We start from the raw sequence: 47,743 nt of genomic DNA on the forward strand, positions 1-47,743 counted from the left end.
TGAGCAGGCGCAGATCCGGGTTGCCGATCAGGGCGCCAAGCTCGCGGAATCGCGGGCGAAGCTCAACCGGATCGAAGTGTCGCTCAACCGTCAGGCGGTGCAGATCGTTCGAGCCCCCCGCAACGGCCGCATCCAGACGCTGAACGCCGCCGCCGGCGCGACGCTGGTCAGCGCCGGTACGGAGCTGGCGACGCTCGCGCCCGAGGGTGGCACCGAGCGCGTGGTCGAGCTGATGGTCGACGGGCGCGACGTCGCGCTGGTCCATCCCGGGCGGCGGGTGCGGCTGGAGTTCGAAGGCTGGCCCGCGATCCAGCTGAGTGGCTGGCCCTCGATGGCCTGGGGGCTGTTCGATGGCCGGGTGCGCTCGGTCGATCCCTCGGCGATGCCCGACGGGCTGTTCCGCGTGCTGATCGAGCCCATGCCGGGCACCCAGGCCTGGCCCGGCGATCGCTTCGTGCGCCGCGGCGCCAAGGTCCGCGGCTGGGTGCAGGGCGAGACGGTGCCGGTCGGATACGAACTCTGGCGCCAGCTCAACGACTTCCCGCTCGAATTCGGCACCGCTTCGGACAAGGGCGAGGACAAGGGCATGGACATCTACAAGAAGAAAAAGAAATGATCCGGCAGCTGCTCGCTTTCGTCGCGCTGGCGTTCGCGGTGCCCGCCGCGGCGCAGGGCCCCCTCACGCTCGATCAGGTGCTGCGCTCGTCGGCGCAGAACGCGCCGCAGATCATCGAGGCGCTGGCCAAGCAGCGCCAGGCCGAAGGCAAGGCGCTGAGCGCCGAGGGCGCGTTCGACGTGGTGTTCGACGTCGATGCGCAGGCGCGGCCTTTCGGCTATTATGACGGGACCGTTGTGGAGGCGAAGGCCAGCCGTGCGCTCGATACCAACGGCGGCGGGCTCTATGCCGGCTACCGCGTCTCCCGCGGCAGGTTCCCGGTCTACGAGGACAAGGCCTACACCAACCAGCTCGGCGAGATCAAAGTAGGCGCGGTGTTCTCGCTGCTGCGCGACCGGGTGACGGACGAGCGCCGGACCAAGCTGCGGCTTGCGGACCAGGATGTCGACGTGGCGCGGCTTGAGCGCGAGATGGTGGCGATCGGCGTCCAGCGCCGGGCGATGAGCGCCTATCAGGCCTGGGCGGTCGCGGGCCTGCGCTTGAAGGCCTATCGGGATTTGCTGGCGCTTTCCGAACGGCGCCGCTCGCAGCTGGCGCGGCAGGTGCAGCTGGGCGCGCGGCCGCAGATCCTGATCACCGAGAACGACCAGAACCTCGCCCGCCGGCGCTCGCTGGTGGCCCAGGCTGAACAGAAGTTCGCGGAGGCCGCCAATGGGCTTTCCTTCTTCTGGCGCGATGGCAATGGCGTGCCGCTGGTCCCCGCTGCGGAGCAATTGCCGGAGGCGCTGCCCGAACTGGCGATCGCACCGCGCAAGGCAGGGCCCATCCTGCGGCCCGACCTGAAGACGGTGCTGGTGCGGATCGATCAATCGCTGGCCCGGCTGAACCTCGCCGAAAACGACCTGAAGCCCCGGCTCGACGCGCGGGCGGAACTTGGCAAGGACGTTGGCGCCACCGGGCTGGGCGGGCCTTCCCGCACGCCCGCCGAGGCCATCGTTGGGGTCAAGTTCTCGGTGCCGCTCGAGCGGCGCAGCGCGCGCGGCCGGATCGCGGAAGCGCGGGCGGAGATTGACGGCCTGCGAACCCGCCACCGCATGCTGGAGGAACAGATCGCCATCGAGGTGAAGGGGATCGCCATCGGCATCGAAGGTGCCGACAAGGTGGCCGATCTGGCGGCGCAGGAGGCGGAGCTGGCGGGCAAGATGGCGGTGGCCGAGCAGCGTCGCTTCGACATGGGCGCCAGCGACTTCTTCCTGATCAACCAGCGCGAGGAAAGCGCGACGGACGCACGCCTCCGTGCACTGGACGCGCGCTACCAGGCGCTGGTTGCACGGGCGGACCTGGCGGCGGCGACGGCCGATCGCGGCGTGCTGGGGCTTTGATCACCCCGTAATCTCCTTCGCGATCTGCCGCACGGTTTCCTTGATCACGCCGCCGCGCCCGGCATCGCCCTTGGCCATCGAGGACAGGAAACCCTTCGCCTGGGCGAACGTCAGGTGCGGCGGGAAGGGGGCGACGTCCGGGTCGGTCTTCACCTCGAGCACCACCGGCCGATCGGCGCGCAGCGCCGCATCCCAGGCGTCGCCCAGCGCTTCGGGCGTGTCGACATGGATGCCCTGCAGCCCGATCAGCTCCGCGAAGCGGGCATAGGGAACGTCGGGAATGTCCTGCGTGGTGGGAAAGCGGGGATTGCCCTCCATCACCCGCTGCTCCCAGGTGACCTCGTTGAGATCCTGGTTGTTGAACACGCAGACGATGAAGCGCGGATCGGCCCAGCGCTGCCAGTATTTGGCGACGGTGATCAGCTCGGCCATGTTGTTCATCTGCATCGCCCCGTCGCCGACCAGCGCCACCACCGGTCGATCAGGATGCGCGAACTTGGCGCCGATCGCATAGGGCACCGCTGCGCCCATCGAGGCGAGCCCGCCCGAAAGCGAGGCGCGCTGCCCGGCCTTCACGCGATAGTCCCGCGCATACCAGTTCGCGCAGGAGCCTGAGTCCGAGGTGACGATGGCATTGGCGGGCAGCCGGGGCGACATTTCCCAAACTACCCGCTGCGGATTGACCGCTTTTGCCTCGGCCATGGCACGCGCTTCGATCGTCTCCCACCATTTGCCGACTTCATGGGCGATGCCTTCTTGCCAGCTGCGGTCCTCCTTGTGCTGCAGAAGCGGCAGCAGCGCCTTCAGCGTCTCCGCCGCGCCGCCGTGCAGATTGCATTCGACCGGATAGCGAAGGCCGAGCATCGCCGGATCGATGTCGATCTGCACCGCGCGTGCCTGGCCCTCCTTGGGCAGGAACTCGGCCCAGGGGAAACCGGTGCCGATCATCACCAGCGTATCGCAGCCCGCCATCATGTCCGACGAGGGCTTGGTGCCGAGCAGTCCGATCGCGCCGGTGACGAAGGGCAGGTCGTCCGGCAGCACATCCTTGCCGAGCAGCGCCTTGGCCACGCCCGCGCCGAGCCGCTCGGCGAGTTCGATGATGGGCGCTTCCGCCCCGCGCGCACCGGCGCCGATCAGGATGGCGACCTTCTTGCCGGCGTCGAGGATTTCCGCTGCCTGCGCCAATGCACTCGCGGGCGGCACGATCTGCGGGCGCACATAGCCCGGGCCGGAGCGGGTGAAGCCGTGCTGGAGGGGCGGCTCTTCATAGGGTTCGTCCTGCACGTCCTTCGGCAGCACGATAGCGGTCACGTCGCGATTGGCGATGGCGATGCGGATCGCGCGGTCGGTAACGTGGCGAAGTTGGGCCGGCGCGGAGACCTCCTGCACATAGCCGCACACATCGGCGAACAGCCGGTCGAGGTTGAGCTCCTGCTGATAGTTTGCGCCGCGCACCGTCGTCTCGGCCTGACCGGCGATGGCGAGCAGGGGGACGTGATCGAGCTTGGCATCGTACATGCCGGTGACGAGATGCGTCGCACCGGGCCCACCGGTGGACAGGCAGACGCCCAGCTCGCCGGTGAACTTTGCGTGCGCTGCCGCCATGAACGCGGCCATCTCCTCGTGGCGGACCTGGATGAACTCGATGCCTTCGCCGTCGGCTTCGGCGCGTTGCAGCGCGCCCAGGACGCCGTTGATGCCGTCGCCCGAATAGCCGTAGATCCGCGTGACACCCCAGGCCTTCAGCCGCTCCACGAAAAAGTCGCTCGTCTGCTTTGCCATCTGCCGTCTCCTGAAGTCATCGGGGTAACCGACGGGATCGGGGATGGTTCAGGGCGATTTCCCTCCTGCGAGCGGGAAGGGGGGCGTGTGGCCATGGCCGCCCGCGCAACAGCCGCCCTCCGGGCTTGCGAGGAGGGGTTAAAGCCGGGTACCTCCTTCCCCTCCTATCCCTTTGAGATTTCATATGTCGCCCACCCAGCGCAGTCGAAAGCCCTCGCTTCCCCTCTATGCGGGGCTCGCCGCTCTGCTGCTGTTGCCGTTCGGCGCCGATACCGTGCTGCCGCTCGGCACCGCGACCTGGGCGGGCTATCTGCTGCCGACCGTGATCGCCTATGTCGCGCGCCGGCCGGTAGCGCCGCTCGTCATCGCGGCGCTGGCGACGCTGCTCAACTTCGCCGGCTTCACGCTCGCGCCGCCGGGCGTTGATCCGCAGGTGGTGCTGGTCAACCGCATCCTCGGCACGGCGATCATCTGGATCCTCGCGGGCATCGGCTTCGCCTTCATCCGCAACCGGCTGGCGATCCAGCGCGAGGAATGGCTGCAATCCGGGCAGGTCGGGCTCGCCAGGGCCGTCGCCGGCGAATTGCCGCTCGACGAACTCGCCACCGCGGCGCTGCGCTTTCTGGCGGACTATTCGGGTGCGCAGGCTGGCGCGATCTTCGTGCGCGACCCCAGCGGCGCCGGCTTCCGCCGCCGCGGCACCTATGCGGTGCCTGGCGACGCGCCGCTGCCCGAATGGGTCAAGCCGGGGGAGGGGCTGCTCGGACAGGCAATTGCCGACCGGCGCCAGTTCCTGCTGGAGCAGGTGCCGGAGGGCTATCTTTATTATGGCTCCGGGCTGGGCCAGGCGCAGCCGCGCACGCTGCTGATCGGCGTCACCGAGGCCGATGGCGAGATCAATGCCGTACTCGAGCTCGGCTTCCCGGGCACCGCCGATCCGCAGGTGCAGACGCTGCTGGAGCGGATCAGCGGGCAGCTTGGTGTCTCGATCCGCTCGGGCAAGTACCGCGCAAGGCTGCGCGAGCTGCTTGAGGAGACGCAGAAGCAGGCCGAGGAGCTGCAGGTCCAGAGCGAGGAGCTGCGCGTCAACAATGACGAGCTGGAAGCACAGAGCCGGGAGCTGCAGGATACCGCCGCCCGGCTTGAGGCGCAGCAGACCGCGCTCGAACAGAGCAATGCGGAGCTGGAAGCGCAGACGCGCGCCCTTGAGCTGCAACGCGACGAACTCGCCCGCGCGCAAGGATCGCTGGAGCAGCAGGCGGCGGATCTGGAGCAGGCGAGCCGCTACAAGTCCGAATTCCTCGCCAATATGAGCCATGAGCTTCGCACGCCGCTCAACTCGCTGCTGATCATGGCGCGGCTGCTGGCGGAAAATCGCGCAGGCAATCTCAGCCCGGACCAGGTGCGCCATGCGGAGACGATCGAGACGTCGGGCAACGACCTGCTCACCCTGATCAACGACATCCTCGACATCTCGAAGATCGAGGCTGGCAAGCTGGAGCTCCAGCCTCGTCGCGTCCGCATCGCGCCGCTGCTCGACAAGCTCAAGGCCGTGTTCGGCGCCTCGGCCACGGCCAAGGGCCTGGCCTTCCATATCGAGCAGGCAGCGGGGGCGCCCGGCGAGATCGAGACCGATCCGCAGCGGCTGGAGCAGGTGCTCAAGAACTTCCTGTCGAACGCGATCAAGTTCACCGCCAAGGGCGAGGTGACGCTGGGCGTGGCGCAGCGGCCGGATGGGCGGATCGGCTTCACCGTCCGAGACACCGGCGTCGGCATCCCGGCCGAGCAGCAGCAGGTCATTTTCGAGGCGTTCCGCCAGGCCGATGGAACGGTCAGCCGGAAATATGGCGGCACCGGCCTTGGCCTGTCGATCTCGCGCGAGCTGGCGCGGTTGCTCGGCGGCGAAGTCGTCGTGGAAAGCACGCCCGGTGCGGGAAGCGCCTTCACGCTGATCCTGCCCGACGCCTATGACCCCGCGCTGGTTCAGGCGCCGGCGCCGGCGCCGCTGCCAAGCCCCAGCCCGGCGCCGATCAAGCCCCCGCCGTCCAACCCCAAGCCGGGGCGCCGCCGCAACGTCGAGCCGTGCGAGGACGATCGCGAGAAGCTGTCGGGCGATTCCCGCGTGATCCTGATCGTCGAGGACGATCCCGTGTTCGCGCGCATCCTCTGCGATATCGCACATGACCTCGATTTCCAGTGCCTCATCGCGGGCACCGCCGACGAGGGCGCGCTGCTCGCGCGGCAATATGTGCCGAACGCGGTCATCCTCGACATGAACCTGCCGGACCATACCGGCCTGTCGGTGCTCGACCGGATCAAGCGCGACGTGCGCACGCGGCACATCCCGGTGCATGTTGTCTCCGTCGACGACGACAGCCAGGCGGCGCTCTCCAGCGGCGCGGTCGGCTATCTGTTCAAGCCGGTGAAGCGCGAGCAGTTGGTCGACATGCTCGAAGGCCTGGAGGCCAGGATGTCGCAGCGGATGCGCCGGGTGCTGGTGGTGGAGGACGACGCCCAGCAGGCGGAAAGCGTCAAGGCGCTGCTCGCCTCGCGGGAAGTGGAGACGGTGCAGGCCCATTCCGCCGCACAGACCTTCGAGCGCCTCGGCCAGGAGACCTTCGACTGCATGGTCCTGGACCTCAACCTGCCCGACGCTTCTGGCCTCGACCTTCTCGACCGGTTGAGCGAGGACGACAGTGTCGGCTTCCCGCCGGTGATCGTCTATACCGGCCGCGACCTGAGCCAGGACGAGGAACTGCGCCTGCGCAAATATTCCAAGTCGATCATCGTGAAGGGCGCCAAGTCGCCCGAGCGACTGCTCGACGAGGTGACCCTGTTCCTCCACCAGGTCGTGTCCGAATTGCCCGAGCCGCAGCAGGCGTTGATCGCCAAGGCGCTGGGCCGCGATGCCGCGCTGGAAGGTCGCTCGATTCTCGTGGTCGAGGACGACATTCGGAACGTTTATGCACTTACGAGCATTTTCGAGCCGCATGGGGTCAAGGTTCGTATCGCTCGCAACGGCCGCGAGGCGCTGCACGCGCTCGATGAGTCCGCGCGCCATCTCACCGATCCGGTTGATCTCGTGCTGATGGACGTGATGATGCCGGAGATGGACGGACTCACCGCCACGCGAGAGATCCGCAAGCAGCCCTGGGGCAAGACGCTGCCGATCCTGATGCTTACCGCCAAGGCGATGGCGCGCGACCAGCAGGAATGCCTGGATGCCGGCGCCAACGATTACCTCGCCAAGCCGCTCGACATCGACAAGCTGCTGAGCCTGGTGCGAGTGTGGATGCCGCGGTGATCGACGACGACTTTCCGGCGCATGAGGAGATCGAACTAGATCTGCTGCTCGAAGCCATCTGGCGGCACTATCAATATGACTTCCGTGGTTATTCACGCGGTTCGCTGCACCGGCGGATGGAGCGGGCGTGCCAGCGTTTCGGCTGCGAGGGCTTTTCGCAGCTCCAGCACCGGCTGCTGCGGGAACCGGCGGTGTTCGCCGAGCTGATGGGCTTCCTCACCATCCAAGTGAGCGAGATGTTCCGCGATCCCGCCTACTTCCGTTCGCTGCGCGAAAAGGTGGTACCGCACCTGCGTACCTGGCCTTCGCTCAAGGTCTGGATCGCCGGCTGCGCCAATGGCGAGGAATTCTACTCGCTCGCCATCCTCTTCCGGGAGGAGGGGCTGGAGGACCGGACGATCTTCTACTGCACCGACATCAGCCCGGCGGCGCTGGCGAAGGCCGAGGCAGGGATCTTCGATTTGGCACGCATTCCGCAGTTCACCGAGAACCACCGGCTCTCTGGCGGGCATAGTTCGCTTTCCGATTACTATACGGCGGCTTATGGTGGCGCGGTGTTCGACAAGAGCCTTCGCACCCGCGCCGTGTTCGCGGAACATAGCCTCGCCACCGATCAGGTGTTTGCGGAGGCACAGCTGGTGTCCAGTCGTAACGTGCTGATCTATTTCGATCGCGGGTTGCAGGATCGTGCGCTGGGGTTGTTCGGAGAGTCGCTGGTGCGCGGCGGTTTCCTTGGGCTAGGCGCGCGCGAGACTCTGCGCTTCTCGCGCCACGCCGACGCCTTCTCCGATTTCGACGCGGGCGAGCGCATCTATCGGCGCAACACTGTCGAACTGCAGGCAATCGGCGATGCGTGATGCCGTGAAGGTCCTCGCCGTCGACGACGTGCCCGAAAACCTCGTTGCGCTGGAGGCACTGCTCGCGCAGGAGGGGCTGGAACTGCTCACCGCGGCATCGGGCATGGAGGCGCTGGAGCTGCTGCTGGTGCACGACGTCGCGCTCGCGCTTCTCGACGTGCAGATGCCGGGGATGGACGGGTTCGAGCTGGCCGAGCTGATGCGCGGCACCGAACGCACCCGCCGCGTGCCGATCATCTTCCTGACTGCGGTCGCCACCGACGAGCGCCGCCGTTTCCGGGGTTATGAGACAGGCGCTGTCGATTACCTCCTCAAGCCGGTCGATCCGCAGATCGTCCGCAACAAGGTGGAGATCTTCGTCGAACTAGCGCGGCAGCGGCAGGAGATCGCGCATCAGCGCGACCGGCACGCCGCGGCGCTCGCCAGACTCAAGGCGCATCGCGACAACTCCCCGCTCGCGATCGTCGAGTTCGATGCAGAGCAGCGGATCATCGCGTGGTCGGCGGGCGCGGAGCGAATGTTCGGCTGGCGCTCGGCGGAGGTCTCCGGCTTCCGCCCGTCCGAGCTTGAATGGCTCGACGCCGAACATGCCGCCCGGTTCGACACGATGATCCGCGGGATGATCGCAGGCGAACAACTGCGTGACATGCGGCCGCTGCGCATGCGGACCGCGGTCGGCGTGACGCTCGACTGCGAAGTCTTTGGCTCCGCGTTGCTGGGGGGCGATGGGTCGCTGATCTCGGTGAACACCCAGATCCTCGACGTCACCGACCGGGTACGTGCCGAGGAGACGCAGCGGCTGCTGATCGGCGAGCTCAACCACCGGGTGAAGAACACGCTCGCTTCGGTGCAGGCGATCGCCACCCAGACGCTGCGCCATTCGTCCGGTCCGTCGGACTTCGCACCGACCTTTATTGGCCGCATCCACGCGCTCGCCCGGGCCCATTCACTGCTCAGCAGCACCACCTGGCAGGGCGCCAGCCTGCAAGAACTGGTGGAGGGGCAGCTCCAGACGGGCACCATCGATCCGGCGCGCATTGATACCGGCGGCCCTTCTGTCGATCTCGCCCCCGAGCCAGCGCTCCATCTCGCACTGGTGCTGCATGAGCTGGCGACGAACGCGCACAAATATGGTGCCCTATCGGTACCGGAAGGCCGAGTTGCGCTGCACTGGGGCGTGCGCGGCGGCCTGCTCGAGGTCGATTGGCAGGAGAGCGGCGGCCCGCCCGTGGCACCGCCCACCCGGCGCGGCTTCGGAACCGCGTTGATCGAGCGCAGCCTGAAGGCGGAGGGCGGCAGCGCGGTGCCCAGCTATGGCAACGATGGTGTCTCGTGGAAGCTGACCATCCCCTATGCAAGTGCGGTGCGACTACGGGGAGAAGCGCGCGGGGGCCGTAAGACGATACCGATGCTCCCAACCAGCGGCGGCGCAGCCTTGCTAGGCAAGCGCGTGCTGATCGTCGAGGACGAGCCGCTGGTCGCGCTGGAGCTGACCACCATCCTCAATGATGCAGGGATGGTAGCGGTTGGCGTAGCATCCACTGCGGAGGAGGCGCTGGCGGCGATTGCCGATACGTCGCTGGATGCCGTGCTGCTCGACGGCAATCTGCAGGGTGCTCTGGTGGACGAAGTCGCTGCGGCGCTGGTCGCGCGCGAAATTCCCTTCCTGTTCGTCAGCGGGTATGGCCGCGACCATCTGCCGATTGGGCTTGAGTCGGTCACGGTGATCGACAAGCCGTTCGATGCCCCCACGATCGCGGCGGCATTGCATCAGGTACTGGTCGCGGCCGACGCCTGATCGGCTCAGGCGGAGTCGCGGATGATCAATTCGGGCAGCATCGCCACCGATCCGACACTCTGCCCAGCGATGCGCGCCAGCAACAGATCAACCAGCAGGTCGGCGCCGTAGCCCACGTCCTGGCGGATGGTCGTGAGCGCCGGTGAGGTGTAGCCGGCGAGCAGGATGTCGTCATAGCCGATCACTGCGACATCCTCCGGAACCCGCAGTCCGCCTTCCGCCAGCGCGCGCATCGCGCTCATGGCGATTACATCGGAGGCGGCGAGGATCCCGTCCGGTGCCTTATTGGCGGCGAGATAAGCAGCCATTTCGCGATAGGCGTCCTCCATCGTCAGATGGATGGGCACCACCGTTTCCGTAACTCCGGACTCCTCGGCGATCGCCGAGTGGAAGCCGGCATATCGGTCGGCGAACTCCGGCGCCTCGGGATTGCCGAGAAAGGCGAGGCGCCGACATCCGCGCCGTAGCAGGTGCTGCGCGGCCAGCTCGCCACCGGTGACATTGTCGGTGCCGACGGTGATCTGGTTCGACCCCAGCCGTGCGGCGCCCCAAACCACCATACGCTGGTAGCTGGTCGCCACCCGCTCGATCACCTCGAGCTGGTCCGACTGGCCGATGAGGATGATGCCGTCGACTCGGCCCGAGGCGATGATGTCGTCCAGCCAACGTGGCCCCTGCGGCACGACGCGCGACAGGAACAGGTCGTATCCACGCTTCGTCAGTGCATCGGCAAGGCCGCCCAGCAACCCCATGAAGAAGGGATCGGACAGCGCCTGATCGACTTCATGCCCCAGCGGCACCACCACCCCGATCACGCCGGTACGCTGCTTGCGCAGCGCACTGGCGGTTTGATTCAGGCGAAAGCCGTGTTCCTGCGCCAGCGCGACAATACGTTCGCGTGTACCCCGCGCAACTCGCGGATGATTGGACAAGGCGCGGGAGGCGGTCGAAACCGACACACCCGCGATCTTCGCCAGCTCGACCAAGCCTACTGACTTCAATTGTCCGGCCCCCCAGATACGATTTTTATTCTGTCAGCGCTGACAGTATCGCGTCTAATCGATTTGGGAAACCTTAACATTGGTCAGCGGCGGCTCCGACCATCCATCGCTGCCATTTTCGATCCTTCCGGCAAGGCGGCGACGGTAACCGGGCGCATCGGGATCGCTGAGCACCAGATCGTACCATCCGCCGGTCGCGCTGAGCGGCACGCGCGTTTCGCCGGCGCCGATCGGACGCAAGGCCGGATGGCGCGGCCACGCCGATACCAGCGACGCGGGCGCCTGCACGATCAGCTGGGGGGCGCCGGTGCGTCGCTGCTGCCACCGCACCATCCCGGCATGGATTGGCCCCTGGCCGGCAAAGTGACGGTGGAAGCCGTTCGGCCCGAGCAGCCACAGGTCGTAGCGCCCCTCGGCGTCGAGTGCCCATTCTGCGTCGATCGTGCCGCCCTGCTTCAGCGTGTAGCGGCGCGGGAGCGCATCTAGTCGCAGCCGGTCATAGACATGCACCACCGCCGGCGCTCCCGGGCATTCGAACCGCAGCGCGATGTGGCGGGAGTCGAGCGCTGCCTCCTGGACGTCCAGGGCATAGGGCAGCGCTCGTGCGCGGCGAATGCCGGGCTCCTGTGCAGGCGCATGACCCGCGGAGACGGGTGCGCTCGGCTCGGGCTGCTTCGGTACGGCGGCGGCGCGGGCCGCGAGCGGGCGCGGGTCGGGCAGCTTGGGCGAAACCGGGCGATTGGGCGTGCGGAAATCGAAGGCGCTGGTGAGGTCTCCGCACACCGCGCGTCGCCAGGCAGAGATGTTGGGCTCCTGCACGCCGAAACGCTTTTCGAGGAAGCGGATCACCGACGTATGGTCGAACACCTGCGAGTTGACCCAGCCGCCGCGGCTCCAGGGGGAGATGACATAGCAGGGGACGCGGGGCCCCAAGCCATAGGGGCGGCCGATCAGTTCGGGGCGTTCGGACTTTTCGTCGGCGACACTGGGAATCTGGTGATAGTCGTTGGCGGTATCGATCTGCGAAATGCCGGCAAAGGCCCCCGGCAGCGCCGGATCGCGCGACGGCGGGCAGGGCGGGGGCACGTGATCGAAGAAGCCGTCATTCTCGTCGAAATTGACGATCAGCACGGTGCGCGCCCAAACCTCCGGATTGGCGGTGAGCGCGTCGATCACCGCGGCGGTGTAGGCCGCGCCCTGCGCCGGGCTGGAGGGGGCGGGGTGTTCGCTGCCCTTGGCGTCGGCGATGATCCACGAGACCTGCGGCAGCTTGTTCGCGAGCACATCGGCGCGAAGCTGGTCCAGGCCGTGCGTGGTCAGCGCCCGCTCGTGCAGCGGCGAACCGGGCTGCGCCTCGCGATAGGCGGCGAACCCGACAAGCGGATTGTCAGTGAAATTGTCCGCCATGTCCTGGTAGATGCGCCAATCCACCCCGGCGGCCTGCAGTCGCTCCGGATAGGTAGTCCAGCGATAAGAGTCAGGGTGGCCGCCCTTGGTCGCCAGCTCGTCGTGCGAGTTGCCGATCGCGGGGCCGCCCATCGTGCCGCTGGGATCGTTGGTCCCGGACCAGAGGAACAGCCGGTTGGTGTTCGTGCCGGTATGGACAGCGCAGTGATAGGCGTCGCAGATCGTGAAGCTCTCGGCCAGCGCGAACTGGAATTCCAGGTCCTCGCGCGCGAAATGGCCCATCGCGCGATCCGTCTTGGCGGCGGCCCAGCGCTGCATCCGGCCCTGGTCCCAGGCAGCCTGCGCGTCCGGCCAGCTATGCGGCGTGCTCGCCACCCGCATCAGCTCGAAATGCTCCTTCGTGGAGAGGTGGAACGGCGCGACGAGGCGGCCGTCCGCGGCTTCCTGTGCCCACACGCTGCGGCCCTCCGGCAGCGGCACCGTCAGCGGATCGCCGAAACCGCGCACACCCTTCAGCGTACCGAAATAATGGTCGAAGCTGCGATTCTCCTGCATCAGGATAACCACATGGGCTACGTCCGCGAGCGTGCCCGTGCGCACATCGGCAGGAATGGCAGCGGCGCGCGCGATCGAGGCGGGCAAGGTGGAGGCCACCGCCGCCTGTGCGCCTGCCGCCAGAAAACGCCGCCTTGTCGTCCCGCTGCCCGTCATTTCCGTCTCAACTCCGTCCCATGCACACCAATATCTGCGAGCGGTTGCAGCAACGGGATGACGGATTGATGACGGTTGTCAGCGCCGAGCCCCGAAAAGATCGTCAAGTGCCCTATCGTGCGTGCCGGTCTCATAGCCATGCGCCGAGCGCCACGCGGCATCGAAGCAGGTGGACGCATAGCGGCGGCCATCGTCGCACAGCAGCGTGACGATCGAACCGGACTGGCCGGCTTCGCGCATCTCCCGGATCAGGGTCGCGCAGGCCCAGATGTTGGTGCCGGTAGAGACGCCGCAGGGGCGGCCGAGCACATCGCTGATGCGAAGCGCAGCGGCGAGGCTTGCCGCATCCGGCACGGTGATCATGCGATCGACCACATCGGGCAGGAACGAGGGTTCGAGCTGCAGCCGGCCGATCCCCTCGACGCAGGAAGGCGCACCGTCGACGGTGGTGATGCTGCGATCGGCATAGTGGCGGTGGAACACCGATGCCGCGGGATCCGCGACGCACAGGCGCGTCTCCATCCGCCGGTAGCGTAGATAACGGCCGATCGTCGCCGAGGTGCCGCCGGTGCCGGCGCCGCAGACGATGTGCGCCGGAACAGGATGCGCTTCCTGCGCCATCTGTTCGAAGATGGACTGGGCGATATTGTTGTTGCCGCGCCAGTCGGTAGCGCGCTCGGCATAGGTGAACTGGTCCATGAAGTGGCCTCCCAGTTCACTGGCGAGGCGCTGTGCCTCTGCCCGAACTGAGCGAGGGTCGGCCACTTCATGGCAGCGACCGCCGTGAAACGCGATCGCCTCGATCTTCTCGGGCGAGGTGCCCTGCGGCAGCACTGCCACGAAGGGTAGGCCGATCATCTTCGCGAAATAGGCTTCCGAGACCGCGGTCGAGCCGCTCGACGCCTCGACGATCGTCGTTTTCGGTCCAATCCAGCCGTTGCACAGCGCGTAGAGGAACAGCGAGCGGCCCAGGCGGTGCTTCAAGCTGCCGGTGGGATGGCTCGACTCGTCCTTCAGATACAGCGTGATGCCTGGTGCGCCCGGCAACTCCACGCGCACGAGATGGGTGTCGGCGGAACGATTGAACTCGGCGTCAATCGTGCGGACGGCGTCGTCCACCCAGGCACGGTCGCAGCGGGTGGCGTGGATCGGGGTGGCATGGGTCATGGCGCGGGGCTTTAGCGGCTCGACCGATCGTCCGTCGACTCTGGATGCGTAGATTGTCCGGCGTTGTCCTGATCCACGCAAGCGCCGACAGCGGCGCACGGGTGTAGCGTACGCTTCGCAACGAGGAGTGCAGCGCATGCCAAGTCCCGAAGATCGAAGCTATTTTCAGCGTCGCGCGCGCGCTGAGCTGGCCATCGCATCGACGTGCGAGGACAATGCCGCGGCGCTCGCGCATTTCCGTCTGGCCGATGAATATGAGCGCAGGCTTCGCGCCATGGCTCTGCCGGCGCTGCGTTCGCCTGCGATGCCGCCGCCCCGACGTTGATCTAGCGGGAGAGGAGCATCTTGCGCGGTGCGGGGAGCGCGGCGCCCGGTCGGACACGCTCCCGGGCATCGCCGTGCGTCGCCGCCGTGATATCCCGCTTGAGACGAACCGTGCCGCCGCGCCATTCCAGCACGCCCTCGCGCCGCATCGCCTGCACCGTCCGGTTCACATGGACGCTGGTCAGTCCAAGGGCATCCGCCAGCATTTCCTGGGTCAACGGCATTGCGAAGCTGTCCGGCCCCGCGCGCCCGGCGAGGAACAGCCGCTCATGAACCTCCAGCATCCAGTCATGGATGCGCTCGAAGGCGCTCATACGGCCGAGCCGAGCCACGTGGCGAAGCAGGTTTACCTCGTCCAGCGCCGCGCTGGCAGCATAGGCTTCGCGCAGACCGTCCCCATCCGCGGCGGGGGCTGTGCAGAGGACAGCATCGCAAAGCGCAGTGATGGTGCTGGAGGCGACGGGCTGAAAGGTGCGGGGTTCCTGGATCACGTCGCCAGGCAGCAGGAAGCTCAGGATTTGGCGCCGACCGTCGCTGAACAGCTGTACGCGTCCGAGCCACCCGTCCAGCACGATCAGGGAGCCCGGCGAACGCTGCCCGCCGAGGATCAGATCGCGCGCTCCACGAATACGCTGCGGGGATTCCGCTGCCAGCCTGAGGGACCGGCGCTCGTCATCGCTTAGCGATGCAAGCGCACCGAGCCGGGTGGAAGCAGATGCGTCCGCCGCCTGGGAGGGAGTGGTCAGCATAACCAGCAGGTAACGCAGGGCGAACGCGCATAGTTCAGCGTAAACCTATTAACTCAGATCAGCCCGCCACGACGCGATCGGGACCTCGATCACGCATCTGACTCCGCCGGGAAGTAGATCGAAGTGAACGTCTCCCCCCGAAAGCGCCGGAAGATTACGTTGGAGGAACGCACAACCCAAGCCGGCACGCACCTGTTCTATGGGGCGCAGAATTGCTACCCCCGTCTCGCGCCAGGTGAGGTCGACGCCCTGCGGGTGGTGGCGCCATTCAAGGTGCAGTGCGTGGCGCCCGCCCGCACCGCCTAGGGCACCGAACTTGATCGCGTTGGTGACAAGCTCGTGCAGCGCGAGGATGAGGAGACGTGCCGGTGAGACGCGCAAGTAGGTGGTCGGGCCTTGAAGGTGGATACCGTCCGCGTCTCCGAACTGGAACGGCCGCAGCACGTCGCGGATCAACAGTTCCAGATCGACTGCGTCGTCGCAGCTGTCGATCGATGCTGCCAGCGCCAGCGCCTCCATGCGGCCCGCATGATGGAACCGAGCATCGTCCTCGCCACCTCCGCCTGGGAGCGCCAACGTGGCGTGATGCAGACGGACCAGATAATGGAGCCGCCACAACATTTCGTCCGCCGACAGGTATGCGCCGCTGTTCTTCGCCCCGGCTCTTCCTAGCCAGATCGGTTCATCATGACGGACAGTGCGAGCAGGTTCCACGCGAAGCTCAGTCACCTGGCATCATTCCTTCCACCAGCAGCTGCGGGATCGCAGTGCGGCAGCGTCCAGGGCGCTGCAACAGCCACACGTCGCGGCACGATCGTGCCTATGCGGCTTGCTGGCGGAAGAAACTACGGCACAAGGGGCAGGCTGGATGCACCCGCTGTCCGGAAACGTGCTAAAATCACTCCGCTGCGGCTTCCAGCGGCACCGTGTCGGGCATGGCTACGTCCATCGCACGGGCGAACCAGGCGCAGGTGCGCTCGAGCCCTTCCGCAAGCGGTACGCGGGGTTCCCAGCCGAGGAGCTCGCGCGCGCGACCAATATCCGGTTTGCGGCGGCGGGGATCATCCGTGGGCAGTGGATGATACTCAATCGCAACATCCTCCCCGATGAACTCCGCGACACGCTCCGCCAGTTCACCAACCGTGATTTCGTGCGGATTACCGAGATTTACGGGTTCCATGCCAGTGATATCGCTATTCATTAGCAGGACTAATCCCCGCACCAGATCGGAGACGTAGCAAAAGCTGCGCGTCTGGCTGCCATCCCCGTACAGCGTCAGCGGCTTGCCCGAGAGTGCCTGCACGATCAGATTGGAAACGACCCGGCCGTCATCGAAGTGCATGTGGGGGCCGTAGGTGTTGAAGATGCGCGCTACGCGCACTTCGGCCCGTCCGGTGCGGCAAAAGTCGTAGGTCAGCGCCTCGGCTGCGCGTTTTCCTTCGTCATAACAGGCGCGCGGGCCCGTGCAGCTGACCCAGCCGCGATATTCCTCGCGCTGCGGATGCATCTCCGGGTCGCCATAGACTTCCGACGTGGACGTCAGCAGGAAACGGGCACCCGCGTCGGCGGCAAGCCGCAACAGGCGGTCCGTGCCAACCACATTGGTTAGCATCGTGTGCTCGGGATCGACCTGATACTGGGGCGGAGAGGCTGCGCAGGCACAGTTGTAGATCTGCTTGAAGCGGTGCGCCCGTTCGAGAATGGAGGCGGGCAGCGCCTCGACGATGTCGCCGCGGACGAACTCGAAGCCTGCGCGCCCTTCCAGCCCGTGCAGGTTGGCAAGGTTCGAGGTCTGCAGATTGTCGAGGCAGACGACCTGCTCGCCGCGATCGAGCAGTTCGGCGCAAAGATGCGATCCGATGAATCCCGCGCCGCCCGCTACCAGGATCAGGGACTTGTCGTGGTCGTTCGTCATGCGGGCATTCCTCTCCTGGCGCGTGCCGCCTGGCCGCGCTCTTGCTTCTTCGAGATGGGCTTCGAGTTCGGCTGCGCGGTGCGCTGCATCGTGACCTTCGAACAACCGCCGCCGAGCAGCGTTGCCGATCGCCTCGGCATCGCGGTTGAGCGCAGTGATGGCGTCCTCCGTCGTATCGGCGAGCAGGATCTCGTCACCGGGGACGAACAGGCTATCGATACCTTCCCAGCGGTCCGACAGGATCGGTGTGCCGCAGGCGGCAGCCTCGAACAGCCGTACCGAGGGCGACCAGCCCGCTGCGATCATGTCTGCGCGCGTTACGTTCAGTGTCATGCGCGACGCGGAATAGAAGCCGGGGTGCTCGGCAGGGGGCAGATGCTCGATCCGCTCCACATTCGCCGGCCAGTCGATATCGTTGGGATATTGCGGCCCAGCGACGGCGAAGCGCTTTTCCGGGCATCGGCGGGCTGGTTCAAGCAACAGCTTCTCGAGCGTCGGCTGGCGATCGGGGCTGTAGGTACCGAGATAGGTGAGGTCCCACCGCTTCGGCACATCGAGCGGCCGGTAGGCATCCGTGTCCACCGAGCAGTAGAGCGCACGAGCGGCAGGGCTGCCCAGCGCGCGCTCGATCCGGCCTAGCGTGGGGCCACCGGTGAAGCTGAGATACACGTCATAGCCGGGAATCAGCGCCGGCGTGAGATACTCGAACTCGCCGCGAGCCAGCTTGGCGAGGGTGACGGGCGTGTCGATGTCGTAAAAGGCGGTGACGCCCTTGGCCGTTCCCTGCACGAACTCGCCCACTGCGACGCCGTCGGGCACATAGGATCCCACGATCACCGCGTCGGCGCCCGCGATAGCTTCCCGCCAGGCGTCGAGATCGGCAAGCGTGCGGTAATATTCGAGCCGGCAGAAGTCGGGATCGACAAGATCGCGATGCGCGCCGGCATACCAGGGTACTTCGCGCTCGAGGAACAGCACGTCATGTCCCCGCGCGGAGAACGCCCGCAGCAGCGCGCGGAAGGTGGTGGCGTGACCGTTGCCCCAGGAGGAGCCAAGACTGAGGCCGAGGACAATCAGCTTCATGCGGCTTTCCTTTCGCGCGGGCGCCGGGACTTGAGGATGGCATCGACCTGCGCGCCGCGAAGGTCGTAGCTGTGCTCGGCAAGCACGCGGGCGCGTGCCGCCTCGCCGATCGCGCGGGCACGATCGGGCGTCAGCATCGCGATGTGCTCGGCAACGTCCTGCCCGTCCCGTGCGACCAGCACCTCGCTGTCGGGCTTCAGGAACATCTCGATTCCTTCCCAAGCGTCCGTAATCAGGCAGGCGGCGGCGCCGGCGGCTTCGAACACGCGAGTGGCCGGGGAAAAGCCGATGGCCGCCATCGAATCCCGGGCTACGTTCAGCACCGCCTGCGGCGTGCAGTTGAAGGCGTTGTGGTCGGCGGTGCCGACATGACCGATTGCACGGACATTCGCCGGCATCGCCTTGTCGTGCCAGCCGTTGCCGCCCAGCAGGAAGCGGCGCTCGGGCGCCAGCGATGCCGCACGGAGGAAGAATTCCTCGATCCGCGCCTCGCGATCCGGAAGGCGATTGGCGAGCAGCGCCAGATCGGCCTGGAAGCGCGGATCGGCGGGAGCGGGGTGATGCGTCTCCGGATCCAGCGCGTTGTACACGGGAATGCATTCGCGGGCGCCCATCGCCGTGTACGCGTCGATCACCGGCGGGCCGCCGCCATAGGTGAGGACCAGATCGATCTCAGGCAGCGTGGCGCGAACCGGGTGCGCGGGATCGCTGCGCATCTCCTCGAGCGTCGCGGCGGCGTCCACATCCCAGAAGATGCGGAGCGCATCGGGACGCGGGGCGGTACGCATCGCCTCGATCAGTTCGCGGTCGAATACGCCGACGCCGCTGGCCTTAACGACGATATCGGCCTTGTGGGCTTCGGCGAGCACGCTGCGCAGGCCGTCGTCCGTGGCAGGATAGACTACCACCTTCGCCCAGGCGGGCGGATCGATATCGCGGTGCTGCTGTCGTTCGAACGCGTCCGGCTCGTAGAAGGTGATGTCATAGCCGCGGGCGGCCAGCGCCTTGAGAATGCCGCGATAATAGGTCGCGGCCCCGTTCCAGTAGGAGGAGAGCAGGCTGGATCCGTAGAATGCGATCTTCATGCAGCGTCCTTGGCAAGATGTGGGCGGGCGAGACCGGCGACGATCGCGAGCAATTCGTCGACGCGGTGCGCGCAGCTGTGGCGGGTGCGGATCGTCTCCAGGCCGTTTGCGACCAGCGAGGCGCGCAGATCGGGATCGTCCCGGAGCGCGGCGAGGTGGCGGGCCATCTCCGCGCCGTCGCGGGCGACGAGATAATCGGTGCCGGGGCGGAACAGCTGTTCCGCGTCCTCCCAGGGGGCGGAGACTAGAGGGATGCCGCAGGCGAGCGCCTCGAACACGCGGATCGTGGGGATGCCCGGCAGGATCGTCGCGTAATAGCGGCGCGGAACATGCACCGTCGCCAGGTGACGGGCGAAGATTTCCGGCGCACGGGCATTCGGCGCCCAGCCATGGTAGCGCGCGCCGTGCCGCGCGAGCATCGCCCTGGCTTCGTCCGGATAGCGCACGCCGTAGATGTCGAGCGGAAGCCCGGCCTCGGCGGCCGGCCGGAACAGGAACTGCTCCAGTTCCTCGGTCCGCTCGCCGTCGCCCCAATTGCCGATCCACACCAGGCCCTCCCGATCGCCCTCGTGCGCGGGAGGCTGGAAGCGGCGCAGGTCGGCGGCCTCGTGCCACACCCACACGCGATTGCCCCAGCCCCAGCCGCGATACACCTCGGCCAGTGTCTCGCCGAACGCGAGCACGCCGTCATAGTCGTTCAGGTCGTAGGCCTGCATCGCCGCCGGTTCGCTGACCGCACGATGGTGCGTGTCGTGGAAAAGCAGGGTGAAGGTGCCGCCCATCGCTCGGGCATGGCCGATGCGGGAAACCAGCTTGGGATCATTCCACTCATGGACGATCACCAGATCGGCGTCCCCGATCATCTCGGCGGGAGTGCACATCGGCGTGTAGGTGCAGGATTGCAGCTCGGGATATGCCTCGCGATACGGCGCCAGCCCCTCCTGGCCATGGTCCGCCAGCAGGTTCGTGAGGCTCCAGGCGCCCTCCGGCTCCCATACCTTCACGTCATGGCCGCGGGCGATCAGTTCGCTGAGCACGCCGCGCAGGAAATGCGCGTTGCCATGGTTCCAGCACGAAGCGAGGGAATGGGTGAAATAGGCGATCTTCATGCCGCGACCTTTCCGGCGGGCGCAGGCTCGGCGAGGAGCTGGCGGTAGAGGGGGAGCATGGCATCGGCCATGCGTACGGGCGTGTAGCGGCGGGCGAGATCGGCGGCGGCGTCGCCCAGCATGCGGCGCAGGGGGAGATCGCCGATCAGTCGTTCGATCGCGGTGCGATAGGCATCGGCATCGCGTGGCGGCACGAACAGCGCGACGTCGCCCCAAAGCTCGCGGAACACCGGAATGTCCGCCAGTACCAGCGCGCAGCCGGCAGCGGCGGCTTCCAGCACGGCGAGGCCGAACGGCTCGAAACAGGCGGCGGAGACGAACACGGGGCGTGCGGCTAGCCGGCGCGCCAGCGCTGCGCTGTCCAGCTGGCCCAGCAGATGAAGGTTTTCCAGCCGCACCGTTTCCCCGTGCGGGCCGGTGGCGGCACCCGCCGCGTGGAACGGCACCGGCAGCCTGGCCGCTACCGTATCGAGCAGTTCGGCGCCCTTCACCGAGTCCCACAGGCGCCCGACCGTGAGCACGCAATCCTGCACCGGCTCGCCTTTTGGCGTCACCAGGGGCGCGCGTCCGTTATGAACCACGGCCGGCAGCGTCGGCAGGCCGTAATAGCCGCGAATGACCTCAGCATAGCCTGCCGAAGGGGCAATGACGCGATCCGCGGCGCGAAGCCCCTGCTCGGTGAGCGCGCGGTGCCAGTGGAACCCTGGATCGAGCGGTACGCCGGGGCGGGCATGCTGCCACCAGGTGGAGACACAGCCATGCGTCACCGCCAGCACCGGAACCCCGGGAGCGGCGGCGGCGGCGAGGGTGGGCATGTTGAGCTGCACCAGGTCGACGCCGTGCAGCCGCGCCAGGCGGCTGACTTCCGCGCCGGCGGCGAGGACGGGGGCGGGGCCGTCGCTAAGCCAGTCGAGCGGGAGCCCGGATTCGATGAACGTAACCCCGGCAGTGGCCTCCGCCTCTGCGCGCTGCGCATCGCTCGGCGGCGGCCCAAGCTGTACCAGCACCGTCTCGACGCCCTGCTCTGCCAACGCGCCGGCAAGGTCGAGGCTGTACTGCCATACGCCGCCGATCGCGTCGGTGGTGAGCAACAGTCGCAACGGTGCCGCCATAGTCACAGCGCGATCGCCGCCACGCGCTCGCGCTGCATCGGCCGGCCGAGCGTGAGACCGCGCTCTTCCCCCAGCCAGCGGGCGAGGGCGGTAACGCCGTCCTGCCACCCGGTGGGCGTGCCGAGCCCCAGCGCAGTGCGGACCTTGCTCGTGTCGGCGACGAAGTAGCGCTGGTCGCCGGCGCGCCAGTCGTCGAAACGGAGATCGAGCGGCCGCCCGGTAATCGCCTCGACATGCGAAAGCAGGGTGCGCAGGCTCACTGCATTGGCAGGCCCGCCGCCGAGGTTGAACGCCTGCCCGGCGACGCGGTCGATGTGCCGCCATGCCGCCAGATAGGCGTCGACCGCATCCGAGACGTCGAGAATGTCGCGCACCTGGTGTCCGTCACCATACAGGGTGATCGGCGCCCCTTCGAGCGCGCGGATCAGGAAGTGCGCGACCCAGCCCTGGTCCTCGGTACCCATCTGGCGCTGGCCATAGATGCAGCTCATCCGCAGCACCGCCGTCGGCAGGCCGTAGCTGCGGGCATAATCGAGCACATATTGGTCGGCCGCACCCTTGGAGCAGCCATAGGGCGTGTGGAAATCCAGCGGCCGCGCCTCGCCGATGCCCGCCGCGTGCACCTTGCGATCAACCGGCTGATATCCGTTCTCGCCCAGCTCGAAATCGAGGTCGGCGAGGTCGCCATAGACCTTGTTGGTCGAGGCGAAGATCACCGGGGGCGGCGTGGCCGCCGTGCGGGCGGCTTCCAGCAGCGCGAACGTCGAGGCGATGTTCACCTCGAAATCGCTGGTCGGGTCGGTAAGGCTCGTGGTCACCGCCACCTGTGCGGCGAAGTGGAACACCGCGCGCGCGGAGCGCACCGCCTCGACCAGCTTGGTCGTCTCGCGAATGTCGGCGATCAGCGGGCGAATGCGGTCGCCATGCCGCGCCTGCAGCCAGGCGAGGTTGCGCTCGACGCCCGGGCGGCGCAGCGCGTCGTAGATCACCACCGTCTCGCCCTGCCGCGCCAGCCGGTCGGCGAGGTTGGAGCCGATGAAGCCGGCGCCGCCGGTGATCAGGATCGGCCGTTCGCCGCCGCCGTTCATGCGACGAGGCCCCGCTTTTCGAGCTCGGCACGCGCCTGCCCGACACGGTCCTCGGCGGTCTGCAGCTGCACCCAGTCGGCGAGTTCGGCGAGACCGGCCTCGAAGTCCTGCCGCGCCTCGAAGCCCAGCTTCTCCCGCGCAAGGCTGGTGTCGCAGAAGCAGTGCCGGATGTCGCCGACGCGTGCCTTGCCGACGATTTCCGGCGCGGCATCATTGCGGCCCATGGCGCGGGCGAGCGCCTCGGCCACCTGCGTGACGGAGCGATCGTCGCCGGAGCCGATGTTGAAGGTCTGCCCTGCGGCCTGGGGCAAGGTGAGGGCTTCGGCGAAGGCGCGGGCGACGTCGCTGACATGCACGAAGTCGCGGCGCTGCTCGCCATCCTCGAAGATCATCGGGCGCTGGCCGTTGAGCAGTCGCGAGGCGAAGATCGCCAGGACGCCGGTATAGGGGTTCGAGAGCGCCTGGCCGGGGCCATAGACGTTGAAGAGGCGCAGGCAGGTCGTCTCGATGCCATAGGGCGCGCCCATGATGTGCGTGGTGCGCTCCTGCACATATTTGTTCAGCGCATAGATCGAGGCGAGGCTGGGGCGCTTCCATTCGGGCGTCGCAACGGGCTCGAGCGGGCGGCCTTGGGAATCGAGGGGATTCCACTGCTGCTGGCCATCGCGCACGATGCCGCGCTCGGCATTCTCCACGAGCGCGCCGTCGGCATCGCGGTACAGGCCCTCGCCATAGATGCTCATCGAGGACGCGGTGACGACGCGCCGCACGGGATTGTCGATAAGCCGCTCGAACAGGACGGCGGTGCCGACGTCGTTGGCCGAGGTGTAGCGTTCGACTTCGTACATCGACTGGCCGACGCCGACTTCGGCGGCGAGGTGGATGACGCTGTCCACGCCTTGCAGCGCACGGGCCACCGCATCGCCGTCGCGCACATCGGCGCGGATCAGTTCCACGTCCTTGTCCAGTGCTTCGGGGCGCTCGCGATTGCCATGGACCTGTTCCAGCATCGAATCGAGCACACGGACCTGGTGCCCCCTGCGAAGAAGCTCAGCCGAAACCTGACACCCGATGAACCCCGCGCCGCCCGTTACGAGCACCTTTTCTGCCATGTCGATGCTTTCCTGCCGTGAAAACTAACCTGGGTAAGTCGTGACAGAATGATGACTTGCTAGGGAAACCATCTGCCTACGAAACAAACAGCTTCTTCTTCATCTTGTTCCCTCCAGCAGTTTCGCAGCGCCAAGTTCTAAATGGCTGAACATGTGAAGCTAACTTGGGTTAGTTGGAACCATTGGGCCGGGGCGTTTGTTACGGAAGCATCTAAGTTGATGCTGGTAGGCTGCAAATCTTCTGATGACGGCGAAAGTACATCTCATACGGCACGGCGCGCATGATGATGTTGGTCGCGTGCTGAGCGGGCGGAGCGAGCGATCCCCGCTATCTCCTGTCGGACATGCGCAAGCGCAGTGGCTCGCCACGCGCTTTGCCCGCGAGAGCCCGATCACGGAAATTCATTGCAGTCCGCGTGAACGCACCCGAGCGACCGCTGAGATCATCGGCGCGCGTATCGGCGTGCGTGCGCAAGTGGTGGACGCCTTGGATGAGGTGGATTTCGGCGCATGGACGGGCCGAGGCTTTGCGGAATTGGAGCGCGATCCCGAATGGCGCGAATGGAACCGCCAGCGTTCTGCCGTTCGCCCGCCCAATGGAGAGCGCATGGGGGAGGCCACGGCTCGCGCCGTCGGGCACCTTGATGCGTTGGTGGAGCGCGGATGGACCGGCACGCTGCTTTGCGTGAGCCATTGCGACATCATCAGGGGCGTCGTTGCCCATTATCTCGGGCTGGGCCTCGATCGCCTGCTCGCCTTCGACGTGGATCCCGGATCGGTCAGCACGCTGTTGCTCGGCCGCTGGGGCGCACGTCTGCTCAAGCTCAACGAGGGACAAGAATGAGAAATCTCGCAGCTGCGCCGAGTGCGCCGGCGGAAGATCTGCGCACGCGCATCGAGGCGTTGGGGCCGTGGTTTCAGAACATCCGCATCCAGGGGGTGGAAACCGCGCCGGAGCATTTTCTGGGCGATTATCCCGCTTTCAAGTTTGCCCGCTTCGCCGACGCGCTTCCGGCCGACCTGGAGGGGCGTTCGGTGCTGGATATCGGCTGCAACGCCGGCTTCTACGCGTTCGAGATGAAGCGGCGCGGGGCAGGTGAAGTGCTCGGCATCGACAGCGACGAGCGGTACCTGGCGCAGGCCCGCTTCGCCGCCGAGGCGCTGGGCTTCGATGACGTGCGGTTCGAGAACCGCTCAGTGTATGACGTAGCGGCGCTCGGCCGGCGCTTCGACATCGTCATCTTCATGGGCGTGCTCTACCATCTGCGCCACCCGCTGCTGGCGCTGGACCTGATCCGCGAGCATGTCGCGGGCGAGTACATGCTGTTCCAGACGATGCAGCAGGGATCGAACAGCGTCGCCGAAGTGCCGGAGGATCATCCCTTCCACGTGCCGGGCACCTTCGATCCGCCTGCCTATTTCGACGATCCGGCGTATCCCAAGCTGCACTTCATCGAGCGCAAGTTCGCGCATGACTGGACCAATTGGTGGGCACCGAACGCCGCCGGAAGCCAGGCGATGCTGCGTGCAGCGGGTTTCACGATCGAGGCAAACCCCGAATCCGAAGTCTATTGGTGCCGCGTTGCCGAAGTGCCGTTCGCTGCCTTCGGCCCCGCTGCGGTCTACCCTGCACGCGGAGACGCCGTATGATCGAAGCGGCGATGCTCTGGAACGAGCCCAACAACAAGTCGCACTGGGATCCGGCGATCGACCCGGACTGGTCGATGTTCGCGAGCCACGTCATCGCAGCGGGGAACGCCATCCGCGCGGTAAACCCCACGCTGCCGCGCGTGCTGGGCGGCATGTCGCCGATCGATCCGCACTGGCTGCAGCGGATGGAAGCGCATGGCGCGCTGGACGCAGTCGATGTGGTCGCCGTCCACGGCTTTCCGCTCGACTGGAACCTGTGGCCGCTTTCCGCCTGGCCGGACAAGATCGCCGAGATCCAGGCCGTTACCGACAAGCCCGTCTGGGTCACCGAGGTGGGGGTGAGTTCGTTCGGCGCGGAGGAAGTGCAGGAATTCGGCCTTCGCCGCACCGTCGAACTCCTCCGCGGCAGGGCCGAGCGCGTCTTCTGGTATTCGCTGTTCGACCTGCCGACCAGCTGGGGCGCCGAAACCCGCCACCGCGAGGCGGAAGGCTCCTCTTATTACCGACATTTCTATCTCGGCCTGATCCGCGAGGACGGCACGCCCAAGCCTGCGCTGGACGTCTATGCCGAACATGCCGCCGAAGTGGGGCTGATGCAGTGGTTCCATTTCCACGATCCCCGGCTGGACGAGGCAGTGGCGTGGATGAAGCGGCTGGGCACGCGGCGTATCCGCACCGGGCTCAGCTGGGCGGACAGCTTCCGCGAGAACGCGGTGGACTGGTTCGACCGGCAGATGGAGGCGCTGGCGGACTTCGACGTCACCGTGACCTTCTGCTTCACGCCCGAACATCTCGGCGTCGCGCCGCATCACACCAGTCCGGCGCGCGACCCACAGGCCTTTGCCGATTTCTGCGCCTGGATGATCGATCGCTATGCCGGCACCGCCACGGTTGCGCCGCCGGTTTCTCCCGTCGCGCTGGCGACCAGCCAGCCCGAACTCAACCCTTTGCTGTTCAACCGCGACGAGCGTCTCGCCGCCGAACGGAGGTCTGCCTGATGCTCTCCCCTGACCGCCACGCCATCAATGTCGCGCTTGTGGGGATCGGCAATTGTGCCAGTTCGCTCGTGCAGGGTATCGAGCATTATCGCGCCGGCGCCAACGACATGGTCGGCCTGATGCATCCGGAGCTGGGCGGTTATGCCCCCAGCGACATTCGGGTGGTTGCCGCGTGGGACGTCGACAGCCGCAAGGTGGGGCGCGACGTGGCCGAGGCCATTTTCGCCAACCCAAACTGCACCGCCGTGTTCTGCGACGAGGTTCGGCACACGGGCGCCAAGGTGCGGATGGGGCGCGTGCTCGACGGTGTCGCCGATCACATGGCGGACTATCCGCAGGAACGCACCTTCCTGCTAGCCGAAGGCGCGGCGGAACCGAGCAAGGAAGAGGTCGTCCAGGCGCTGCGCGAGACGAACACGCATGTGCTGATGAACTACCTGCCGGTCGGTTCGCAGGCTGCGACGGAATTTTACGCGGAGTGTGCACTGGAGGCGGGCGTGGCGTTCGTGAACAACATCCCCGTGTTCATTGCCAGCAATCCCGAATGGGCGGCGCGCTTCGAGGCGGCGGGCGTGCCGATCATCGGCGATGACATCAAGGCGCAGCTGGGCGCAACCATCGTCCACCGTGTGCTGACGGACCTGTTCCGCAAGCGCGGCGTGAAGCTGGAGCGGACCTACCAGCTGAACACCGGGGGCAACACCGACTTCCTGAACATGCTCAACCGTTCGCGGCTGGCCTCGAAGAAGGAGTCCAAGACCGAGGCGGTGCAGTCGGTCGCGGAAACGCGGCTCGACGACGAGAACATCCATGTCGGCCCCAGCGACTATGTCGCGTGGCAGAACGATAACAAGGTCTGTTTCCTCCGCATGGAAGGGCAGATGTTCGGCGGCGTGCCGATGAACCTCGAACTGCGCCTGTCGGTGGAGGACAGCCCGAACAGCGCGGGGGTGGCGATAGACATGATCCGCTGCGCCAAGCTGGCACGCGATCGCGGACTCGCGGGTCCGATCCTGCCCGCGGCGGCGTGGTTCTGCAAGCACCCGCCCGAGCAGATGCCGGATGACGATGCCTATGAAGCGGTGGAAGCGTTCATCGCGGGGAACTGAGGTGGCATCCTCAGTCGATCCCCTTTTCCTTTCGGCTTTGATCGAGCGCATCGAGCACCTGGACCGGCTCTACATTGGCATGGATCTCGGCGAAGGCGGGATCGTCCGAGCGAATGTCGAGCTTGTCGGCGATCCGCTCCACCAGCCCGGCCAGCTTGGTCAGCTCATGCTCGGTGAGAAGGCTGACGTGCAGGTCCAGATCGGCCCGCCGATCGGCAGTGGCTGCCATGCGGTTCTGGCTGATCAGCACGAAGGTCGAGAGGAAGATCGCCTCCACAGACGCAATCATCGCCAGCGCCACAAAGGTTGGGTCGAAGCGCGGCACCCCCGGAATCACTCCCAGATTCACTGAAATCCAAGCCCCGAAGAGGACCAGATGCAGCACGACGAACGTCATCGATCCCGTGAAGCGGGTGATCCGATCCGCCACCTTGTCACTGAGCGGTGCGCGCTCGGTATCCTCGCGCTGCCGCGTCGTGAGATCTTCGATGTTCTGGCGGAGCGTGGCCCCCATGCCATGGCGTGGTTCGATCATCGTGCCAGAACCGGTAGGAATTCCAATTGGTTGCAGGGGGAGGGCGCATGATGCGTGCGGCAATCCTGGAAGGGCCGGAGCAGATCCGCATCGAGACGGCGACGTTGCCTGCGCCCGGGCCCGGCGAGGTCCGCATCCGGCTGGAAGGCTGCGGAGTCTGTGCCTCCAACGTCGAGCCCTGGCAGGGCCAGCCCTGGAGCCAGTTCCCCGGCGATCCCGGTGGGCTGGGCCATGAGGGCTGGGGCGAGATCGACGTGGTGGGGGAGGGCGTGGAAGGACTGCTGCCGGGCGACCGGGTGGCCTCCCTCTCCTTCCGCAGCTTCGCCGATTACGACGTCGCCAGGGCCGACATGGTGGTGAAGCTGCCCGACACGCTCTCTGGCCAGCCGTTCCCGGGCGAGCCGCTTGGCTGCGCCTTCAACATCTTCCGGCGCAGCGACATCCGCGAAGGCCAGACGGTGGCGATCATCGGCATCGGCTTTCTGGGCGCGGTGCTCACCAAGCTGGCGAGCGACGCCGGGGCGCGGGTAATCGCGATCTCGCGGCGGCAGGAATCGCTGGATCTCGCGAAACATTATGGCGCGGCCGAGACGATTCCGATGCACGACCACTACGCCATCATCGACGCGGTGAAAGCGCTGACGGAAGAGGCGATGTGCGCGCGCGTCATCGAGGCGGTAGGCAAGCAATGGCCGCTCGATCTTGCGGGCGAACTGGTCGGCTTCGGCGGCAAGCTGGTTGTCGCCGGCTACCACCAGGACGGGCCCCGACAGGTCAACATGCAAGGCTGGAACTGGAAGGGCATCGACGTGATCAACGCGCACGAGCGCGATCCCGCGGTGCAGATGCAGGGGCTGCGCGAAGCCGTGAACGCCGTGGCGAGCGGCCGGCTCGATCCCACACCGCTCTACACGCATCGCTATTCGCTGGAGGAACTCGGCGACGCGCTGGCAGCGACGCGCGACAAGCCGGAGCATTTCGTCAAAGCGCTGGTGATGTTCCGATGAGGCCGCGGGTTGGTTTTCTCGGCACCGGCTGGATCGGTCGCCACCGGATGGAGGCGATGCTCGCCACCGGCGCCATCGAAGCCGCTGCCTTTGCCGATCCTTCGCCCGAGTGCGCCGAGCAGGCGCGGGCATTGGCGCCCGATGCCCAGGCGGCGGATGGACTGTACGCGATGCTGGCAATGGGGCTCGACGGCATCGTCATCGCTACGCCCAGCGCAATGCATGCCGAGCAGAGCATCCGTGCGCTGCAGGCCGGCGTGGCGGTGTTCTGCCAGAAGCCGCTGGGCCGCACGGCCGCCGAGGTCGAGGCGGTCATCGCCGCCGCGCGCGCGGCAGATCGGCTGCTCGGTGTCGATCTCTCCTATCGCCACACAGAAGGGATGCGCGCCATCGCCGAGCTGGTGCGCAGCGGCGCCCTCGGCCAGGTGTTCGCGGTCGATCTGGTGTTTCACAACGCGTACGGCCCGGACAAGCCGTGGTTCTATGATCCGGCGCAATCCGGTGGCGGATGCGTGATCGATCTGGGCGTCCATCTGGTCGACCTCGCGCTGTGGACTCTTGGTTTCCCGAAGACCGAGAGTGTCACCGCTTCGTTGCGGGCGCAGGGGCAGCCGCTCGGCGCCGATCAGGTCGAGGATTATGCCACGGCCGCGTTCCGGGCCGGCGACACCGATGTGCGGCTCGCCTGTTCGTGGCGGGTGCATGCCGGCACCGATGCCGAGATTTCGGCGGTATTCTACGGCACCGAAGGCGGCGCGGCACTGCGCAACGTCGGCGGCAGCTTCTACGACTTCGTCGCGGAGCGGTTCACTGGCACGTCGAAGGCGGTGCTGGCCAGTCCGCCGGATAGCTGGGGTGGCCGTGCGGCCGCGGCGTGGGCGGAGCAATTGGCTCGCTCGCCGCGCTTCGATGCGGAGGCAGAGCATTTCGCGCGCTCGGCTGAGGTGCTCGATCGGATCTACGGGCGGAACTGAGCTTCCCTGCCATCTGCGGTTCCATACAAGGCAGTCATTCCCGCGACGGCGGGGAGGCATCGGGTCTGACGTTGCGGTTCGTGGCGCTACGTACGCTGGTGGATCCCAGCTTCGCGGGATGACAATCGAAGCGACGTTGCCGATTGCTGGCGCCGTATCGGCCCAGTCGTGCCCAACCCACGTCGCGCGCAACAAATATTGCAACCTGCAGTCTTGCCGGTGGTTTCCTTCCGTACTCCCTCCCCCAAGTGCAGGAGACTGGATCATGGCTACCCCGCCGCAGGATTCCGAGGTTCGCGACGAGCAGCGCGACCCCGGTTCGACCGAGACGAACCCCGCCGGCACGTCCACGCCGGCGCCAGCCGAAGGCGACGGCGACCTTCCCCCGAAACAGCCTGGCTCGCCCCGCGGCTGAACCGACAACGGAGGCTTTATGGCTGACACGATGAACCGCGCGTCGCACGACGACGCGCCGCTGAGTACTGCCAATGACGAACGTCGGGCGATCGACGCAGCGACCGACGGCCTGATCGTCCAGCGCGGCGACAAGCTTGTCGCCCGCGCCGTGACGATCAATCGCCCGCGCGAAGAACTCTACGCTTTCTGGCGCGATTTCAGCAATCTGCCGTCGGTCCTCGATAATGTCGTGCGTATCGACGTGCTCGATCGCGAGCGTAGCCACTGGGTCGTCAAGTCGCCCGGCGGCGGCATTGTCGAATGGGACTCGCGGATCACGGAGGATCGCGACGGCGAACGGATCGCCTGGGCATCCGAGGAGGGCGCCGACATTCCCAACAGCGGCTGCATCGAATTCCGCGATGCCGGCGGCCGCGGCACGGTCGTGGTGGCGACAATCAACTACGACCAGCCGTTCGGCACGCTGGGCCGCGTGATCTCGCGGATCTTCCAGCGCGAACCGAAGATGCAGGCGCAACGCGATCTGCGCCGCTTCAAGCAGCTGATGGAGACGGGCGAGGTCGCCACCTCGTCCTGGACCAAGCAACAACGCGAAGAGGAGCGGGGCTGATGCGCGCACTTACCTGGCACGGCAAGCACGACGTTCGCGTCGATTCGGTCCCGGATCCGGAGATCCTCAATCCCCGCGACGCGATCATCAAGATCACCTCGACGGCGATCTGCGGATCGGACCTCCACCTCTATGACGGCTTCATCCCGACGATGATGGCCGGCGACATCCTCGGCCACGAGTTCATGGGCGAAGTGGTGGAAACCGGCGCGGGCTCGACCCTGAAGAAGGGCCAGCGCGTGGTGGTGCCGTTCACCATTTCCTGCGGATCCTGCTACCATTGCGGCAAGCACCAATATTCCGCCTGCGAGAATGGCCTGCCTGCCGACAATCAGGACATCGCGCAGGAGATGTACGGCCAGCCAATGGCGGCGCTGTTCGGCTACAGCCACATGACCGGCGGCTATGCCGGCGGTCAGGCGGAATATGTCCGCGTGCCGTTCAGCGATGTCGGCCCGATCGTGATCCCCGACGGCGTCGAGGACGACAAGGTGCTGTTCCTGTCCGATATTCTGCCTACCGGCTGGATGGCGGCGGAAAACGCCCAGATCGAGCCCGGCGACACCGTCGCGGTGTGGGGCTGCGGCCCGGTCGGGCTGTTCGCGGTGCAGTCGGCATTCCTGATGGGTGCCGAGCGCGTGATCGCGATCGACCATTTCCCGCGCCGCCTCGAACTCGCCCGCCGCTTCGGCGCGGAGACGATCAACTTCGAGCAAACCGATACGGCGGCGGCGCTGTTCGAGATGACCGGCGGCATCGGCCCGGATGCGGTGATCGATAGCGTCGGCCTGGAGGCGCACGGCTTCTTCGCCGACAACGTGCTCGACCAGATCAAGAAGTCGACCTTCCTGGGTACCGATCGCATCCACTCGATCCGTCAGGCGATCCTCGCCTGCCGCAAGGGCGGGCGGGTCTCGATGCCGGCGGTCTATGGCGGGTTCGTGGACAAGTTCCCGCTCGGTGCGCTGATGGAGAAGGGGCTGACGCTGAAGACCGGCCAGACCCATGTCCAGCACTACATGCCCGCGCTGCTCAACGCGATCATGGAAGAGAAGATCGATACCACCTTCCTGATCAGCCACACCCTGCCGCTGGAGCAGGCGCCGCAGGGCTACAAGATGTTCCACGACAACCAGAACGAAGTGACCAAGGTCGTGCTGAAGCCCGGCATGGCACTGGCGGCCGAATAAGCGGAGACACGGAAATGGCAGACAAATTTGCGATCGTTACCGGTGCCTCGAGCGGCATCGGCTTGGAACTGGCGCGCCTCGCGGCGCAGGACGGCTATGACCTGCTGGTGGTGGCGGATACCCCGCTGGTGGATGCCGCGGCTTCGCTGAAGGGCGAGGGCGTCGACGTGCAATCGGTCGAAACCGACCTTTCGACCATCGAAGGCGTCGATCGGCTGCTCTCCGCCGCTGGCGGGCGCCGCATCGACCTGCTCTGCGCCAATGCCGGGCACGGCCTGGGCGGCGGCTTCCTCGACCAGGAAGTCTCCGAATGGCGGCACGTGATCGACACCAACATCGTCGGCACTGCCTATCTGCTGCAGAAGGTATTGCGGCAGATGCGCGACGCGGGCGCGGGCAAGGTGCTGATCACCGGATCGATCGCTGGCTGGATCCCGGGCAGCTTCCAGGCCGTGTACAACGGCTCCAAGGCATTCGTGGACAATTTCGCCGCGGCGATCCGCAACGAGCTCAAGGACGTGGAGGGCATCACCATCACGACGCTGCAGCCGGGACCGGTCGAGACCGAGTTCTTCAAGCGCGCCGGCATGATGGACACCAAGGTCGGCCAGAGCGAAAGCAAATCCGATCCGGTGGACGTCGCCAAGGATGGCTGGAAGGCGCTGATGAAGGGCGAGGATAACATCGTCTCCGGCATCTCGAACAAGCTGCAGGTCGCCGGTGCCGGCGTGCTGCCGCAGTCGGTGACGGCCGAACAGCACCGCAAGATCGCCGAGCCCGGCAGCGGCGAATGACCGGCGCGGCCGGGCGGTTGCCAGCCCGGCCCCGATAATGCCATGGCTTCCCGCTCAGAACGGGAGAGGGAAGCCATGCGTCTCAGGTCGCTGTTGTTCGTGCCGGGCGATCGCCCGGAGCGTTTCGCCAAGGCCGCAGCGAGCGGCGCGGACGCGCTGATCCTCGACCTTGAAGACTCGGTGGTGGCCGAGCGCAAGGACTTCGCTCGCGAAGCGATCGCTGCATGGCTGGCCGACATGCCCGCCACACCGTGCTTCGTGCGGGTAAATCCGCTGGGCACCGCCGCGATTGCCGGCGATCTCGCAGCGCTCGCCACCTGCCGCCCGGCGGGGCTGGTCTTGCCCAAGGCGGATGGCGCCGCCGCGATCCGCACCCTCGTGGCCCTGGTCGCGCAAAGCGGCGCGGTGTGCCCGCCGATCCTGCCCATCGCGACCGAAACGCCCGCGGCACTGTTTCAGCTTGGCAGCTACGGCGAAGTCGCGGCGCACCTCGCCGGGCTTACCTGGGGTGCCGAGGATCTGCCCGCCGCGATCGGCGCGGTGAGCGCGCGGGAAAGCGACGGCAGCTACACGGACCCTTTTGCAATGGTACGCTCGCTCGCGCTGTTCGCCGCGCATGCTGCCGGGGTGTCCGCGATCGAGACTGTGTATCCTGACATCGCCGACATCGACGGCCTGGCCGGCTACGTCGCGCGGGGGCGGCGCGACGGGTTCACCGGCATGCTCGCCATTCACCCCGCGCAGATCGATGCGATCAACGGCGGCTTCACGCCCAGCGAGGCGGAGATCGCCGCCGCGCGGGAGATCGTGGAGGCGTTTGCCGCCAGTCCGATCGCCGGGGCGCTTCGCCTGCACGGCAAGATGATCGACCGGCCGCATCTCGAGCAGGCGCGCCGCTTGTTAGCGCGCGCGGAATAAGGCCGGGCGCGCGATCGCGCCGGTGTAACCCGTTTCAGTCCAACAGATTGCGGCGATGCCGCAGCATCTGCAAGTTTGTTGCACCAGTGAAAGTCAATTTCGGCGTGTAACCTTGAAAACACACCGGCGGACAAAATCAAACCTGTCCAACAGCTTTCTGTTTCCAACATTGACAATGTCCCGGCCGATGGTAGCGATATCGCGGTCGCGAATGCATCGGGGTATTCGCAACTATAACGGTTTCCGACAGACAATGTCGGCAGAGGAGGGGACATGAAGAGCGTATCGCGTTCGACTCTATGGTCGCGCTCGGCTTCCATGATGGCAGTAGCTGCCTGCATGGTCTTGCCAACGATTGCACAAGCACAGACCGACAACGTTGCCAATTCGCCCGCGCAGCAAGAAGGCGAGCAGGGCGACGAAGTCGTGGTCACCGGTATTCGCGCTTCGCTGGAGCGATCCATTGCCATCAAGCGGGAAGCGCCGGGTATCGTCGACGCCATCTCGGCGGAAGACATCGGCAAGTTCCCGGATACGAACCTGGCGGAATCGTTGCAGCGCGTGCCGGGCGTGTCGATCAATCGTACGAACGGCGAAGGCTCGCTGGTCACCGTCCGCGGCTTCGGTCCGAACTTCAACATGGTAACGCTGAACGGCCGCCAGCTCGCCTCCGGCAGCATCGCGGTGGTCGGCGGCGACCAGAATGCCGATCAGGCGCAGGGGACCACGCGTTCGTTCGACTTCTCGAACCTCGCGACCGAAGGCGTCCGGACGCTGGAGGTCTACAAGACCGGCCGCGCGGCGGTGCCGTCGGGCGGCATCGGCGCGACGATCAACGTCATCACCCGTCGGCCGCTCGATAGCGGCAAGGCCGGCCTCAGCGGCAGCCTCGGCGCCAAGGCAGTCTACGACACCAGCGTCGACGGCTGTCTCGATTGCGGCTCGAAGGTGACGCCGGAATTCTCGGGCGTGATGAGCTGGAGCGACGCCGAGCAGCGCTTTGGCGTCAACCTGTTCGGCAGTTACCAGAAGCGCAACTTCACGTCGATTTCCGCGACGTCGAACGACTGGAACATCATTCCGTACAGCACCTTCCTGAGCGGCGGCTTCGCCCGCAGCGGCGGCGCCTGCACGGGCACCCCGACGCAGACCTGCACCGTCGTCAAGAATGCGCCGAGCAATCCCAACCAGTTGGTCGCGATTCCGAACGACAGCCGCTATCACTATGCCGAGGGCAGCCGCGAGCGCATCAATGGCCAGGCCACGGTGCAGTTCAAGCCGACCGATACGCTGACGCTGACCGCCGATGCCCTTTATGCGCAGAACAAGCAGCGCGAAGTGCGTTCGGACGTGTCCAACTGGTTCAATCGTCCGTTCGATGAAGTGACGTTCGACAGCAACCCCACCGTCGCCACGGCCACCTATCTGCATGAGACCGGCCTGAAGGACGAAGGTTTCGAAGCCCAGTCGCGTGCGCAGAAGAGCAAGATCGAAGACTATGGCCTGAACGCCAAGTGGGAAATCTCGCCGACCCTGACGCTGAACGTCGACGGCCATATCAGCAGCGCGTCCAGCCGGCCCGACAACCCCAATGGCTACAGCTCCACGCTGATGGGAATGGGTGCCAACGTGGTCGCGTCGCACTCGGTGACGTACCTGTCGGGCATTCCGCAGCAGGACATCACCCTGGCGCCGGGCAAGGCGATCGACCTGACGACAGTCGGCTCCTCGATCGGCCGCACCCGCACCTCGCTGCAGGACCAGAAGGTCAAGGAACTTCGCGCGGACTTCGGCTGGGATCTCGGCGGCGAGAGCCGCTTCGACTTCGGCGGCAACTACCGCAAGGTCGAAACCACGCAGACCTATACCGAGCAGCAGCAGACGCTGGGCGACTGGGGCCTCGCGAACCCGGGCGATGTCCAGCGCCAGGCGCCGGGTGCGCTGCAGGCCTTCTGCCTGGTCTGCAAGTTCGAGCACTACAACCCGGGCTCGGATCCGGAGTCCCAGATCGCCTATCGCGGCGATGCGGCGAAGATCTTCTCGGTCATGTCGCCTTACTATGCGGCGCGCGGCAATGCGCTGACCGTCAACAGCCGGGCCGACAACCGCGTCAACGAGGAAATCTGGGCGGCCTATGGCCAGCTGACCTGGAAGGGCGAGATCGGCAACGCGCCGGCACGCCTGGTGGGCGGCCTGCGCTACGAACACACCAAGTCGCGCACGACGTCCCTGACGGCGGTGCCGGCGGGTATCGAGTGGGATTCGGACAACGACTTCACCGTCGTCCTGTCGAACCAGAGCCAGTATCTGAGCGATGGCGGCAGCTACGACAACATCCTGCCGCAGGTCGACTTCCAGGTGGAAGTACAGCGCAACTTGCTGGCGCGCATTTCGTACAGCAAGACGATCGCGCGGCCGAACTACAATAACCTCTACACTTCCGTCACCGTTTTCGGCCCGCCGCGTCCGAGCATCAACGGCGGTATTCCGACGGCAAACACCGGTAATGCTCGCCTTCGTCCGCTGATTTCCGACAATTTCGACGCGTCTCTGGAATGGTATTTCAAGCCGGATAGCTATGTCTCCGCGTCGTTCTTCGACAAGCGCGTGCGGAACTTCATCGGTAACGGTCAATACAACAGCGCGCTGTTCGGCCTGCGCGATCCTACCTCCGCCGTGGCGGGAAGCCGTTCGGGCGCCGCACGCGCGGCACTGCAGGGGATCGGTGCGGATACCAGCGACGAGAACCTCTATGCGTTGACCTCGCTGATCCAGGCGACCGGATCGACGGCAACCGCGCTGTCGCAGTTCAACGCGAACTACAACGCGCAGACCCGCACGCTGGACCGCAACTTCCTGCTGTCGCTGAACAATGGGCCGCGGATCCAGGCCAATGGCGCCGATGCACTGTGGCAGTTCCAGGTTACGCAGCCGATCAACAATAAGGATGCCGAAATCTACGGCGTCGAATTGGCTGGACAGTATTTCCTGGGCACCACCGGGTTCGGCATCGCGGCCCAGTACACGCTGGTGCGCGGCACGGTCGGCTTCAACATCGGCGCCGATCCGTCGCAGGACCAGTTCGCACTGGTGGGGCTGAGCGATACCGCGAGCGGTACCCTGATCTACGACAAGAACGGCATCTCCGCGCGTCTCGCCTATAACTGGCGCGGCAAGTCCTTGTCGGGCATCAACCGCCAGGGGTCGCGCAATCCGGAGTATACTGCCCCGTTCGGGCAGCTGGACATGAACATCAGCTACGACATCACGCCGCGGATCGCCGTGAGCTTCGAAGGTATCAACCTTACCGAAGAAAGCGTGCGCACCTATGCGCGTGACGAGAAGCAGCTGTGGTTCGCGCAGGAACTCGACCGCCGCTTCCTGCTGGGCGTGCGCTTCAAGTTCTGAGCTACCGCGCCTTGCGCGAGTGGAGAGGGAGGGTCGCTGCCTGGTGCAGCGGCCCTTTCCCGTTTCCGCGGCGGAAGCGGCGGGTTGAGGGGCCTGCGGCTTTGCGCCATGGTCCGGCTGAACCGGGCGCGATGCCCGGAAAGATGGATGTGTTTCGAATGACGAACCCGGTCGCGCTGGACAATGTGGTCCACCAGGACCTGCGCGTCGCCTTCCGCTACGGCGCGGAATTCGGCGATGCCGCCAACCAGATTCTGATCTTCCCCACCGAATTCGAGGCCGTGCAGCGCGAATTTCCGATCCTGTTCCGCGAGGCGGAAGGCGAGGGGATGCAGGCCGTGGCGCTCACCGGCTTCGATCTGAACGAGAACCTGTTCTTCGACGGCGCGCGCTGGACCAGCCGCTACGTCCCCGCGCTCCAGCAGCGCGGGCCCTTCTCGATCGGCATCCCCGGCGACGGCGGCGACCCCGAGGAGGGGCCGACAGTGCATGTCGACCTCGACGACCCGCGCGTCGGCATGGAGGTGGGCGAACTGCTGTTCCTGCCGCAGGGCGGGGCGAGCCGCTATCTGGAGCATGTGTCGCGCGTGCTGGGGCGCATCCATGCCGGCATCGGCGCCGCTGCACCGGTCTACGGGCTGTTCCAGGAACTGGGCCTGCTGGAGGCCAACGTCATCGAGGTCACGCTGCACGACGCGCGGCGCTACCGGATCGACGGGTTCCAGATGCTGTCGCGCGAGCGGCTCGATGCGCTGGACGGTGCCGGGCTGGCCCGGCTGCACCAGGCCAATGTGCTGGGGCTGGCTTATCTGGCGGCGGGGTCGCTCGGCAACATCAGCGCGCTGATCGAGCGCAAGAATGCAGGTCCCGCGCAATGAACGTGCTGGCCGGTTCCGCGCCTGCCGTTCGGGTCGTCGAAAGGGTCTCACCAGACGCCATTCCGTTCGACCAGCTGATGGCGGAGCAGCAACCGGTCGTTCTGAAAGGGATTGCCGCGCAGTGGCCGCTGGTCCGCGCAGGGCTGGAATCGGCGGATGCCGCAATGGCGCTGCTGCAGCACTTCGACGCGGGTCGCCCGGTGGTGACCTTCACCGGCGCGCCCGAGATCCAGGGGCGGTTCTTCTACGACGAGAGCGTCACCGGGCTGAATTTCACCGGTCGACGCGAACCGCTGACGGCGCTGCTCGAGGCGATGCGCCCGCGGATCGGCGAGCTCGACGCGCCGAGCTTCTATGTCGGCTCCACCGATCTGGACGAATATCTGCCGGGCTTTCGCGCCGAGAACGACCTGCAGCTGGATCACCCGATGTTTGCCCAGCATCTGGCAAGCATCTGGATCGGCAACCGCACCACCGCGACGTGCCATTACGACATGTCGCACAACCTTGCCGTCTGCGCGGTGGGGCGCCGTCGCTTCACCTTGTTCCCGCCGGATCAGGTCGCCAATCTCTATCCTGGCCCCCTTGAGCCTACGCCGGGCGGGCAGGTGGTCAGCATGGTCGATTTCTCTGCCCCTGATTTCAACCGGCACCCTGGCTTCCGGGACGCGATGGCGACAGCGCAGGTGGCGGAGATGGAGGCGGGGGATCTGCTCTTCTACCCCGCGATGTGGTGGCACCATGTCGAGGCGCTCGCGCCCTTCAACGTGCTCGTCAACTACTGGTGGAACACCAGCCCGGCCTGGCTCGACACGCCGCAGTTGACGCTGCTGCACGCGCTGCTCAGCCTGCGCGATCGGCCGGAACCGGAAAAGGCAGCGTGGCGATCGCTGTTCGATTATTATGTGTTCGGCGATCCGGATCGTGCCGCGGCACACCTCCCGCAAGCGGCGCGCGGCCCCCTGGCGCCGATCGATGCGATGGCCGCCCGACGGCTGCGCGCGCAACTGCTCCACCGCCTGAACCGATAGCCAGCGCCCGCTTGCGCGGGCGGTCGACGGAATCCGGCGGTCTGCCGCGATGTGGTTAATTTCTCCGGTAAGCCGATGCACATCCACGACAAATGGACGGAACTTGCTGCACTGCCGCACGGTTCGGGGGCTGCCATGATGCGGGCATGATCCATGCGGCCGTTCCTGGCGCGTTGTACCCTGTTCAGGAGGATTTGCGGATGATTAAAGGCGCTCTGAGCGCGGCAGCCCTGGTTGCGGGCCTGTCGCTTACCCCCGTCGCGGCTTCGGCTGCTCCGATCATCGGCGGCGCGACCGCCATCGACATCACCGCTGCCAGCGCCTTCAAGTCGCTCGGCTACACGGTCGCCACCTATGGTACGGCCAGCGCGTTTCCCGTGGGGAACGATCTGATCGCGGCGTTCCTGATCACCGGTGGCAATCGCAATGAGTCGACCGGGGCGATGGTGATCAATCATGCCGGTTCGGGCCTGAACTTCTCGCTCGGCGGCAACACGCTCAGCATCGGCAATTTCGAGATCGACACGGCCGCCGGCCTGGTTCGTGGCAGCGCCTCGGCCAATGGCTTCACGCTGGGCAGCAACCTCTCGCTGTTCAACCTCGGCGCCGGTTCGGTGCTGACGCTGACCGATGAAGCTGCGGCCGCCTTCAATACCACGCTCGGCACCACCGGCCTTGCTGGTGCGACCATCGGCACCGCCAATCCGGTCGCCGTGTTCGGCCCGAGCGGCGTGCCCGAGCCGGCAAGCTGGGGCCTGATGATCGCGGGTGTCGGCTTCGTCGGTGCGTCGCTGCGCCGTCGCGCCCGCATCGCGCGCCCTGCCGCCGCCTGAGCGCCACTGCACGGATAATGAAAACGGCCGGGAGATCGCTCTCCCGGCCGTTTTCTTGTGCGCGATCGGGTGAGGCTCAGAAGCTCGCCCATTCCCCTGCATCGGCGCTCGCCACCGCGGCGACGGGGAGCGGCTTCACCGGTGAGACATAGCCGCCCCGCGCCGGCACCTGGCGCTGCGGCGCACGCGGCGCAGCCGGAGTGCGGGTGGCGGGCTGGCCGCCAACCTCGAACCTGTGCGCCTGATCGCTGAGGCTCGAGACTTCGGCGTTCAGGTTACGCGCGGCGGCGGAGGTTTCCTCCACCATCGCGGCGTTCTGCTGGGTGCTGTGGTCCATCGTCTGCACGGCGGCGGCGATCTGCGAGATGGCCGTGGCCTGCGCCTGGTTATCGGTGGCCATTGCGCTGACCAGCTGATGGACCTCGGTCGTCGCGCTCGAGATGCTGTCCAGCGCGCCTTCCACCTGATGCACCGTCTGCACGGCCTCGACGATGTCCTTCTGTGTGGCGCTCAGCTGGTCGCGGGCACGGCTGGCTTCCTCTTCCGAGCGCATCGCCAGCTGCGAGACCAGATCGGCGACGACGGCGAAGCCGCGGCCCGCCTCGCCGGCGCGACCGGCTTCGACGGCCGCGTTCATCGCCAGAACGCGCGTCTGGAACGCGATCTTGTCGAGTCCTTCGATCACGCTGTCGATGCCCTTTGCGCCCTCCGAAACCCGCGTCATCGCCTGGACGGCGGTGTCGGTGATCGCGCGACCGTCATTCACGGTCTGAATAGCGCCATTGGTCCGCTGGACGGTGCTGTCGGCAGCGCGTGCGGTTGCCTTCAGGCGCTGGTCCATCTGGGTGACGGCAGCCGCGGTCTCCTCGAGGCTGGCGGCATTGGCCTCGGTCCGCTTCGCCAGGTCCTCCGATGCCGCGGCAATCTCGCCGGAGCCGGTGCGGATCGTCGTGGCGCTTTCCAGCACCTGGGCGATCAGCTGGCGCAGATTGGCCACCGCACGGTTGAAGTTGCTCTTTACCGGCTCGAATTCCGGCGCGACCTGCACGTCGATCGAGGCAGTCAGGTCGCCCCGCGACAGCGCGTCCAGGCGGGTGTCGAGCGAGTCGAGCAGGCGTCCCTGCGCGGCATCGGCCGCCTCCTTGGATTGTCGGGCCGATTCCTGCGCCATGGCGTTTTCGCGGAATACCGCGACCGTACGCGCCATCGCGCCGAGCTCGTCGCCTCGATCGGTGCCGGGGACGGCAGTGCGGAGATCACCGCCGGCAACGGCCTGCATGGCAGTGCGGAGCACGTCGAGCGGTTCGGTGATGCCGAGGCGCGACACCAGATAACCGAGCGTCATGGCAAGCAGGATCGCGATGACGCTGATCGCCACCAGCGTCCACACCGTCGTCTGTCCCGCGGCCTGCAGCGTGTGCGAGGCATCGGCGGCATCCTTCATCCGCTGGTTGTTGAAGGTCGAGAGCCGCTGGGAGATCGTCTGGATCGCCGGATCGACTTCGCGCAGAAGCGCCAGTGCGGCGGCGTTGTCGTTCCGCAGGCCGCGCTCGATGGCGGTGGCCGTCTTGTCCTGCAGGCTGTCGATCGTGCTCCGAACCTCGTCGACCACCGGCTTGGTGGAGGCATCCTCGTGCTCGATTTCGTCGAGCAGCGCCTTCGCCTGGGTGTAGCTCTGCTTTTCCTCGGTCTGTGCCTGGCGTGCCATCGGGCTGTTGCCGTCATAGGCGACGGCGCGGTAGCCGGCATAGGGCATCGATTCGAGCAAGCGGTTGAGGCGCGCAATGTGCGCGGTGCTGGGCAACTTGCCGAGGGTGAGCTCGGAATATTCGCGGTTGGCGCGATCGAGGCTGCTGGCGCCGATCCAGGTGACGACCAGCGTCACGAGGCTGATCATGGCGATCACCGTCAGGATTTTGACGGGCACGCGCATCCGCGCGAGTAACTGTTTCATTCCGTGGGTCCCTCATGCGCCGGCCTGGACGAAGCGGGCGGCAAGACCTTCATTATAGCGCCCAACTGCTCCGGGACGGGGTCCGCAAACCTATTAAATGCTGGATAACGCGCTGGCTCCAAAGCAAAGTCGCATGGGCTTTTCGACAGGGGAGGGGCGGGCATGTTCTGCACGCCCTGGCGCGTGGCTGGCGCGCATCGCCTATAATGCGGTCGAGGCGCCGTGGCGGTGCCCCGGGGAAGGCGCACGTGACACGGTTGGCTTTGGTGATGATCGCGCGAAACGAAGAACGGGCGATCGCGCGGGCGCTCGACAGCGCGCGTCCCCATGTCGACCGGCTGATCGTGCTCGATACCGGCTCCACCGACGCCACGGTGGCGATCGCCGAAGCGAACGGCGCTGCGGTCTTCCGGTTCGACTGGTGCGACGACTTCGCCGCCGCCCGCAACGCCGCGCTGGACCATTCCGACGCCGACTGGAACCTGGTGCTGGACGCCGACGAATGGCTCGACGGCGGAATCGAGGCACTGAACGCAGGGGCGCTGCCGCGCGGCGGCGCGCGGGCCGGCTTCATCGGCTGCGCGCAGCTGCGCAACGAGGGGGTGTCGGCCAATGCCACGCGCCGTTTCCTCCCCAGGATCCTGCCGCGCGGAGTGCGCTATGCCGGGCGCATTCATGAGCAGCCGGTATCGCCGTTGCCACTGGTGCCCTGCGCGCTGCAGATCGGCCATGACGGCTATGCCGAGGCGCAGCTGGCGGCCAAGCACGGTCGTAACCTTGCCCTGCTGGAGGCCGCGCTGGCCGAAGCACCGGAGGACGGCTATCTCTGGTACCAGCTCGGTCGCGAGCACCTGGTCCGCGGTGCGCCCGAGGCCGCGGTGGCGCCGCTGCGCAACGCCTGCCGACTAACTAGGCCCGATGCCGCCTATCGGCATGCCGTGGTGCTTTCCACCATCCGCGCGCTGAAGGAGGCGGGGCTCCTGCCCGAGGCCCTGGCGCTGGTCGATGCCGAGCAGGCAGCCTGGCCGCAGTCGCCCGACTTCTACTTCGCCGTGGCCGACCTGTATCTGGAATGGGCCAGCCGTGAACCGGCGATCGCGATGGACGAACTGCTGCCGGTCGTCGAGGGTGCATGGTTGCGGTGCCTGGAGATTGGCGAACAGCCGCTGCTCGACGGATCGGTGGTCGGCTGCGGCAGCTACCTCGCTGCCGGCAACCTCGCCATGTTCTACGATCGGCTCGGCATCGAGGATGAGGCCCGGCGCTTCGCCGCCATGGAGCGCACGCTGCGCGCTGCCTGAGCGGGTGCCCCCTAGCACAACCTTGCTTCGTCCGAACGCCGCATGTCCCGTTGACGCGGCAATTTGACACCGGTATCAAATCGCGAAGGCCGCTGCATGTCGCAGGGGGCTGGCGGCGGAGAACGCCAGCGGCAGGACCGCTGGGGACCGCACAGGGAGAGGGGTGAAGCATTGGCGGAGCAAGCGACGGCGGAGCGTATCGCACAGGCCTTCGTGGCGGCACGGCGCGCGCGTGAGGGGTTCGCCGAGTATCCCGGCGTGATGCCCCAGACGCTGGACGACGCCTATGCCATTCAATCCCGCGCCATCGCGCTGTTCGACAGGCCCGTAGCCGGCTGGAAGGTCGGCCGCGTGCCGGATGCGCTGGTCGAGCGCTACGGCGCCAATCGCCTTGCGGGCCCGATTTTCGCCGACAGCATCGTGCACGCGGAGCCGGGGGACACGCCGGCCATGCCGATCTTTCGCAACGGCTTCGGCGCGGCGGAAGCGGAATATCTGGTGCAACTGGGGGCTGTGCCGGCGCATTTCGATCGGCCCTGGTCCAACGACGAGGTGCTCCCCTACATCAGCGAGATCCGGGTGGGCATCGAGATCGCCAGTTCGCCCTTTGCGGGCATCAACGAGCATGGCCCGGCAGTAACGATCTCCGACTTCGGCAACAACAATGGTCTCTTGATTGGATACCGTATATCTTCTGAAGAGGATTTTCATCACTGGCCAGTGTCGCTAACGATTGACGGGGAGGTCGCTGGAACCGGCACTGCGAGCAACATGCTCGATGGACCGATCGGAGCGGTGCGCTTCCTGTTCGAACGTGCGGCCAAGGGGCTCCCGCTGGCGGAAGGTCAGTGGATCTCGACAGGCGCAGTGACCGGCGTGCACCAGGTAGAGCCCGGTGCGCAGGTCGAGGCGCGGTTCGGGGACGCGCTCAGCGTACGATGCTCGATCGGGATCGCCTGATTCCGGGGGCAGGGAGTGGGATTGGAGAGTTGATGGCGAGCAAGGGCGAAGCCGCAGTAAGCGGCGCCGTGACACGCGTAGGGCGATATCGCTGGGTGATCTGCGGGCTGCTGTTCGCAGCCACGATCATCAATTACGTCGATCGTCAGATGATCGGGGTGCTCAAGCCCACCCTGATGGCTGACCTGCATTGGACGGAACAGGATTTCGCCAACGTCATCATCTGGTTCCAGTTCGCCTATGCCATCGGCTACATCATCTTCGGCAAAGTGGTGGATCAGGTCGGCGCGCGGGTCGGCTACACCATCGCGTTCGTCATCTGGCAGGTCGCGCATATCATGCACGGCGCTGCCAACAGCCTGATGCATTTCGCCCTGGCCCGGTTCGCGCTGGGGATCGGCGAGTCCGGCAACTTCCCCGCCGGCATCAAGGCGGTGACCGAGTGGTTTCCCGCCAAGGAGCGCGCCTTCGCCATTGGCGTGTTCAATGCCGGCGCCAATATCGGCGCGGTGCTGACTCCGCTGGCCATCCCGTACATCGTGCTGGCCTGGGGCTGGCGTTCTGCTTTCGTCATCACCGGCGTCGTCAGCTTCGTCTGGCTGATCGCCTGGTGGACCCTGTACCGCAGCCCGCGCGAGCATCCGAAGGTCACCGAAGGTGAGCTCGCCTGGATCGAGCAGGATCCGGCGGACCAGGTGCAGAAGCTTGGCTATGGCGCGGTGCTCGCCAAGCGCGAGACCTGGGCCTATGCGCTGGGCAAGTTCTTCATCGATCCGATCTGGTGGTTCTTCCTGTTCTGGCTGCCGGGCTATCTGTTCGAGCGCTATCACCTGGACCTCAAGACCTTCGGTATCCCGCTCGCGGCGATCTATCTCGTGTCCGACATGGGCAGCGTTGCCGGCGGCTGGCTCTCCTCGCGGCTGATGCGGGCAGGCTATACGGCGAATGTTGCCCGCAAGGTGACGATGCTCGTCTGCGCCTTCGCCGTTCTGCCGGTGCTGTTCGCGGAATCGCTGAGCAGCGTCTGGATGGCAGTGGGCGTGATCGGCATCGCAACCGCCGCCCACCAGGCCTTCTCGGCCAATCTCTATGCGCTGCCGGCGGACATGTTCCCCCGCGGCGCCGTGGGTTCGGTGATCGGGATCGGCGGCACGGTCGGGGCCGTGGGCGGCATCCTGATGTCGCTGTACGCCGGCGTGGTGCTGGAGCGGATCGGCAGCTACTGGCCGCTCTTCGCGGTGGCGGGCAGCGCCTATTTCGTGGCACTCGCCTGCGTACACTTCCTGTCGCCGCGGCTCGCCCGCGTCGACATGAGCCGCTGATTCAACACCACCGTATTCGGAGTATCCGATGGCCAAGCCGCTGAAGCTCGATCCCGACCGGCTGCTGCCGGCCGAGGATCGCACCCGCGCGATCGCGCGCGACCTCTACAGGCATGTCGCGGACCTGCCGATCATCAGCCCGCATGGCCATACCGACCCGACCTGGTTCTCGACCAACGCCAACTGGTCGAACGCCACCGAACTGCTGCTGTCGCCGGACCATTATCTCTACCGCATGCTCTATTCGCAGGGCGTCTCGCTCGACGCGCTGTGCGTGCCGAGCAAGGCGGGGATGCCGGCTACCGATCCGCGGGCGGCATGGCGGACCTTCGCCGAGCATATCCATCTGTTCCGCGGCACCCCCTCGGCGATGTGGCTGGGCCATGTGTTCGGCGAGGTGTTCGGCTTTGAGGTGGCGCTCGATGCCGAAACGGCCGATTTCTATTATGACACGATCAACGAAAAGCTGGCGGGGGATGCTTTCCGCCCACGCGCGCTGTTCGATCGCTTCAACATCGAGTTCCTTGCCACCACCGAGGGCCCGCAGGACGACCTGTCGCCGCACCATGCCATCCAGCAATCCGGCTGGGACGGGCGCGTGGTCACCACCTATCGCCCGGACGCCGTGATCGACGTGGAGCATGAGCAGTTCCACGGGGCGCTCAGGGTCTTCGCCGAGAAGACCGGCGAGGACGTCTATAGCTGGGACGGCTATCTTGCCGCGCACCGCAAGCGCCGCGCCGATTTCCGCGCCGCCGGCGCCACCGCGACCGACCATGGCCATCCCACCGCGCGCACCGCGGACCTGGGCAAGGCGGAGGCCGCGGCGCTGTTCGCCAGGATCCTCGGCAACGACTGGACCCCGGCCGATGCCGAGCTGTTCCGCGCGCAGATGCTCACCGAAATGGCGGCGATGAGCGTCGAGGACGGGATGGTGATGCAGATCCACCCGGGCAGCTTCCGCAACCATAATGGCGGCCTGTTCCAGAGCCATGGCCGCGACAAGGGCGCCGACATTCCCATGGCGACGGACTATGTCCATGCGCTCAAGCCGCTGCTCGATCGCTTCGGCACATCCACCGACCTGTCGATCATCCTCTTCACGCTGGACGAGACGGTCTATGCGCGCGAGCTGGCGCCGCTGGCCGGCCATTATCCATGCCTGAAGCTGGGCCCCAGCTGGTGGTTCCACGACAGCCCGGAAGGGATGCGCCGTTTCCGCGAGCAGGTGACCGAAACGGCAGGCTTCTACAACACGGTCGGCTTCAATGACGACACGCGCGCCTTCCTCTCGATTCCGGCGCGGCACGATGTCGCGCGGCGGATCGATTGCGGCTTCCTGGCGCGGCTGGTGGCGGAAGGCCGGCTGCTCGACTGGGAGGCGGCGGAGCTCGCCTTCGAGCTGACCAACGGGCTGGTGCGCAAGGCCTACAAGCTCGGCGACCCGGCAGGGGGCCAATAAATAGTTGAAAATCCGGGTGCGGCTCTCGAGATGACCGCTGCACCCACAAAATTCGGGCGTCGCCGGATCGGCTATGGTAACCGGTGTCGCTGCAAGCAGAAGGGACGAGGACGATGAAGATTGCGCTGATCACCGAGAACAGCCAGGCCGCCAAGAACGGCATCATTCACACGGCGCTCACCAATGTCGCCGAGCCGCTGGGCCACCAGGTGTTCAACTACGGTATGTATTCGGCCGAGGACACGGCCTCGCTCACCTATGTGATGAACGGCCTGCTCACCGGCATCCTGCTCAATTCCAAGGCGGTGGATTTCGTGGTGACCGGCTGCGGCACCGGCATGGGCTCGATGCTCGCCTGCAACGCGATGCCGGGCGTGTTCTGCGGCCTGGTGATCGATCCGACCGACGCTTTCCTGTTCGGCCAGATCAATGACGGCAACGCGATTTCCATGCCTTATGCCAAGGGCTTTGGCTGGGCGGCGGAGTTGAACCTGGAGGACGTGTACCGCAAGCTGTTCGAGGGCGAGCGCGGTCTCGGCTATCCCAAGGAGCGCGCCGAGATCATGCGCAAGAACCGCGGCATCCTTTCGGACCTGAAGCGCGTGACCTGCAACGACATGCTCACCGTGCTGAAGAATGTCGATCAGGACCTGCTGCGCGCCGCAATCGCCGGCGAGAAGTTCGCAGAGCATTTTTATGCAAATTCGCAGGACGAGGCGATCAGCGACTATCTGCGCAGCCTTTCGTAAGCGCTACGATAACGCCCTCTCCCGCCTGCGGGAGGGGG

General features: G+C 66.4%; 39 protein-coding genes and 1 pseudogene (1 of these 40 cut by a window edge). 25 read left to right on the forward strand and 15 right to left on the reverse strand.

Annotated features, from left to right (window positions below; translation table 11 throughout):
• Window positions 1–616, forward strand: partial view of an HlyD family secretion protein gene (locus V7E00_RS04800; RefSeq protein WP_333571529.1) — the 3' portion only. Its footprint begins 446 nt before the window's first position; the window shows 616 of its 1,062 coding nt (coding positions 447–1,062); the start codon falls outside the window, past its left edge; its stop codon occupies window positions 614–616.
• The gene (locus V7E00_RS04805; protein ID WP_333571530.1) at window positions 613–1,998 is read left to right on the forward strand and encodes a TolC family protein; all 1,386 of its coding nucleotides are present in this window, start codon (window positions 613–615) and stop codon (window positions 1,996–1,998) included. The genes V7E00_RS04800 and V7E00_RS04805 overlap by 4 nt, the downstream gene beginning before the upstream one ends.
• Here the strand turns inward: V7E00_RS04805 and V7E00_RS04810 are convergent, their stop codons facing one another.
• The gene (locus tag V7E00_RS04810; RefSeq protein WP_333571531.1) at window positions 1,999–3,783 is read right to left on the reverse strand and encodes a thiamine pyrophosphate-requiring protein; all 1,785 of its coding nucleotides are present in this window, start codon (window positions 3,781–3,783) and stop codon (window positions 1,999–2,001) included. It abuts the gene before it with no gap.
• A gap of 184 nt (window positions 3,784–3,967) precedes the next feature.
• Here V7E00_RS04810 and V7E00_RS04815 point away from each other — a divergent pair, with 184 nt between their 5' ends.
• From V7E00_RS04815 to V7E00_RS04825, 3 genes are read left to right on the forward strand one after another with little or no spacing between them, the layout of a single operon-like run.
• Window positions 3,968–7,087, forward strand: coding sequence for a response regulator (locus tag V7E00_RS04815; protein WP_333571532.1), 3,120 nt, complete (start codon window positions 3,968–3,970; stop codon window positions 7,085–7,087).
• The gene (locus V7E00_RS04820; protein WP_443019139.1) at window positions 7,084–7,944 is read left to right on the forward strand and encodes a CheR family methyltransferase; all 861 of its coding nucleotides are present in this window, start codon (window positions 7,084–7,086) and stop codon (window positions 7,942–7,944) included. Before V7E00_RS04815 ends, V7E00_RS04820 begins: the two co-directional genes overlap by 4 nt.
• Entirely contained in the window at window positions 7,937–9,742 is a 1,806-nt protein-coding gene (locus V7E00_RS04825; protein WP_333571534.1) for a response regulator, read from the forward strand. The genes V7E00_RS04820 and V7E00_RS04825 overlap by 8 nt, the downstream gene beginning before the upstream one ends.
• Window positions 9,743–9,747: 5 nt before the next feature.
• On the opposite strand, the gene V7E00_RS04830 is transcribed toward V7E00_RS04825, so the two are convergent.
• From V7E00_RS04830 to V7E00_RS04880, 12 genes and pseudogenes are all read right to left on the reverse strand, one after another.
• The gene (locus tag V7E00_RS04830) at window positions 9,748–10,743 is read right to left on the reverse strand and encodes a LacI family DNA-binding transcriptional regulator (RefSeq protein ID WP_333571535.1); all 996 of its coding nucleotides are present in this window, start codon (window positions 10,741–10,743) and stop codon (window positions 9,748–9,750) included.
• Between the two features lie 54 nt (window positions 10,744–10,797).
• Window positions 10,798–12,861 carry a phosphocholine-specific phospholipase C gene (locus tag V7E00_RS04835; RefSeq protein ID WP_333571536.1) on the reverse strand — a complete coding sequence of 688 codons (2,064 nt, stop codon included), beginning with the start codon at window positions 12,859–12,861 and terminating at the stop codon, window positions 10,798–10,800.
• A 78-nt stretch (window positions 12,862–12,939) separates the two neighbouring features.
• Window positions 12,940–14,028 carry a PLP-dependent cysteine synthase family protein gene (locus tag V7E00_RS04840; protein WP_333571537.1) on the reverse strand — a complete coding sequence of 363 codons (1,089 nt, stop codon included), beginning with the start codon at window positions 14,026–14,028 and terminating at the stop codon, window positions 12,940–12,942.
• Window positions 14,029–14,354: 326 nt separating this feature from the next.
• Window positions 14,355–15,101, reverse strand: coding sequence for a Crp/Fnr family transcriptional regulator (locus tag V7E00_RS04845; RefSeq protein ID WP_333571538.1), 747 nt, complete (start codon window positions 15,099–15,101; stop codon window positions 14,355–14,357).
• A gap of 48 nt (window positions 15,102–15,149) precedes the next feature.
• Entirely contained in the window at window positions 15,150–15,830 is a 681-nt protein-coding gene (locus V7E00_RS04850; protein WP_333571539.1) for a sensor histidine kinase, read from the reverse strand.
• A 169-nt stretch (window positions 15,831–15,999) separates the two neighbouring features.
• Window positions 16,000–17,016, reverse strand: coding sequence for a UDP-glucuronic acid decarboxylase family protein (locus tag V7E00_RS20065; RefSeq protein WP_443019171.1), 1,017 nt, complete (start codon window positions 17,014–17,016; stop codon window positions 16,000–16,002).
• Window positions 17,017–17,088: 72 nt separating this feature from the next.
• Window positions 17,089–18,099, reverse strand: a pseudogene (locus V7E00_RS20070) (CgeB family protein); the annotation flags it as partial.
• Entirely contained in the window at window positions 18,096–19,184 is a 1,089-nt protein-coding gene (locus V7E00_RS04860; RefSeq protein ID WP_333571541.1) for a CgeB family protein, read from the reverse strand. The pseudogene V7E00_RS20070 and the gene V7E00_RS04860, both read right to left, overlap by 4 nt.
• Complete coding sequence (locus V7E00_RS04865) at window positions 19,181–20,293, reverse strand: CgeB family protein (RefSeq protein WP_333571542.1); 1,113 nt, start codon at window positions 20,291–20,293, stop codon at window positions 19,181–19,183. Before V7E00_RS04865 ends, V7E00_RS04860 begins: the two co-directional genes overlap by 4 nt.
• Entirely contained in the window at window positions 20,290–21,393 is a 1,104-nt protein-coding gene (locus tag V7E00_RS04870; RefSeq protein ID WP_333571543.1) for a glycosyltransferase family 4 protein, read from the reverse strand. The genes V7E00_RS04865 and V7E00_RS04870 overlap by 4 nt, the downstream gene beginning before the upstream one ends.
• Window positions 21,394–21,407: 14 nt before the next feature.
• Window positions 21,408–22,493: an NAD-dependent epimerase/dehydratase family protein gene (locus V7E00_RS04875; protein ID WP_333571544.1), complete on the reverse strand. Its 1,086-nt coding sequence runs from the start codon at window positions 22,491–22,493 to the stop codon at window positions 21,408–21,410.
• Window positions 22,490–23,605: an SDR family NAD(P)-dependent oxidoreductase gene (locus V7E00_RS04880; RefSeq protein ID WP_333571545.1), complete on the reverse strand. Its 1,116-nt coding sequence runs from the start codon at window positions 23,603–23,605 to the stop codon at window positions 22,490–22,492. Before V7E00_RS04880 ends, V7E00_RS04875 begins: the two co-directional genes overlap by 4 nt.
• Before the next feature lie 244 nt (window positions 23,606–23,849).
• Between V7E00_RS04880 and V7E00_RS04885 the strand changes: the two genes are divergently transcribed.
• Genes V7E00_RS04885 through V7E00_RS04900 form a run of 4 tightly spaced genes read left to right on the forward strand, consistent with a single transcriptional unit; the run spans window position 23,850 to window position 27,362 of the window.
• A complete protein-coding gene (locus tag V7E00_RS04885; protein ID WP_333571546.1) occupies window positions 23,850–24,449 on the forward strand; it encodes a histidine phosphatase family protein in 600 nt (199 codons plus the stop codon).
• On the forward strand, window positions 24,446–25,255 hold the full coding sequence (locus V7E00_RS04890) for a TIGR04290 family methyltransferase (RefSeq protein ID WP_333571547.1): 810 nt from the start codon (window positions 24,446–24,448) through the stop codon (window positions 25,253–25,255). The genes V7E00_RS04885 and V7E00_RS04890 overlap by 4 nt, the downstream gene beginning before the upstream one ends.
• The gene (locus V7E00_RS04895; RefSeq protein ID WP_333571548.1) at window positions 25,252–26,253 is read left to right on the forward strand and encodes a glycosyl hydrolase; all 1,002 of its coding nucleotides are present in this window, start codon (window positions 25,252–25,254) and stop codon (window positions 26,251–26,253) included. The genes V7E00_RS04890 and V7E00_RS04895 overlap by 4 nt, the downstream gene beginning before the upstream one ends.
• Window positions 26,253–27,362 (forward strand): inositol-3-phosphate synthase, encoded by a 1,110-nt coding sequence (locus V7E00_RS04900; RefSeq protein WP_333571549.1) that lies wholly within the window; start codon window positions 26,253–26,255, stop codon window positions 27,360–27,362. Before V7E00_RS04895 ends, V7E00_RS04900 begins: the two co-directional genes overlap by 1 nt.
• A gap of 10 nt (window positions 27,363–27,372) precedes the next feature.
• Here V7E00_RS04900 and V7E00_RS04905 read toward each other — a convergent pair whose 3' ends face one another.
• On the reverse strand, window positions 27,373–27,897 hold the full coding sequence (locus V7E00_RS04905) for a DUF1003 domain-containing protein (RefSeq protein ID WP_333571550.1): 525 nt from the start codon (window positions 27,895–27,897) through the stop codon (window positions 27,373–27,375).
• Window positions 27,898–27,944: 47 nt separating this feature from the next.
• On the opposite strand from V7E00_RS04905, the gene V7E00_RS04910 reads away from it, so the two are divergent.
• From V7E00_RS04910 to V7E00_RS04960, 11 genes are all read left to right on the forward strand, one after another.
• Complete coding sequence (locus V7E00_RS04910; protein WP_333571551.1) at window positions 27,945–28,904, forward strand: MDR/zinc-dependent alcohol dehydrogenase-like family protein; 960 nt, start codon at window positions 27,945–27,947, stop codon at window positions 28,902–28,904.
• On the forward strand, window positions 28,901–29,878 hold the full coding sequence (locus V7E00_RS04915; protein WP_333571552.1) for a Gfo/Idh/MocA family protein: 978 nt from the start codon (window positions 28,901–28,903) through the stop codon (window positions 29,876–29,878). The genes V7E00_RS04910 and V7E00_RS04915 overlap by 4 nt, the downstream gene beginning before the upstream one ends.
• Window positions 29,879–30,143: 265 nt before the next feature.
• Complete coding sequence (locus V7E00_RS04920; protein ID WP_333571553.1) at window positions 30,144–30,293, forward strand: hypothetical protein; 150 nt, start codon at window positions 30,144–30,146, stop codon at window positions 30,291–30,293.
• An 18-nt stretch (window positions 30,294–30,311) separates the two neighbouring features.
• Window positions 30,312–30,905 carry an SRPBCC family protein gene (locus V7E00_RS04925; protein ID WP_333571554.1) on the forward strand — a complete coding sequence of 198 codons (594 nt, stop codon included), beginning with the start codon at window positions 30,312–30,314 and terminating at the stop codon, window positions 30,903–30,905.
• Window positions 30,905–32,095, forward strand: coding sequence for a zinc-dependent alcohol dehydrogenase (locus V7E00_RS04930; RefSeq protein WP_333571555.1), 1,191 nt, complete (start codon window positions 30,905–30,907; stop codon window positions 32,093–32,095). The genes V7E00_RS04925 and V7E00_RS04930 overlap by 1 nt, the downstream gene beginning before the upstream one ends.
• Window positions 32,096–32,109: 14 nt before the next feature.
• Complete coding sequence (locus V7E00_RS04935; protein ID WP_333571556.1) at window positions 32,110–32,889, forward strand: SDR family NAD(P)-dependent oxidoreductase; 780 nt, start codon at window positions 32,110–32,112, stop codon at window positions 32,887–32,889.
• Between the two features lie 75 nt (window positions 32,890–32,964).
• Window positions 32,965–33,807 (forward strand): HpcH/HpaI aldolase/citrate lyase family protein, encoded by an 843-nt coding sequence (locus tag V7E00_RS04940; protein ID WP_333571557.1) that lies wholly within the window; start codon window positions 32,965–32,967, stop codon window positions 33,805–33,807.
• A 273-nt stretch (window positions 33,808–34,080) separates the two neighbouring features.
• On the forward strand, window positions 34,081–37,215 hold the full coding sequence (locus V7E00_RS04945) for a TonB-dependent receptor (RefSeq protein WP_333571558.1): 3,135 nt from the start codon (window positions 34,081–34,083) through the stop codon (window positions 37,213–37,215).
• Between the two features lie 158 nt (window positions 37,216–37,373).
• Window positions 37,374–38,093, forward strand: a complete 720-nt coding sequence (locus tag V7E00_RS04950; protein ID WP_333571559.1) for a SapC family protein — start codon at window positions 37,374–37,376, stop codon at window positions 38,091–38,093.
• The gene (locus V7E00_RS04955; RefSeq protein ID WP_333571560.1) at window positions 38,090–39,124 is read left to right on the forward strand and encodes a cupin-like domain-containing protein; all 1,035 of its coding nucleotides are present in this window, start codon (window positions 38,090–38,092) and stop codon (window positions 39,122–39,124) included. The genes V7E00_RS04950 and V7E00_RS04955 overlap by 4 nt, the downstream gene beginning before the upstream one ends.
• A 200-nt stretch (window positions 39,125–39,324) precedes the next feature.
• Window positions 39,325–39,957, forward strand: a complete 633-nt coding sequence (locus tag V7E00_RS04960) for a PEPxxWA-CTERM sorting domain-containing protein (RefSeq protein ID WP_333571561.1) — start codon at window positions 39,325–39,327, stop codon at window positions 39,955–39,957.
• Between the two features lie 76 nt (window positions 39,958–40,033).
• Here V7E00_RS04960 and V7E00_RS04965 read toward each other — a convergent pair whose 3' ends face one another.
• Window positions 40,034–41,911, reverse strand: a complete 1,878-nt coding sequence (locus tag V7E00_RS04965) for a methyl-accepting chemotaxis protein (RefSeq protein ID WP_333571562.1) — start codon at window positions 41,909–41,911, stop codon at window positions 40,034–40,036.
• A 269-nt stretch (window positions 41,912–42,180) separates the two neighbouring features.
• Here V7E00_RS04965 and V7E00_RS04970 point away from each other — a divergent pair, with 269 nt between their 5' ends.
• The 5 genes from V7E00_RS04970 (at window position 42,181) to V7E00_RS04990 (ending at window position 47,705) form a co-directional block, all read left to right on the forward strand.
• The gene (locus tag V7E00_RS04970; protein WP_333571563.1) at window positions 42,181–43,212 is read left to right on the forward strand and encodes a glycosyltransferase family 2 protein; all 1,032 of its coding nucleotides are present in this window, start codon (window positions 42,181–42,183) and stop codon (window positions 43,210–43,212) included.
• Window positions 43,213–43,383: 171 nt separating this feature from the next.
• Window positions 43,384–44,172, forward strand: a complete 789-nt coding sequence (locus V7E00_RS04975; protein ID WP_333571564.1) for a 2-keto-4-pentenoate hydratase — start codon at window positions 43,384–43,386, stop codon at window positions 44,170–44,172.
• Window positions 44,173–44,204: 32 nt separating this feature from the next.
• Window positions 44,205–45,494: an MFS transporter gene (locus V7E00_RS04980; RefSeq protein ID WP_333571565.1), complete on the forward strand. Its 1,290-nt coding sequence runs from the start codon at window positions 44,205–44,207 to the stop codon at window positions 45,492–45,494.
• Window positions 45,495–45,522: 28 nt separating this feature from the next.
• Entirely contained in the window at window positions 45,523–46,956 is a 1,434-nt protein-coding gene (uxaC, locus tag V7E00_RS04985; RefSeq protein WP_333571566.1) for a glucuronate isomerase, read from the forward strand.
• A gap of 113 nt (window positions 46,957–47,069) precedes the next feature.
• Entirely contained in the window at window positions 47,070–47,705 is a 636-nt protein-coding gene (locus V7E00_RS04990) for an RpiB/LacA/LacB family sugar-phosphate isomerase (RefSeq protein WP_333571567.1), read from the forward strand.
• The last annotated feature ends 38 nt before the right edge of the window (window positions 47,706–47,743 follow it).

It is taken from the genome of Sphingomonas sp., assembly GCF_036731925.1.
Lineage (GTDB): Bacteria > Pseudomonadota > Alphaproteobacteria > Sphingomonadales > Sphingomonadaceae > Sphingomonas.

What these genes read in the sequence shown, in the direction of transcription:
- V7E00_RS04935 (WP_333571556.1), top strand. Translation starts at nt 32,110, where the DNA reads ATGGCAGACAAATTTGCGATCGTTACCGGTGCCTCGAGCGGCATCGGC.
- V7E00_RS04905 (WP_333571550.1), bottom strand. Translation starts at nt 27,897, where the DNA reads ATGATCGAACCACGCCATGGCATGGGGGCCACGCTCCGCCAGAACATC.
- V7E00_RS04815 (WP_333571532.1), top strand. Translation starts at nt 3,968, where the DNA reads ATGTCGCCCACCCAGCGCAGTCGAAAGCCCTCGCTTCCCCTCTATGCG.
- V7E00_RS04900 (WP_333571549.1), top strand. Translation starts at nt 26,253, where the DNA reads ATGCTCTCCCCTGACCGCCACGCCATCAATGTCGCGCTTGTGGGGATC.
- V7E00_RS04970 (WP_333571563.1), top strand. Translation starts at nt 42,181, where the DNA reads ATGATCGCGCGAAACGAAGAACGGGCGATCGCGCGGGCGCTCGACAGC.
- V7E00_RS04955 (WP_333571560.1), top strand. Translation starts at nt 38,090, where the DNA reads ATGAACGTGCTGGCCGGTTCCGCGCCTGCCGTTCGGGTCGTCGAAAGG.
- V7E00_RS04805 (WP_333571530.1), top strand. Translation starts at nt 613, where the DNA reads ATGATCCGGCAGCTGCTCGCTTTCGTCGCGCTGGCGTTCGCGGTGCCC.
- V7E00_RS04980 (WP_333571565.1), top strand. Translation starts at nt 44,205, where the DNA reads ATGGCGAGCAAGGGCGAAGCCGCAGTAAGCGGCGCCGTGACACGCGTA.
- V7E00_RS04930 (WP_333571555.1), top strand. Translation starts at nt 30,905, where the DNA reads ATGCGCGCACTTACCTGGCACGGCAAGCACGACGTTCGCGTCGATTCG.
- V7E00_RS04835 (WP_333571536.1), bottom strand. Translation starts at nt 12,861, where the DNA reads ATGACGGGCAGCGGGACGACAAGGCGGCGTTTTCTGGCGGCAGGCGCA.
- V7E00_RS04910 (WP_333571551.1), top strand. Translation starts at nt 27,945, where the DNA reads ATGATGCGTGCGGCAATCCTGGAAGGGCCGGAGCAGATCCGCATCGAG.
- V7E00_RS04880 (WP_333571545.1), bottom strand. Translation starts at nt 23,605, where the DNA reads ATGGCAGAAAAGGTGCTCGTAACGGGCGGCGCGGGGTTCATCGGGTGT.
- V7E00_RS04895 (WP_333571548.1), top strand. Translation starts at nt 25,252, where the DNA reads ATGATCGAAGCGGCGATGCTCTGGAACGAGCCCAACAACAAGTCGCAC.
- V7E00_RS04990 (WP_333571567.1), top strand. Translation starts at nt 47,070, where the DNA reads ATGAAGATTGCGCTGATCACCGAGAACAGCCAGGCCGCCAAGAACGGC.
- V7E00_RS04810 (WP_333571531.1), bottom strand. Translation starts at nt 3,783, where the DNA reads ATGGCAAAGCAGACGAGCGACTTTTTCGTGGAGCGGCTGAAGGCCTGG.
- V7E00_RS04965 (WP_333571562.1), bottom strand. Translation starts at nt 41,911, where the DNA reads ATGAAACAGTTACTCGCGCGGATGCGCGTGCCCGTCAAAATCCTGACG.
- V7E00_RS04885 (WP_333571546.1), top strand. Translation starts at nt 23,850, where the DNA reads ATGACGGCGAAAGTACATCTCATACGGCACGGCGCGCATGATGATGTT.
- V7E00_RS04960 (WP_333571561.1), top strand. Translation starts at nt 39,325, where the DNA reads ATGATTAAAGGCGCTCTGAGCGCGGCAGCCCTGGTTGCGGGCCTGTCG.
- V7E00_RS04915 (WP_333571552.1), top strand. Translation starts at nt 28,901, where the DNA reads ATGAGGCCGCGGGTTGGTTTTCTCGGCACCGGCTGGATCGGTCGCCAC.
- V7E00_RS04925 (WP_333571554.1), top strand. Translation starts at nt 30,312, where the DNA reads ATGGCTGACACGATGAACCGCGCGTCGCACGACGACGCGCCGCTGAGT.
- V7E00_RS04840 (WP_333571537.1), bottom strand. Translation starts at nt 14,028, where the DNA reads ATGACCCATGCCACCCCGATCCACGCCACCCGCTGCGACCGTGCCTGG.
- V7E00_RS04875 (WP_333571544.1), bottom strand. Translation starts at nt 22,493, where the DNA reads ATGAACGGCGGCGGCGAACGGCCGATCCTGATCACCGGCGGCGCCGGC.
- V7E00_RS20065 (WP_443019171.1), bottom strand. Translation starts at nt 17,016, where the DNA reads ATGACGAACGACCACGACAAGTCCCTGATCCTGGTAGCGGGCGGCGCG.
- V7E00_RS04940 (WP_333571557.1), top strand. Translation starts at nt 32,965, where the DNA reads ATGCGTCTCAGGTCGCTGTTGTTCGTGCCGGGCGATCGCCCGGAGCGT.
- V7E00_RS04860 (WP_333571541.1), bottom strand. Translation starts at nt 19,184, where the DNA reads ATGAAGATCGCATTCTACGGATCCAGCCTGCTCTCCTCCTACTGGAAC.
- V7E00_RS04945 (WP_333571558.1), top strand. Translation starts at nt 34,081, where the DNA reads ATGAAGAGCGTATCGCGTTCGACTCTATGGTCGCGCTCGGCTTCCATG.
- V7E00_RS04890 (WP_333571547.1), top strand. Translation starts at nt 24,446, where the DNA reads ATGAGAAATCTCGCAGCTGCGCCGAGTGCGCCGGCGGAAGATCTGCGC.
- V7E00_RS04825 (WP_333571534.1), top strand. Translation starts at nt 7,937, where the DNA reads ATGCGTGATGCCGTGAAGGTCCTCGCCGTCGACGACGTGCCCGAAAAC.
- V7E00_RS04920 (WP_333571553.1), top strand. Translation starts at nt 30,144, where the DNA reads ATGGCTACCCCGCCGCAGGATTCCGAGGTTCGCGACGAGCAGCGCGAC.
- V7E00_RS04950 (WP_333571559.1), top strand. Translation starts at nt 37,374, where the DNA reads ATGACGAACCCGGTCGCGCTGGACAATGTGGTCCACCAGGACCTGCGC.
- V7E00_RS04845 (WP_333571538.1), bottom strand. Translation starts at nt 15,101, where the DNA reads ATGCTGACCACTCCCTCCCAGGCGGCGGACGCATCTGCTTCCACCCGG.
- uxaC (WP_333571566.1), top strand. Translation starts at nt 45,523, where the DNA reads ATGGCCAAGCCGCTGAAGCTCGATCCCGACCGGCTGCTGCCGGCCGAG.
- V7E00_RS04865 (WP_333571542.1), bottom strand. Translation starts at nt 20,293, where the DNA reads ATGAAGATCGCCTATTTCACCCATTCCCTCGCTTCGTGCTGGAACCAT.